Here is a 56,468-nt window from a genome sequence, read left to right as displayed (position 1 = left end):
AGTTCAAATCCTACCACTTCGATGCGCTGTCCTCACCGTTCGTACCTTGGGACGAAATCGCCAAAGAGTACGTTCAGGCTGGCGACAATCCGACCAAGCTCAAGACGTTCTGGAATCTGACGCTCGGCCTGCCGTTCGAATTGAAGGGCGATGCGCCGGATTATGAGCGGCTGCTCGAGCGTCGTGAGGATTATGCCGCCGGCGTGGTGCCGGCGCGCGGCTTGCTCCTGGTCGCGGGGGCCGACGTGCAGCATTCCGGGATCTGGGTCGAGGCCGTCGCCTTCGCTGACAACGGCGAGTCCTGGTCGATCCACCACGAATTTTTCGAAGGCGAGACGACCGATCACAAGGCCGGCGCGTTCGCCAAGCTCGCCACGTTCTATGAGCGGCAGTTTCCCGACGCGTTCGGCGGGCACCGCATCCTCGACTGCATGGCGATCGATGCCGGCGACGGCGGCCGCTCCAACCAGGTTTACGCGTTCTGCCGCTCGCGGCCGCGGGCCTATGCGACCAAGGGCGTGTCGGGCTGGACCGCGCCGGCGATCGGCACGCCGGTGCAGGTCGACGTCAAGCTCTCCGGCAAGAAGGTCAAGAAGGGCGCGACGCTCTGGCCGGTCGGCACCTGGTCGCTCAAAGCGACGTTCTACACCAACCTGCAGAAGGATGGCCGGAAAGCGGGCGCCGAGTGCGATCCGGACGGCTATTGCCACCATCATCAAGGCTGCGACGAGCGTTATTTCAAGCAGCAGACGGCCGAATATCTCAAGACCACGACGGTGCGCGGCCGCACGGTGAAGGTCTGGCAGGAAACCGGGCCGAACCATCTGCTCGACTGCCGCATCTACGCGATGGCGATGGCCGAGTATCTCGGTCTGTCGCGGCTCTCGCCGGAGCAGTGGGCGGTCCTGGCGCGGGAGCGCGGCGTGCCGCCCGTTCTCGCCGAGCCGGATTTGTTCGCGCCGGAGCCGGTCAAGATCGCTGCCAAGCCCGCCCTGGTCGGGCGATCGAAGCCGGCACGAGGCCGGCGTGTTCTCTCAAGGGGACTTTAAGATACGAAGTGACACTCTCAGTATAGCGGTTCGCTCCTGACCCGAGGCGGGCTTGGCCTTAGTTTCGAGGCGGCTGTAGTTCGCTGTGGATGAGATTCTGGATGTCCTCCCGATCTATCGGGTCTTCTTCTTCCGTCAAAAACGGTTCTTGCGTCTTGCGGCCTAAAAACGTGTCCGGAGCAGGTTCTTTCAGAAGCTCACGCGATTTCTGCGCGACCTTGCGCATCTGTTTCGCCTGATCGGAATCGATCGGAAAAGGACGATAAACCGGCATAGCGGCGCTCCCTGTTATGCAGGCGGGAGCGCAATCGGTCTCTCAGCCACCGGCGCCTACGGGCAGGGCCTCGGTCGGTGATGGAGTGACAATAACCTTTTTTGCGAAAGGTTGCTATTTATTCGGCCTCAACCTTTCCCGCATTCGCGTGGCGTTCCGCTCCCTCAAGGCCGCGAGTTCACACCGGTTAGGGCTGCTCAGAGCGCAATGGACCAGAGGGCGAGCAACCCGGCGGCAGCAAGAGCCCAAACCAGCGCATGCTCTATCCACGGTTTCTCGTGCGTCATGGGGACGTCCGCCCGGTCTGTCCGCTACTCGACACCGCAGCGTGTTTGGATCCTTGATCCAAATCAACGGATTTCGGTCCGCTATCTCAGGGCTCTGCATGCGGTGGCGGTTCGAACCGCTCGATCCTCTGGTTACCTTGCCATAGCTCTACCGAATGATCGTCAGCAAGCTGCTTGGCGCGCTGGCGCGCATCGTCTTCATTTTTGCAAAGAAGATCGATCCTGCCCGTGATGTGGCCGTCGTGATCGACAATATATGCTCTGTATTCTTGCACCTTGCGCCCTTGTCTATGCTGCCATCGCGACGGACGTTTTCAAGTTTGAAGGCAAAGCCGCCCGATCATCAGTGAAGCCGGGTCCGCTTCTTACGCTTCCGCGCGCGCAAATGGAGGATCTCGGCATACTGGGCCGTCAGGTCAAGACCGAGGAGCTGCTGCGAGATCGTCGTTTTGAGTTGCCTGCGCTTTTTCATACTTGGCTTCAGCGGCCGCAGTCGCTGCGGCTGATCTCGCTGGCCTTGTTGCTGAGGGCAAAGGGTCGAGCTGCAGCGATCGGGTCAGTCCTACCTACTTGCTGAACCAAGTAATTAAGGTCGGGCTGATGAACGTAGTGTGAATTCCGATCGGTGTGCGCGGTTAACAGTCGTTAGTGCACACGTCCGCAGGCGCGGTCCGCGGCTGCGCTCCTCATGACTTGCTTCTTGAAGTAGCTGCCCAGCGCCGGGCAATGGACGGGCGCTGGGCTCGGGCAGTGCTAAGGCGTCGACTTAGGCGCCTTTAGCCTCCCCAACGATCAAAACAACAGATCTAGTGTACGACACGAAGAAAATAGTAGCCGACGCCACCGATCACGAGGACGGTGGGCACCGCCCAAAGCAGTACGACTGGCATGGTTTCCTCCTCCATTCTTCTGCCCACTAACAAGAACTGGCGAAGCAAGGCCTAAGTTCCAGGGTTCCAGTCCCTCAGGGGCCGTGAACGCGCCCGTCCCGCGTAAGCAGAACAATCCCCGTTATCGCAGGAGCCCACCATGGCAGGCATCACGCTCGCCCAGGCGCAGGCGCAGCTCGCCCTCTGGATCGCTGCCTCGGCGGCGGTCGCCGGCAGTCAGAGCTACGAGATTGAAACGGGCAACGGCCGTCGCAAGCTTCAGCGAGCAGATGCTGCCGAGATCCGGCAGCAGATCGAATTCTGGGACGCGAAAGTGAAGGCGTTGACGCCGGCGGCGTCTGGCGGCCGCCGTCGCACGCGCTACGTGGTGCCGTTCGGATGAGCGATTTCCGGCAGAATTTCATCGATCGCGTCGTATCGGCATTCTCGCCGGCGGCCGGGCTTGCCCGCATGCACGCGCGCGCGCGGCTCGATGCTTCCTTCGGGGGCGGCGGCTACAACGGCGGCCGTCGCGATCGGCGTTCGCTGAAGGCTTGGTTTCCGGGGCAGGGCAGCGCGGACGCGGATTCGCTGCTCGATCTGCCGCAGCTCCGCGGCCGCTCGCGGGATCTCGGCCGCAACGCGCCGCTTGCTGCCGGGGCGGTGTCGACCACGGCTATTGGTGTTGTCGGCGACGGCCTGAAGCTGGAGGCGTCGATCGACAGCAAGGCGCTGGGCCTCACGCCGGAGCAGGCCGATGCTTACGAGGCCGAGCAGGAGCGCGAATGGGAGGTCTTTTGCGCGACAGCAGACTTCACGCGCGTGCAATGCATGGACGAGATGCAGCAGCTGTCGCTGCGTTCGGCCCTCGAGTCGGGCGACGTGTTCGCCATCCGTCGCTTTCGGAAGGATCCTGGCGACGTCTACGGCACCAAGGTGCAGCTGCTCGAGGCCGACCGGGTCTCAAACCCCAATTGGGCGCTGGATAGCGATCGGCTCTCTGGTGGGGTCGAGTTCAACGCCGACGGCGTGCCGGTGGCCTATCACGTCTCCAACCGACATCCCGGCGCGCGCCGGATGGCCGGGTTGAAGTGGGAGCGGGTGCCGGCCTGGAGCGATGCCGGGCTCAAGACCGTGCTGCATGTTTACGAGCGGCTGCGTCCTGAACAGTCGCGTGGCATTCCCTATCTCGCCGTCGTCGTCGAGCACCTGCAGCAGCTGTCGACCTACAGCACGGCAGAGGTCGACGCCGCCGTCGTGTCCTCGTTCATCACCGGCATCATCCAGGCGCCCGCCGATGACGAAGCGAGCGGTCCGATCGTCGGCGAAAAGGATGCAGGCCTTGCCGAGAACGAGGTGAAGCTCGGCGCCGGCGCTATCATCTCGACCGGGCCGGGCGAGACGTTCACGTCCTTCAATCCGCAGCGGCCGAACGCCAACTACGATGCATTCGTCAAGGCCTTTTGCCGCGAGATCGGCGTGGCGCTGGAGCTGCCCGTCGAGCTGCTGCTCAAGAGCTTCACGGCGTCCTATTCGGCCTCGCGCGCCGCGCTGGAGATGGCCTGGCAAGCCTTCCGCCGGCGCCGTTCGTGGTTCGCGGGTCGTTTCTGCCAGCCGCTCTATGAGTGGATGATGGAGGAGGCGGTCGCATCCGGTCGTCTCAACCGTCCCGGTTTCTTCAGCGACCCCGTCATCCGCGCTGCCTGGTGCGGCGCGCAGTGGGTTGGCCCGCAACGCCAGAGCCTCAATCCCTATCAGGAGGCACAGGCCGACGCGCTCGATATCCAGACCGGCGTCAAGAGCCGCGAGCAGGTGTGCATGGAGCGCACGGGCGGCGATTTCGACAAGAAGAACGAGCAGCTCGGGAAAGAGCAGGCGGCGCGGAACGCGGCCGGCCTGGGTGCTCCCGCGCCGGCGCAGCAGGGGCAGCAGGACCAGGGCAGGGGCGCCGCGCAAAACCAGGACGAACAAGACGCCGGCGATGCCGAAAACGAAACCCAGCCGCAGGGGAGTGCTGCCGAATGACCCTTCTGATGCCTCACATCGCGAGCCGCCTGTTCGATTCCGAGCTGATGGTCGAGCCGGGGAAGCTGCAGGCCTTTCTGATGGGGCTCGGCGCACGCATCGTCGAGGGCGGACTGTCGCTGCCGGGTATCTTCCCGATTCAGCACACGGCGTTCGCCAGCGGCCGTCCGTCCGAGCAGATGGGGCTGCTCGGAGATCCCATGGGCCGAGCGATGGAGGACCGCGGCCGCGGCGCCGCGCTGGTGCAGCGGGTCGGGAATGTCGGCGTGATCGGCATCGAGGGCACCCTGGTGCACAAGGGCAAGTTCATCGGCCAGTCCTCCGGCGAAACCTCCTATGAAGGCTTGCGGACGCAGGTCGCTCGCGCGACCCGCGACCCATCGATCAAGGGCGTGGTGTTCGAGGTCGATAGCTTTGGCGGCGAAGTTAACGGCGCGTTCGAGACTGCCGCGATGATCGCAAGGCTTTCGGCGACAAAGCCGACCCTCGCGATCATGACCGACCATGCCTTGTCGGCCGGCTACCTTCTGGCATCGCAAGCGCGCGCGATTGTGATGTCCGATCGCGGCGCCGCCGGCTCGATTGGCGTGCTGACCATGCACGCCGATATGTCGAAGAAGCTCGAGCAGGACGGCATCCGTGTCACGCTGATCACGTCGGGGGCGCACAAGGCGGAGGGAACGCCGACCGCGCCGCTGCCGGACGATGTCCGCGCCGGCATTCAGGCGCGAGTCGATCTGCGCCGCCAGCAATTCGCCGCAGCCGTCGGGCTAGGCCGCGGCGCGCGCCTCACTGCCGCGGGCGCAATGGCGACGGAAGCGCGCACCTATTACGGCCAGGAAGCCGTGACCGCAGGTCTCGTCGACGGGATCATCGATCCCCAGGCGGCCTTCGACGAATTCGTGAAGAGCGTCAACTAGGCCAACCCGGCCATCACAAGGAGAAGACCATGAGTGGTTCTGGACTGGCGGCCGTGCATCTCGCTGCGGCCGCGACGACGACTGCCCTGCAGGCTCCGCCTGCGCCTCCGCCGGCGCCGGCGCAGACGGCAGCAACGACAGCTGCGGCGCCCGCTACCACGGTCGCTGATCTTGCGGCGGCCTATCCCGATCTCTGCACGCAGCTGCGCGCCGAGGGCGCCACCGCCGAGCGCAACCGCATTCTCGCGATCGAGGCCGCGGCTCTGCCGGGGCACGAGTCGCTTGTCGAGTCGATGAAGGCCGACCCGACCGTGACCGCGGACATGGCGGCAGGCCGTTTGCTCAACGCCGAGAAGCAGCTCCGCGCCGGTCAGCTGCAGGCGATCAAGGATGTTGAGGGCGCCACCGGCAAGGTTGCGGCAGCGCCAGCGGGCACTGCGACGGCGAAGACTGAAGACCCCCCGAAGGAAAGCGCCCATCAGCTCGCTGCGCGTGCGCGGAAGTACCAGGACGAGCAGGCCAAGCTCGGCATCAAGATCTCGGTCGCGCAGGCCGTCGCTCACGTCGAAAAGAACAGCTGACGCCGCGCGAGTCAGTCGTCCCGCAACTTGAATCCAAACATCTCAGGAGCAAGCCATGGCCAACAACGGCCTCACAAAGTCCTACACCGCCGAGGGTGCGATCTCGGCAAACGCCATCGTCAAGGTCGGCGCCAACGATTACGGCATTCTGCAGGGCGCCGCCGCTACCGACAAACTGATCGGGATCACCACCGAGGTTGCTGCAGTGCTCGGTGAGCAGGCCGACGTCGTGCTCGAAGGCATCGCCGATCTGAAGCTCGGCGGCGCTGTCGCGCGCGGCGATCTTCTGACCTCGGACGCGGCGGGGCTGGGCGTCACGGCGGCGCCGGCGGCCGGTAGCAACAATCGCATCATCGCGATGGCTCTCATCTCCGGCGTGGCCGGCGACCTCATCCCGGTCAAAGTCCTGCCCGGCTCGCTGCAGGGCTGATCTCCGAAGTCCACATCTGCAATTTCTTCAAACCTCCCAGAGGAGAACAGGTTAGATGTCTCAAGCTCCCTTCGTCATCCAGCAGCGCCTCATGGCGATCACGCTGGCCTATCGTAACCAGGCGTTCATCTCCGACTTGGTGCTGCCCCGCGTGCCGGTCGACTCGTCGGCGTTCAAATGGTCCAAGTATGCCATCGCCGACGGCTTCACCATCCCGGACACCCGCGTCGGCCGCAAGTCCGCGCCGAACGAGATCGATTGGTCGGCGACCGAGCAGACCGACTCCACGATCGACTACGGTCTCGACGATCGCATTCCGCAGTCGGACATCGCCAATGCTCAGGCCGCGCAGGCCGTCCAGGGCGTGATGCCGATCGACCCCGAGGCGCGCTCGACCGAGCTGCTGACCGACCTGGTTGCCCTCGATCGCGAGAACCGCGTCGCCTCGACGTTGTTTGCGCTCGGCACGTACCCCGCGGCGCAGCGGACCACGCTGGCCGGCACCACGCAATGGTCGGATTTCACCAACTCTGATCCGGTGCAGGCGATCATCACGGCGCTCGACACCTGCGTCATCCGTCCGAACGTTGCCGTCTTCGGCCAAGCGACCTGGTCGAAGCTGCGCACGCACCCGAAGGTGACGGCCGCGATCTATCCGAACGGCGGCAATGCCACGGGCGGCGGCACGCCGGTGTCGCGCCAGGCGGTGGCTGATCTGTTCGAGCTCGAGGAGGTCCTGGTCGGGTCGTCCTGGTACAATTCGGCCAAGCCCGGCCAGGCCGCGTCCCTGACCCGCCTGTGGGGCAAGCATGCATCGTTCATCTACCGCGCGCCGCAGGTGGTCTCGCCGACCGGCACGGTGACGTTCGGCTTCACCGCGCAGTGGGGCGAGCGCATCGCCGGCACGATCGGGCAGGACGCCAGCGTCGGCCTGCGCGGCGGCTCGCGCGTCCGCGTTGGTGAGTCCGTGAAGGAAGTCATCGCGGCCAACGACGCAGCGTACTTCTTCCAGAACGCGGTCGCGTAGCCCGCACTCGCGCTCGGCCCGCCATTGGCGGGCCGCCATCCATCCACACAGAAGGACAGTCTGAAATGGCCAAAAAGCCAAAGCTCGGTGACCAGATCGCCATGGGTCGGATCGAACACGGCGAGATCGTCGACGGCAAGAATGTGGTCCGAACGTTTGAGCCCGGCGATGTCGTCGACCTCGGGCCAAAAGTGCTCGAGGGCCTTAGCGCGTGCGGCGCAGTCAATCCGTTCGAGATGTCGGCGGAAGCGCGGGTGAGGGCGGCGGCCGACGCCAGGGCCGAGGCCGAGACCAAGGCAAAGTTGCAGGATGAGGCGCGCACCAACTGGGCTGCGACGCCGGATATGCAGAAGCAGTTCCCGCAGGTGGAGGCCTATCTCGCCTCGCTGGACCTAGCCTGATCCATGCCGATCGAGACCGCCGCCGATCGCGCCACGTTCCTCAACGTCGATGAATTCGGCGCTCAGGGCTCCTATGCGCCCGTGGCCGGCGGCGGCGCGGTGGCGCTTCCCGGCATCTTCGATCGGCCGACGATTGCGACCGCGCTCAACGATGCGGCCTCGCTTGATGCGCGGCCGACCTTTCTCTGCCGCCAGGCCGATCTGCCGGCTACCGCCGACGGAGATGCCGGCGATCAGCTGGCCGTCACCGGCGTCGGCGCCTTCGAGGTGACCTCGATCGAGCCGGACGGGCAGGGCATGGCGCTGCTGCGGTTGGGGGCGATCGTCTGATGCCGGTCGGCGTGCACTACCGCATCGAGGTCGAGGATGTCAGGCGCGCGCTCCGCACTCTCGCGGAGCGTGACGCGCCGTTCGTCACGGCCTATGCGCTGACGCAGACCGCCAAGGACATCAAGGCGGCCGAGGTCGAGACGATGCAAAGCGTGTTCGACCGGCCGACGCGGTTCACGCTCAACGCGCTCTATGTCAAGCCGGCGACGAAGCAGGACCTGGTCGCCGAGGTTTACTTCAAGGACGGTTTTGGATCGGTGCCGGCATGGCGCTATCTCGGGCCGCAGGTCGAGGGCGGGGCGCGCGTCCACAAGGCATTTGAGCGGCGGCTGATCCGGGCCGGGCTGATGCAGCCGGACGAATTCGCGGTGCCTGGCAGCGGCGTCAAGCTCGACTCCTCCGGCAATATTGCCGGCTCGACCATCGAGCGGATCCTCTCGCAGCTCGGCGCGGCCGAGCAAAAGGCCGGAGCGCAGGCCAACCAGACCAGGAAGTCGCGCGCCCGGGCGAAGAAGAAGGGCATCGGCCGGTATTTCGTGCTGCGGCCGGGCGGTCCAGGCAACGCCGATCGCAACGTCGCGGCCGGGATCTACTACCGCGCCGACCTGCAGGCGATGATGCCCGTCATCATGTTCGTGCGGGCGCCGCGCTATCGGAAGCGCTTCCCGTTCTATGAGCGAGCGGCCGCCGTGTTCGATCAGAAGCTCGTCGCCAATGCGCGGCTCGGCTTCGAAAAATTCGTACTCTCCAAGCTGCCGAAGGCTGCCTGATGGCTGACCATGTTCGCAAGCAGATCCGCGACGCCGTGGTGCAGGCCCTGACCGGGCTGCCGACGACGGCCGGCCGCGTCTATGTCGGCCGCACGCGGCCGCTGTCGCCGGCGCATGAGCCGACGCTGCTCGTCTATATGCGGTCGGAGACTGCTGTGCGTGGCGCGGGTGGCCGCGTGCCGAAGCTCGATCGCGTCGCCATCCTCGATATCGAGGGCCGGGTGTCGTCGCCCGATGTGCCGGACGATACGCTCGACCAGATCGCAGCCCAGGTCGAGGCGACCATGTGGGGCCTGGTCGATCAGCTCGGCTCGTTCCTCAACGGCCTCGCGCGAGACATCAAGCTGGTCTCGACCGAGATGATCGCCGAGGCCTCGGGCGAGCGGCACATCGGTGGCGTGCGCCTCGAGTACCTCGTGACCTATCGCACGTCCGAAGGCGCGCCGGCCACGGCCGTCTAGTTGTTTTCGTGCTCATCCTCAACACTGCCAAAGGAGACTTGAAATGGTCGATCTCGTGATTACCGCATCTGCTGTGCTCGCCAACACCGGCGCGCGTACCGAGCAGGGCGCCGCCGGCGAAGCGATCACCGCGGGCCAGCTCGTCTATCGTGACGCGACCTCCGGCCAGTACTTCAAGTCGGATTCCAATGCGCCGACCGCCGCGGCGCGCGTCGTGCGCGGCATGGCGCTCAACGGTGCGTCGGCAGGTCAGCCGCTGCAGATCGCGCGGCCCAATAGCGACATCACCATGAACGCGGTGTTCACTGCCGGCGTGACCTATTACCTCTCGGATACGCCGGGCGGCATCTGTCCGCTCGCCGACGTCGGCAGCGGCGAATATTTCACCCCGATCGGCGTCGCCAAGTCGACCACCATCCTTGCGTTCAATCCGACCATGTCGGGTGTCCCTGGCTAAGCAAGCGCGCGAGTCGTTATCCGCTTCACTTTGCTGCGTCGTTCCTGGCGCGGCGCTTAAAGGCATCAACAGGAGATTTGCCGCATGTCTACCGATGCAACGCTCGGCTGGAGCACGCTATTCCAGACCGGCAACGGCGCAACGCCGGAAGTGTTCGCGACTTTCGCCGAGGTGACCGGCATCACGCCGCCGGCGCTGTCGCGCGATACGGTCGAGGCCACGCACGAGCTGTCGCCGGAGGCCTGGCGCGAATTCATCGCCGGGCTCAAGGACGGCGGCGAGGTGTCGTTCGACATGAACTTCGTCCCCGACAGTGTCGAGGCGGCGAGCCTGATGGCCGAGCTGGATTCGCAGGGCCGCTTCGCGGTGAAGAACCGCAAGATTATCTTCCCGGATGGCTCCTACTTCACCTTCGCCGCGATCCTGACCGGCTACGAGCCCGATGCGCCGATCGACGACAAGATGGCGGCCGCCGTCACCCTAAAGGTGACCGGCAAGCCGATCCTGGTTCAGGTCTAGCGGGAGCGCCGGTTATGGGAGGCAATCCATTGAAGGGCGAGGTGTCGTTCGTCGGGTCGGATGGCGAACGGCGTAAGCTCTCGTTTTCGGCCGAGGCGCTGTTCCGGCTCGAGGAGCAGCTCGGCAAGAAGACGGGCGAGATCGAGGCGGACATGCGTAACCCCGAAAAGTTCGGGTTCGGCGTGATCCGCACCATGTTCTGGGCGGGGCTGCTCGACACGCATCCCGACCTCGAGCTGAAAGGTGTCGGCTGTCACTTCTCAAAGGTCGACCCGGTCGAGGCGTGCGGTCTGGTCGTGCGCGCCTTCAACGGCGCGTTCGGCACGTTGACGGAAGGCGCGCCGGCGAACCCTCCGGAGCCGGGTCAGACCCCGTAGATTGGGACTGGCTCGGCCTCCTCGAGCAGTGGATCTCGCTCGGGCTCGATGACGATGCGTTCTGGCGCAAGACCCCGCGCCAGATCGTCGTGGTCATGTCGGGGCACCAGCGTCGGCTGATCCGCGAACACAACGAGCGCGCCTGGTCGGTGTGGACCGCCGAGGCGCTACGCAGAAGCAAGAAGCCGCCGCCGCTGCGGCGGCTGCAGGCCCGCGTGCCGCGCGAGCCGCGCAAGCGGCAGAGCTGGCAGGACATGAAGGCTGTCGCAAAGCTGCTCACGCAGGCTTTTGGCGGCCAGGTCATTGCGAAGCAGGATGTGTCCTAGATGTCGGTGATCGGACAGCTCCGCGTCATTCTCGGCGGCGATACGTCGAGCCTCGACAAGAGCCTTTCGGAATCGCAGAGCAAGCTTGCCGGCTTCGGCAGCAAGCTTGCGCTCGGCTTTGCGGCCGCGGCGGCCGCAGCGACGGCGGCAGCGGTTGCGGTCACCTCGCAGGTTCATTCCGCGATCGAGGCCGCCGACCAGCTCAACAAAATGTCGCAGTCGACCGGGCTGTCGACCGAGGAGCTGTCCAAGCTCAAATATGCCGCGGATCTCTCCGACGTCTCGACCGAGGCGCTCGGCAAGTCCATGGGCAAGCTGTCCAAGGCAATGGTTGCGGCAGCGACCGAGGGCGCGAGCCCGGCTGCGAACGCCTTCAATGCCATGGGCGTGTCGGTCAAGAACAACGACGGCACGCTGCGCAGCTCCTCCGACGTCATCAAGGACGTTGCCGACAAGTTTGCCTTCTACAGGGACGGCGCGGAAAAGACCAATCTCGCCATCCAGATTTTCGGCAAGTCCGGCGCCGCGCTGATCCCGCTGCTCAACCAGGGCCGGGATGGACTCGAGCAGGCCGGCGAGGAGGCGGCGAAGTTCGGCCTGGTGCTCGACAAAAAAACCACCATGGCCGCGGAGGCCTTCAACGACAATCTGAAGCGGATGGACTCCATCAAGCAGGGCATCGTGATGACGGTGACTGCAAAGATGCTGCCCTCGTTCGAGCAATTGTCGGAGGTGATGCTCGAGACCCGCAAGAACACCGAGCTGTGGAATTCCGTCGGCAATGCGCTCGCCAACACCATGAAGGCGCTGGTGACGGTCGGCGTGACGCTGGTCACGACCTGGCAGCAGATCTTCGCGACCGCCTCCAATCTCAAGGAAGCGTTCGGCCTGCTCGCGTCCGGCGAGGTCTCGGCGGCGTTCGAGAAGATGAAGGCCGGCGCGGCGCAAACCGGCGAGGCCTTTACCGGGCTCAAGCAGACGGTGTCGTCGCTGTGGTCTGACATCCCGACCTTCTCCTGGGAAAGCCAGGCACTCGGCATCAAGCAGCTCAACCGCGAGGTGATGGAATACGGCAAGGCGTGGGCCTTGACCGCGGCGCCGATCGTCAGTGCGGCCGACACCTCGACCAATGCGGTTGAGAAATTTCTGGCGACGCAGGCCAAGGCGACAGCCGGGCACGAGGCGGAGGCTCTGGCCATCGGCAAGACGATCGGCGAGCAGGAAAAGCTCAAGATCCTGATGCAGGCCGACGCCATCGCCAAGTCCCAGAACGTGATCGTGACCGAGGCCTTGCGCGCCAAGATCGAGGCCGCCGGCGATGCCGCCGCCATGGCGGCGATGAAGGTGGCCGGCGCGCAGGCGACGGTGATGGCGCTTAATCCCGTGCAGCAATTCGATATGCAGATGACGCAGCTCAACCAGCTCTATGCCGCCGGCGTCATCTCGCTCGAGACCTATGGCGAGCGTCAGAAGCAGATCGCGGAGGCCGCGCAGGCGACCTGGGGGCAGGCGGGCGCCTCGATCGCCGGCAGCTTCGCCACCATCGCCGGCGCGTTCGGCAAGGAAAGTGCCGGCATGGCGAAGGCGGCGCAGGTGTTCGGCGCCATTCAGGCGACCATCTCGATGTTCACCGGCGCCGCCAAGGCGCTCGAGCTGCCGTTCCCGGCGAACCTTGCCGCCATGGCCGCCGTGCTGGCGCAGGGCGCGCGCCTGGTGGCGCAGATCAAGAGCCAGAGCGTCCCGACCGGCTTCAAGACCGGTGGCTCGTTCACGGTCGGCGGCAGCGGCGGCGCGGATTCGCAATTCGTGCCGATCATGGCGACGCCGGGCGAGCAGGTCGATATCTGGCGGCCGGGTGAGGGCGGCGCCGATCCACGCCGCGGCGCCGGGTCTCAGCCGACAGTGGTCAACCTGGCGATGGGTGCGGGTGCGACGCGCGAATGGCTGCGCGAGACGATGGACGGCCTCAACGACATGCTCGCGGACGGCTATGTCCTGAAGGTGAGGCCGGCCTGATGTCGCTCGTCATCTCGCAAAACTTCGTCCTCACCGACGCGACGCCGGAGTTTCCGGTCACGCTCGATCATCCGGTGATCGGATGGCACAACATCGTGACGCCGACCAACATTTCCGCGACGTTCGCCGACCCCGATCATCCTGCGTCGAATGTTGCCAATCCGGCTACGCATCTGGAATGGAGGTCGATCGGCGATGGCGGGCAATATCTCACCGTGACGGTCGACACCGTCGATGCGCTCGACTATGTCGGCATCGCAGGTCACAATTTTGGCAGCGAGCAGATCCCGGTCAGCATCCAGGATAGTTTGGGCAATACGCTGCTTGGCGACGTGTTGCTGCCCGACGACAGCCCGGCGCTGTTCCGTTTCACGGCTCAGTCATTCAGTCAGATCAAACTGTATATGCAGGCTCCCGCCGGCGTGCTGCCGCGGGTGGCGGTCATGTATGTCGGCAAGCTTCTGGTGCTGGAGCGAAAGATCTATGTCGGGCATACGCCCCTAACGCAGGCGCGCCGTGTCAACGTCCAGAGCGGCCGCAGCGAGAGCGGCAAATTCCTTGGCCGCATCGTGCTGGGCGCCTGGCGCGAGACGGTCATTCCGCTCTCGCTGCTGTCGCCGGAATGGTATCGCGACCACGGCGGTGATGAATTCCTCGCTGTCGCCGCTGAGACGCCGTTTTTCTTCGGCTGGAGGCCGCAAAGCTATCCCTATGAGATCGGTTATTGCTGGACGATCGAGGACCCGATGCCGGTTCCGACCGGGCCATCGAACCGCATCGCGTTTGATCTCAAGGTGAGCGGGATCGTCTGATGACGCAGTCCTTGACCTATGTCGAGATCGATCTTGCGATCTGCTCGCTCACCTATGGCATCGCGCCGTGCACGGCATCGATCCCGACCACGGGCGATGCAAAGTGCTTCAACTCGGTCAAGACCTGCCAGGATCGCGCGCACTTCTCGGCATCGGAGGTGACGCTTCGCTTTGCCAAGCCGGCCGAGTACCTGCCGCGGGAGATCGAGTGCATTCCATCGATCCTGTCCGTCGAGTTCTCGCCGGCGACGGTCTCGCTCGGCAAGAACCTTGGCCAGCGTGCGTCGCTGACGATCACGTTTCGCGACCATCCGCACTCCGACACGGGGCAGGGTTACGACAAGTATCGCACCGAGCGTGCTTATGATCCCTATTCGCAAGGGACCTATTGGGGCAAATTCCGCGCCCGCCAGCCGTTCTTGCGCGGCCGCAGCCTGCGCTGGAAGATCGGCGTCGTCGGTCAAAATCTTCCGGACATGGAAACGCGGCATTTCGTCATCGACAGCTTCGATGGACCGACGCCGGACGGGAAGTACACGATCATTGCAAAGGACGTGCTGAAGTTCGCCGATGGCGATCGGGCACAGGCACCGGCGCTCTCCAATGGTTATCTGTCGGCTGACATCACGGCCGCGGCAACCTCTGCGACTTTGCTCGGCCGGCGTCGGCAATGCCGAATATCCGGCATCCGGCTATCTCAACATCGGCGGCAACGAGGTGGCATCGTTCACGCGGTCCGGCAATACTCTGACGCTGGTGCGTGGGCAGCTTGGTACCACGGCGAGCGCGCACAAGGCGCAGGATCGGTGCCAGCTGGTGCTGCGCTATGTGGGGCAGGACGTCGCCAACATCGCCTATGATCTCATAGTGAACTACGCCGGCGTGCCGGCGAGCTACATCAACCTCCCGGAATGGCAGGCCGAAACCGCAGCCTATCTCGGCACGGTCTACACAGCGACGATTTGCGAGCCGACCTCCGTGGCGACGCTGCTGTCCGAATTGGCCGAGCAGGCGGGGCTCGCCATCTGGGATGACAATGTCGCGCAGAAGGTCCGTCTGAAGGTTCTGCACGGCGTTCTCACCGATGCGAACACTTTCACGCCGGACAATACGCTCGAGAAGTCGTTGACGCTCAAGGAGCAGCCCGACCAGAGGCTGTCGCGCGTGCAGGTCTATTTCGGCCAGAAGGATCCGACCAAGCCGCTTTCGAACCTCGACAACTACCGTTCCACCTCGCTCACCATCGACGACGATGCGGAGGCGGATTATGGACCGCCGGCGATCAGGGTCATCTATTCGCGGTGGATTCCTGAAGCCGGCAGGACTGTTGCCGATCGGCTCGGCGAGATCCTCATCGGCCGCTTTCGCGACCCACCGCGCCGGGTGAGCTTTGCAACCGCGCGTTACGGCGGGACGGATGTCGAGCTCGGCCAGGGCTACCGCGTCGAATCCGTTTGCGTGCAGGACGCGACGGGGGCGCAGAGCAACATTCCAATCCAGACGACGCGGGTGAACCCGGGGCCGGACAGGTTCACGGTCGAGGCGGAGGAGATGCTGTGGAGCGCGCCTGACCAGGACCTGTCGAACCGCCAGATCGTCTTCGATGCCAACACCTTCAACGTCAATCTGAGGACCGCCCACGATTCGATCTACCCGGCGCCGCAAGCTGGCGACGTCGTCACCGCGACGATCAATGCCGGCGTCATCATCGGGGCGACGTCGACGGCATTGCCGGCCTTCAATGTCGGTTCTTGGCCGGCCGGCGTGACGATCAATATCGTGCTGGACGGCCTGATGCAGGGCATGGGCGGCACTGGCGGTAGGGGCGGCGATGGCGCCGCAAATCCCAACAATCCCACGGCTGGTGCAAATGGCAGCGCTGGTGGCCCAGCCCTCTACACGCGCCAGGCGGTGACGCTCAATGCGTCAAGCGGTGGGAAGATCTGGAGCGGCGGCGGCGGCGGTGGTGGCGGCGGCGGTGGCGGCGGCGGTGGTGGTGGTGGTGTCGCGCTTCACGGCGGCGGCGGCGGTGGCGGTGGCGGCGGCGCCGGCACGAACGGCGGCTCCGGGGGCGTTGGTGGAAGTAATGCCGGCCTTGCCACGCCCGGCGGCCCCGGCTCTCCCGGGACCTCTGCAAGCGGCGGCGCGGCTGGCCCTGGTGGGTCGCTCTCGGGCAACCTGGCCGGCAGCCCTGGCGGCAGCGGCGGCGCTCCTGGCCTGGCGGGCAATGGCGGATCCGGCGGCGGCTTGGCCGGAGCTGGTGGAGCCGGGGGCACCGCCATCGATGGCATCAGCTTCATCACGCTGACTCTCGGCGCCGGCGATATCCGCGGCCCGCAGATCAATTGAGGGTTTGGCCTGATGACAATGGCGCGTTACGACATCACCGTCACGGACACGCAAGGCAAGGTGGTGCCTGGCGCGACCGTGGAGGTCAGGCTAGAGATTCCGGGCCAGCCGCTCGCCGTTCTCTACAGCGACCGCGCCGGCACGTCGCCGATCGGCAACCCGCTGACGACGGATGGCAATGGTGACGCTGGATTCTTCTGCGTGGGCGGCTTCTACCAGATCGCCGTGACCTTGGGGATCTACGCCAAGACGAGGCGCTATGTCGGGATCGGTCTGGCGCAGGGGTCGGACGATGTCGTCACGGGTCTCGTCGAGCGCACCTTCGTTGGCCCCGGAGATGTGACCATTACAAGCAGCGATGCCGACGTCATTTTGATCAATAAAACGGTTGGAGCGCCGACGCGCGCCATCTATCCACTGTCCTCGAGCACAACGACCAAGAAGCGCGTCGCCGATCGCAAGTACGATGCCGCGACCAACAACATCACCGTGGTGCCGTCGCGGCCGGATCCGGTGACGGTGACGATCGCTTCGCCGGCAGTGTTCTCCAAGACCGCGCATGGCTTGCCCTTGAACGCTCCGGTGAGCTTGGAAACGTCGGGCGCGCTACCGACCGGCATTGCGCCGGACACGCTGTACTACATCAAGACCACGCCGACTCCTGATACCTTCACTGTGTCGGCGACACCGGGCGGCGCGGCCATCAACACCAGCGGCAGCCAATCCGGCACGCACAGGATGGGCACGGACACCATCATGGGCGGCGCTGCCTACGTCATCGATTCCAACGGCGGCTCGATCGAGCTGAAGCCGCTCGCCGACGGCACCGGCTGGATCTGATCGTCTCACCACAACCCACGGACTGAAACATGAAGCTTCGCGGCATCATCGCCTTGGCGCTCGCTCTGTCGTGCGCGCCTGCCTTCGCGCAAACCAACCAGGGCACGTCGCCTTTGTCGATCGCCAAGGGTGGCACCGGCGCGAGCACGGCGCCGGCGGCGCGTGCCTCGCTTGGCCTGACGATCGGCTCCGCGGTGCAGGCGTGGGATGCCGATCTCGACGCGCTCGCGGCCTTGTCCGGCACGAACACGATCTATTACCGCTCGGCGGCGAATACGTGGGCGCCCGTGACGATCGGCGGGATGCTCTCGTTTGTCGCGGGAACGTTGAATGTCGGCGATGCCGAGCTGACGGCCCTGGCTGGCCTGACCAGTGCGGCCGACAAGGTGCCGTATTTCACGGGATCGGGCACCGCAGCCGTCGCTGATTTCTCGTCCTTGGCGCGGACGCTGGTCGGCAACACCACCAACACGCAGATGCGCTCGACGCTCGGCGTTGTTATTGGGACGGATGTTCAGGCCTACGATGCTGATCTCGCGGCGCTGGCGGCGAATTCGACCGCGGGCTTTTGGGCCTATACCGGCGCCGGCACAGGCGCCGCGCGCACGCTGACTGCGCCCGCAGCTGGCTTCACGATCAACAATCCGTCGGGCACGGCCGGCAATCCGACCTTTGTTCTGGCTAACGACCTCGCCGCGCTCGAGGGATTGAACTCGACGGGCCTCGCGGTCCGGACCGCGGCCGACACGTGGGCGCAGCGCAGCCTGGTAGCGCCGGCGGCGGGCTTCACCATCACCAACCCGGCTGGCGTTGCCGGCGATCCGACGTTTGCGCTTGCCAACGACCTCGGCGCCCTGGAGGGGCTGTCCTGCACCGGCGTTGCCATCCGAAGCGCGACTGACACCTGGCTGTGCCGCACCATCGGTGGCACCGCGAACGAGATCGCGGTTGCGAACGGTGACGGCGTGTCTGGTGCTCCGACGATATCATTGCCGGCCGCGCTGACGTTCACGGGAAAGCCAACTTCACCGGCGCGCGCCGGGACTCGACGCAGTCGACGCCGGCACAAATCACGGCCGACCAGAACGACTACAATCCGTCCTCTGTCGTTTGCGCGACCACCTCGACGCTGATCGTCAATTCGGACGCGGCTCGCAACATCACCGGCATCGCCGGCGGCGTCGCCGGCTGCGATCTGTTCCTGTTCAACAACGGAGCTTTTGCAATCACGCTCAAGGACGGCAGCGCGTCCTCGACTGCGGCTAACCGTTTTGACCTTGGCGCCGATTTCATTCTCGCATCGAAAGCCGCCGCGCATCTGAAATACGACGGCAGCGCCTCGCGCTGGCGCAATACCACCGGCTCCGGCTCCGGCGGCGGGGGCGGCGGCACGGTCACGCAGATCAACACCGACGGCTTCACGACCACCGGCGGACCGATCACAACGTCCGGCACTGTCGCGATAGCCGACACCTACCGCCGCGACGGGCTGATCGACCGCATTCAGCAATCCAAGGCGCTGGCGACCTATCGGCGGGGGCTCTATTCCTTTGCCGATGGTTACAAGGCCTCGGACGGTGTCAATACGGGCAGCTCCTCGAACTATTCGGTGAATACCTCCTCGGGCTTTGTGGCGCCGGCGCAGCCGTTTGTTGCGCAATCGCCGACCGCCGTCGACACCACGTTCACGTTCGCGGGCAGCGGCGCTGCGCAAGCCCAGCTCTACGACGGCAACGATTCGACGCCGGCTGCCGATCCGGGCGGCATCACCGCCTCGCTCCGTGCCGCCTATGATCTTGGATCTGCCAAGGACATTCGCCGCGTTCGCATGATCACGGCGTCGACCAACGGTTTTGGTAATTCTGTCGTTTTCGCCATCCAATGGAGCGACACCAGTCTCACGGCCGGCTTCACGACCGCTGACACCTTCACCCTGCCGGCGGGCACGTCTCAAGTGGCGGTCAAGGATCTCGCCGTCAGCGCGGGGGCGCACCGCTACTGGCGCGTCATTTATTCCAGCGGCACGGCGAGCGGAAATGCCTGGGCCGGCGAGCTCACGTTCTACATTCCTTCGACCAGCAACATGACCCTCGTTACGACGTCGCAGACTGCGGACTCGAGCGTGTCGTTCGGCCGCGTGCTGCTCGACTATGACCCTGCCGCCGCTCCGACGCTCAACGCCGACCTGACCGCCGAGGTGACCTGCAACGGCGGCACAAACTGGTCGTCGGCGACGCTGTCCACCGTATCAACCAACGGACAGGGCGGCCGCACCATCGCCGAAACCGCCGATACGTCCTGCGCATCGGGCACGTCCTTTGCGGCACGCGTCAAGACCTTCAACCTCAAGATAATTCCGATCTACGGGTTGTCGGTAGCGGCGCACTAGGCCCGGAGCGGCCTGCTTAAAACGAAGGAAGAGGACTATGACGATCGCAGCTCTTGTGGCCGCGGCACCCTTGCGCATGGGCGCGAGCGGCGACGCGGTGAAGCAGATCCAGCTCGCGCTGAAGGCGCGCGGGTATCCCCTCACTGGCACGGGCTATTTCGGCCAGCAAACCGACGCTACGGTCGAGGAATATCAGCGACGCGCCGGGCTCCCGGTCACCGGTGTCGTCGATGCCGCGACCGCGGAGCTGCTCGATCGGCCGGTTGTGTCGGCGCCGCCAGCGACCCCGCTATGGCTTGCGGTCTCGCTCGCGCATCTCGGGTTGAAGGAGGGCGAGAGAAACGCCGATAATCCAGAGCTCGTCGCCGACATTCAGTCCGTCGCTCGGGACTACCAGCACGACGCGACGCCGTGGTGCGCGGGCTGGGTGTCATTCTGCCTGTCCAGGGCCGGCGAGAAACCCTCGAGCCGGCCGCTGTGGGCGCTGTCCTACGCCGACACCAAGGCCGAGCCTGTCGTGCGCCTTTCAGGTCCCGCGCTCGGCGCCATCGCAGTGAAGGTGCGCAACGGCGGCGGCCACGTCACCTTCGTTGCCGGCCGCACCCGGGGCGGCGCGCTGGCGTGCTGCGGCGGCAACCAGAACGACGAGGTCAATGTCTCGCCGTACCGTCCAGATGTCTTTCTCGGCTTCTTCTGGCCGAAGGGCGCGCCGCTGCCGGCGACAGTCGGGATCACCCCGCTGCCGATCGTCAACGCGGCCGGCAAGCCGGTCAGCAGCGAGGCTTGAACCATGGGCGAGTTCATCATCTGGGCGATCATCGGAGTGGTCGTGCTCGCGCTGATATTCGGGCCGGGTCTCGAGGCCTTGGGCAAATTCATGCAGCGGATGTTCCGCTCTTGACCTGATCGCCGCGCGTGGGCGGCGCTTCCTTCCTGCGCAATCCCAACACACAGAGGTGGAATCATGAGGCGTTGTTTCAGCGCGGCATCAGTCGCGTCCGTTCTGTTGTTCTCCGCATTGTCGATCGTGCCGGCGCAGGCTGCCGCGATCGACGTGGGCCAGGCCTTCACGGGCGGCCTGGTCGATGCCATCAACGGTGCGATTTCCGCCGGCATCACGGCCCTGGTCGGCTGGGTCGCGTGGACGGTCAAGACCAAGTTCAATGTCGAGATCGAGGCCAAGCATCGCGATGCGCTGACGGCGTTCCTCAACCGGCAGGCCTCGAGCCTGGTCGCCAAGGGCGCGGTGAAGGTGCAGGGCCTCAAGATCGAGGTTGGCAACGATGCGCTCGCGGTCGCCGCCAACACGGCGCTGCACGCCATCCCGGACGCGCTGAAGTTCTTCGGCCTGACGCCCGAGGTGATTCAGAAGCGCATCCTCGACCTCTTACCGCAGCAGCCGGCGGTGGCGCAGGCGCAGGCGATTGCGCTCGACGTCGCCAACCCGGCCACCCCCAGCGGTGTGCCGGCGCGGGCGGCCTAACGATGGGCGCTGCAGTCGCCGCGTGGCTCGCGAAGGAGGGCGTCGGGCTTTTGCTCGGCGCTCTTGCAAAATTCCTGCTCGATCTCTGGAACGACCACCAGGCCGACCAGGCGCTCAAGCAAGAGGGCCGCGCCGAGGTCGCGGCAGAGGTCAATGCCGAAACCGTGGAGATAATCGATGCGATGGACCAGGTGCGCCGCCGTTCCGATGATAATGTTGCTGACAGCCTGCGATCCCGGCAGTTCTGAGGTCGTCGTCAAGTTCATCTGCCCACGCATCAACGAATACGACGCGGCGACGCAGGACAGGGCGCTCCGCGAGTTGCAGGCGTTGCCGAAAGATTCGGCGCTCCGGTTGTTCGTCGGCGATTACAAGCATCTACGCGATCAGATCCGAGTGTGCCGGGAGCGGGCCGGCGCGGCGTCGGCGGATCCGCGCCGATGAGTGATGACATCCAGGCGGCATTACGCGAGATGGCGCGCTCGATCGGCGCGCTCGAGTCGCAAGTCAGCGGCTTCGCCAGCCAATGGCGCGACCAGGACCAGAAGGCGTCGTTTGGTCGTCGCGACCTGCACCAGAAGATCGATGCCCTGCGCAGTGATATGCAAACCCTTGAGGGGCAGGTTAGGGCTGCGATCTCCGACATCGCGTTAATGAAGCCGATAGTTGAAGCGGTCGAGGCCGCCAAGCTGCAGGCGGAGGGCGCGGTGACCGCCGTGCGCTGGACTTCGCGCGCCGGCTACTGGCTGGCGGTCGCGGTGACGCTCGGCGCCGGCTGGGTGCTGTCCAACTGGCTCAACATCAAGGTGTCGTTGCGGTAATGAAACTGATTGCGACCGGTCTATTGATGGTTTGGGACGAGTCTGGGCGCTGCTGGGCCTGCGTGGGACGTTCTGCGGGGCAGCTGCATATCAGGTCTTTTTGTAAGCGTGTTCAGCCTCGACGGCGCGCAGCAGGGCGGCAAGGCTGGGATATTCCAAGCCATTGCGGACGTAGCAGTTGAGGTGCTCGACATAGCGGGCCGATCCATCGGGCTTGCCCCGCCAGCTGAACAGCAGCACGGCATTGTTGTGTTGGCGCAATACGTGGCCAGCGCCACTACCGAAATACTTGCTCATGGCGTGGCGCTTCATGGCCGCGCCTCCAGCTTCGCCAGGTCCGGCTCGTCCATTTCCGGAAAGCATCTCGAACGGAGATGTTCCTATTAGCGAGGAGATCTTCGCCGGGGCGAGCAGCTTCACCTAAGTTCCGCTTTCGTGAAGCACAAGACATTCTTCTCTCATTGACATTGAAGCCGGGGCCCTCATGCAAGTGGCCGGTCACTGTGCTGCCGAAGAGTGACCTAAGCTGATGGCTTCCGTGATCATATGAACCGAGCGTGGTTCCAGTCAGCGCCACATGGATGGTCTCTTCGTAGCAAATGCCGTCTGCCGAGAGAGCAGAGCCTCTGCATGTTGGGTGCTTACGAGGGCGCACTCATCGCACCTAAACAGCCGGGACCCGCCATGCTCTCCCAAAAACTTCATTGGCTCCAGGCAGAGTTCGCACGGGCGAAACGGCGTAGCCAAAGCAGCTTTGAAATTAGATTTCATCCTGGTATCCGACCATCTGCTCTTCCTCCGGCCGAACCCGTGCAGCAGGGCTCGGTTCGCAAGAGGATCTGTGACGTCCGCAATGTCGCTTGCGCAATTTCTCGATAGCGCTGAGATCGTCTCCGCTCAGTATTGAATCGATCTCACACTGAACAGCAGCCTAGAACCCGCGGAGGCAAGCATCTGTACCCGCCGGGACACGCCGCGGAGCTAAACGTCTTTTTTCCCCAGAGAGGGCTGAATTTTCCACACAGTCAGGGCCACAAAATCGGTGTCCCCTCCATGCAAGAAAAACCCGGTCAGCAGTGCTGGCCGGGTGAGTCAACGGAGGAGGGACAATGTGTCATTGATGTCGGGCAACGAGGCGTACCTTGAACCGTTCCTGCAGAATCGGTCCTTTCCATACCACTTTCCGCTAAAACTCCGGTTCCATGGTACTGTGCGCCTAATAGGCGTGCTGGAGGGCGAGACATGGCCATCTACCTGCATTTGCAAACCGACGGTATGGCACCGAAGGAGATTGCCTGTATTACAAAGGCTTACGAGCAAACGTTGCGCACCCTTTGCGTTCAGGATCGCGACGATCCGCTCACGGAATTGGTGGCGAAGACAATCATCAAAATCGCTCAAACCGGGATCAAAGACCCTGCGAAGATATCAGCGCAAGCAATCAGCCAACTCGAAATCCGCTAGGCGATCTCGGTCCAAGTCCCCTTGGAACTGAAACACTCCTGCGATCGGGGAGTTGGAATAGTGGGCTTCGGGGCTTCGCAACGTGCGAGGCGCGCCATGACCCCTCTGCCGGTGGGCGATGTGTTTCTTACTGTGACAATAATGGCCGTGACCTTCGTGGTCGAGATTGGCCTTTTCGCCTTCATCGGAATGTTCTGAATGGATGTTCGGCCGCCGGCCTAATCGACCTGGCCGGCCCATATGCAGCGGCCAATTGGGGCCATCGCCGTTGCCTACCGCAATGCGGGAGTTGTTCGGGGCCAGAAGTCCGCAGAATCATAAGGAGCCGAAGTGGTCGGGGGCATAGACTTCCGCTTTGCTCTCACGCGCCGACCTTGGATATCAAGCCTAAGGGCTGCCCATGGCATCCAGCACCCGCGAGATCGCCGGATGCGTTCGGTTCTTCACCTTGATCCAATCCTTCGATCGACCGGCAGCATAACGCCGGTCGCGTCGTTTCGAGACCAGGCCCTCGAGGCCCATGCGACAGGCGGCGCGAAACAGATCGGGCCCCATCTCTCCGGCCTCGAACGGCGCCACGAACATCCCGTCCGGCCGGCCACGGAGTAGGCGCGCGAGGTTGGTCTTGCGCATCGAGAGCGGCAGCGGCCGGAGATCCTCGCCACCGAGCGCGAGCACGTCGAATGCGTAGAGCTGCACCTCCTCGTCGTGCCGGCGCGAGTGCAGGGCGTTGAAGTCTGAGACGCCGTCGTCGCCGAGAACCACGGCCTCTCCATCAATGACGAATTGTTTTTGACGGTTCTTCAACGCCGCCTCAGCGATCCAGGGATAGCGCTTCGTCCAATCCGTGCCGTTTCGGGAGAAGAGCCGCACGCGTTCGTTCTCCCGGATAACCAGCATCCGATAGCCGTCATGCTTTACTTCGTGAATCCAGTCGGGCCCTGAGGGGACTAGCTTGGCAGCGGTAGCCAAGCAGAGCTCGTACGCCATACGCATGGGCCTGAAGATAGGGCTTTCAGATGGCTTTACGAGTCAGGAACAAGTGGCAATTCGGCGAATTGGTTTTCTGCTCCGGCGTCCCCAAAAGCCCCCCTGAAGCCGGAGCAGACCCCAACGGCCTCAGCCGCCCAGCTGAGGCCGTCCTGTCGTAAGCTACATGTCAGCGGGCGTTCTTCAGCCAGAACAATTTGCGATATAATGGGTCGCGCTTTGTTCTGAGAGCGTGTATTTATAAGCGGAACACCCACAAGTGGGGCTCTCGGAATCGGAGTCCTAAATCCTCGGCTGCCGTACAAATGGCCCCAGCTCACAGGGCGGTGGAGCTGGGGCCACGTCACTTGGGGGTGCCCTTTTGGGGAAGGGCACTGGGAAAACCTGGCAAGCGGTGAATGGTTCCGACCGCGCCGGTCTTTCGGTCAGCGGTCCTTGTCAGGTTTGCCGTTGGGGCTGCCGTCGCCGCCGCCATTGCCATACCCGTTGTTCCCACGGGGGCCGTGCTGCACCAGCCCTCCGCCGGAGTGCGCGATAGCGTTGCTGGTGAGGGAGGTGGACAGCAATGCTGTGATCGTGGGAGGCGTCACGACGGCGAACTTGCCGCAGGTCTTCAGAAATTCCCGACGGTCGTCCTCTTCTCGATTGGTCATGCACACCCCTTGGACATTAAACCGCATTAAACGATAGATATATATATTTAATAATTAAACATGTTAATTGTTCGATCACGAAGTGTGACAAAGGGCCTCACTGGTAAGTCCGCAGTTCAGATTCAGTGTCCTAAGTGAAGATACCCAGGGTCTTAATTTGCTCGAACCAGGGCTGTGCCAGGTGACTTGAGTAGCAGCCTCACGTCTCGACAACGTGACGCTGACACAGAAGGCCTCAGCTCGGTGTCAGCCCCGGAGCTGAGGCTTTCTTTTCGCTCCTGTACATTTTTGCACCAGCATCGGAACGGCAGTAAGGCGTCAGTTGTCGCTCGGTCAGTGCTGCAACCTTTTCCCGTTTAGATAGCTCTGCTTAGATATCCCCCTCCAGTAGCGGGGGAGTACAATGAGAAATGATCGGATCGTGGCGGCCGCCATCATTGCAATTGGCGCCGTCAACACGGTGCTCCTAGCAATAGCTCTCTTGTCCTTCTGAGCAACCGCAGATTTCTCGTTTGCGGCCCGCAAATTGCGGTGGCCTGCCGCTTTCGAAATCGGGCCTCACATCGGCTCCCGGTTGCCACAGCCGGCGCAGATGAAGCGCGGTTCGATATCGGATAGGCGCATCTCATCAGGCCAGCGATCAGCCCTCAAAGCGACGTGGTGGCCGCAGTGGCAGTAGACCAGGATGCCGCGCAAGCCCATCGCGCGCATCTCGCCGAAGGTGATCTTCATCGGCCGGCCGTCGGCGTGTGTCGGCGTATGGCGTACAGAGCGTGGCATCTCGCCATCGAAGCGGGATGCGGGCGAGAGTCAAATTATCAATCCCTTGGGCATCGGAACGCGCGAGAGCTACTGCGCCTCGTGGGTGTGGAAAGCTAAACGCAAAGCGCGACCGGCAGAGGCTGATGACGCACCGCCGAAGGCTGAGGCGGTAAAGACGAGAACCCGCCGGTTTACGCTGTCGGCCGTCTTTTATTTACATTCGAGGCCGCAAGCGAACGTAGCATCTGTTCAGCTCGCTCCTTCGTCAAATTGGTCGCCATGTAATCCCCCATCAATGCGGGGCCCTTGCGCTCTCGATCGTAAATCATCCAACCCTTGCCCCCCATTCGCACAAAAAATCGGCTCTGCGGCGGAATGTCGTTAATCAACGAAGTGGCTCCCGGTTTGCTCCAGCGACAGCACAGGAGAGCATCAGCTTGGTGGATTCATTCGCATATGTGAATGCCAGCTGGTTTTTGACGCAAAGCAAAACGGCCTCAAGCAGGCTCCGGGGCTGGCTCGGATGCTGAGGCCATGCGCAGCCTAAAAAATAGGCGCGCGTAAAAAGATTAAATGAATACGCGGCCCACCGGGTCTGAAATCCCGTGCGGAGAACTCGCCTGGGGCGACTAGACGGAACTAGAACTCTTAACCTGAGTTAAGTTCCCGGCTTGACCGGAGGCGCTTCATGGCTACTGGCGACTTGGAATGGCTTGCCGAACAGATCGAAATCAAGTTGGAGCGGATACGCGCCAAGATCGAGAGTGAACACGAAATGATTCAGCGGTCGTCCGAACTAATCGCCAAGGCCAAAGAGCTGCTTAGCGAGCCCGTCCCGAAGTTCTGGCCGTCGATCCGCAAGTAAGGCCGCCTCAGTTGGAGGCTTCTACCTCATCCGCGAGGGGATAACCGCATTCGCCTTGGACAACGCCGCGAAGGGCAGGGCGAGCTGCAGGGCAAAGCGCCGCGTCGCGTTGGCGTTGATGAAATCCTGCAGCGCGGGCGTGATCTCGGCGTCGGTGTTGGCGGCGCGCTCGGCCAGGGCGTCGGCGACGTCGCCGGTGGCATCGCGCGACCAGCCCTCGACCGGATTGAAGCAAACGATCCGAAGGGGATAGGCGTATTGGCCGGAGATGATGTCCTGCAGCACGGTCTCGAGATCCGTGTCGGCCTCGTCGGTCTCGCGCCAGGCGCAGCCGGCACGCGCGCCGAAATCCTCGAGCACCAGGTAAATGTCGCGGTCGAGCCGATCGGCCGGCACGATCGAGGGCGAGAAACGCATACGCTTACTCCGAAACGACGGACATCAACTGCGCGGCGGAAATGAATGTTCCGTCCAACGGCTTTCGCTGTGCGAAATCGCTCCGGGGATTTCTCCGGGGATTTGGTGCCCCACATGGCCCCAATTGGCCCCTTTTGTCCGCACTTGTTCTGCAATGAGAACGCGCAACGGCTCGGCGGCGGAAGCGGGCAAGGGCTGGTTTTGCTTGAGTATTTTGCTTGTCGTGAATGGCGATCCCGGCAGGACTCGAACCTGCAACCCGCGGAGTAGAAATCCGCTACTCTATCCAGTTGAGCTACGGGACCGTCTTGAGCCGGCCGGTTGGGGCCGCCCGGATTGGGCGGCTGGCCGTTCATGTAGCATGCCAATATGAAAAATTGGGTGTTTCGCCAAGCCTGAACCGAACCGTTTTCCTCCGTGCTGCGACAAAGCGGAACGGTGGGGTGTCAGGGTGCCGGGTTGAGCGGCAGCGGATTGGACGATGGATCACATCGCCGGGAACGCTGAACAGCTTCCGGGACACGGCCGCCGGTCGACTGGCTAGGTGTTGCTGCGCCATCAGGACGGCGTGCGCGGCGGTATCTCGGCTGGTCTCCCTGGGCTTGCCTTGTCATGGCGAATGCGACGATTTGCACCTTACGGTTCCATCGCCTTGAGTCGGTCACCTTTCCGCGCATTTCATTTGCCGCCGCGGCGTTCGTCCGCGCTTTCCGGGAGTCCTCCATGATCGGTCTTGTTCGCGCCGTCACAATCTGCGCCGCGCTGGCGCTCGGCCTTGTCGCTGCACAGGCCGCCGACAAGGCGTTCAAGCGCGACGACCTCGCCGATTCCGCAATCAAGCTCGAGGCCCAGATCAAGAGCGAGGCGGGGCCGGTCGCCAAGACCAACGCGACGCTGAAGACGGACGCCGACGCCGCCTTCCGGCGCAATGATAATCGCACCGGACTTTCGGTGCTCGGCCAGATCGCCGCAACCACGCCCGAGGATGCCGGCAACTGGCTGCGGCTCGCCAAGGTCATCTTCCAGATCTCGCCGAAGAGCTCGAGCGAGCAGACCTTCCTGCTGGAGCGCGCCTCGACCGCGGCCTATATCGCCTATCAGCGCGCCGGCAATCCGGGCGAGGAGGCCGACGCGCTCGCCGTGCTCGGCAAGGCGCTGGCTGAACGCAAGCTGTGGCGGCCGGCGCTGGATGCGCTGCGGCTGTCGCTCGACATGCGCGAGGTCGCCGACGTTCGCGGCCAATATGAGAGGATGCGCGACGAGCACGGCTTCCGCCTGCTCGACTACACCGTCGACTCGGATTCGGCGAGCCCGCGCGCCTGCTTCCAATTCTCCGAGGAATTGGCCAAGCGCACCGATTTCGCGCCCTTCCTTGCGCTGGCGGGCCAGGACAAGCCAGCGCTGTCGGCCGAAGCCAAGCAGCTCTGCGTCGACGGGCTCAAGCACGGCGAGCGCTACAACATCAATCTACGCGCCGGCCTGCCGTCCACGGTGAAGGAGGGGCTGCCGAAATCGGCCGAGTTCAACATCTATGTGCGCGACCGCAAGCCCTTCGTGCGCTTCACCAGCCGGGCCTATGTGCTGCCGCGGACCGGCCAGCGCGGCATTCCCGTCGTCAGCGTCAACACGCCCGCGGTCAACATCAACGTTTACAGGATCGGCGACCGCAACCTGATCAACACGGTGGTCGACAGCGATTTCCAGAAGACGCTGTCCAAGTATCAGCTCTCAGATCTCGGCGACGAGCGCGGCGTCAAGGTCTGGTCGGGTGAGCTTGCGACCGCGATGACGCTAAATCAGGACGTCACCACGGCATTCCCGGTCGATCAGGCGCTCGGCGAACTGCAGCCCGGTGTCTACGTCATGACGGCAGCGGCCAAGGGCCCAGGCTCGGACGACGACTACCAACTCGCCACGCAATGGTTCATCGTCTCCGACCTCGGCATCTCCGCTTACTCCGGCAATGACGGCATCCATGTCTTCGTCAATTCGCTGGCGTCGACCGATCCGGTCGGCAAGGCCGAGGTGCGCCTGGTCGCCCGCAACAACGAGATCCTGGCGACGCGCAAGACCGACGAGACCGGTCACGTGCTGTTCGAGGCGGGCCTTGCGCGCGGCGAGGGCGGATTGTCGCCGGCGATGCTCACGGTCACCGGCGAGAAGGCCGACTATGCCTTCCTGAGCCTGAAGACGTCGGCCTTCGACCTGTCCGACCGCGGCGTCTCGGGCCGCGCGGCGCCCGCCGGCGCCGATGCCTTCGTCTATGCCGAGCGTGGCGTGTACCGCTCCAGCGAGACCGTCTTCCTCACCGCGCTGCTCCGCGACGGGCAGGGCAATGCTGTGACCGGCGGTCCGATGATGCTGGTGGTCGAGCGCCCCGACGGCGTCGAATATCGTCGCGCCGTGCTGGCGGATCAGGGCGCCGGCGGCCGCACGCTGTCCGTGCCGCTCAACTCGGCTGTTCCCACCGGAACGTGGCGGGTGCGCGCCTTCACCGATCCGAAGGGGGCTTCGGTCGGCGAAACCACCTTCATGGTCGAGGATTACGTGCCCGATCGGATCGAATTCGACTTGTCCGCCAAGGACAAGCTGATCAAAGCCAACGCTCCAGTGGAGCTTAAGGCCGATGGTCATTTCCTCTATGGCGCACCGGCCTCAGGCCTTCAGCTCGAAGGCGACATGCTGATCGCGCCTGCGGCCGAGCGGCCCGGCTTTGCCGGCTACAAGTTCGGCGTCGACGACGAGGAAACCACCTCGAACGAGCGCACGCCGCTGGAGAGCCTGCCCGAGGCCGACGCCAATGGTGTTGCCACCTTCCCGGTGACGCTGGACAAGCAGCCGGCCTCGACGCGTCCGCAGGAGGCGCAGATATTCGTCCGCATGGTCGAGACCGGCGGCCGCGCCGTCGAGCGCAAGATCGTGCTGCCCGTCGCGCCCGCGACGGCGCAGATCGGCATCAAGCCGCTGTTCGGCGACAAGAACGTCGCCGAGGGCGACAAGGCCGAGTTCGACGTCGTGTTCGTCTCGCCGGAAGGCGAGAAGCTGCGCCGCGACGGCCTGCGCTACGAGCTCCTGAAGATGGAATCGCGCTACCAGTGGTACCGCCAGAACAACTATTGGGAGTACGAGCCGGTCAAGTCGACCTCGCGCGTCGCCGACGGCGACGTCACGATCGCGGCCGACAAGCCGGCGCGGATCTCGCTCACGCCGCAGCCCGGCCGCTACCGGCTCGACGTCAAGTCGAACGACGCTGACGGCCCGGTGACGTCGGTGCAGTTCGACGTCGGCTGGTACTCCGACGGCAGCGCCGACACGCCGGACCTGCTGGAGACCTCGGTCGACAAGCCGCAATATGCCTCCGGCGACACCATGACGGTCTCGGTCAACGTCCGCAGCGCCGGCAAGCTCACCGTCAACGTGCTCGGCGACCGCCTGCTGACGACGCAGACCATCGACGTCAAGGAAGGCACCGCGCAGGTGAAGCTCCCGATCGGCAAGGACTGGGGCACCGGTGCTTATGTGGTGGCGACGCTGCGCCGTCCGCTCGATGCGGCTGCCCAGCGCATGCCGGGCCGGGCGATCGGGCTGAAATGGTTCGGCATCGACAAGCAGACCCGCACCTTGCAGGTGAAGCTGTCGCCGCCCTCGCTGATCCGGCCGAACTCCACGCTGAAGATCCCGGTCAAGCTCGACGGCCTCAATCCGGGCGAGGACGCCAAGGTCGTCATCGCCGCCGTCGATGTCGGCATCCTCAACCTCACCAATTACAAGCCGCCGGCGCCGGACGATTACTATCTCGGCCAGCGCCGCCTCAGCGCCGAGATCCGCGATCTCTACGGGCAGCTGATCGATGGGATGTCCGGCACGCGCGGCCAGATCAAGTCCGGCGGCGATGCCGGTGCGGGTGAGCTCCAGGGCTCGCCGCCCACGCAGAAGCCGCTCGCGCTCTATTCCGGCATCGTCACGGTCGCTGCCGACGGCACCGCGGACGTGAGCTTCGACATTCCGGAGTTCGCCGGCACCGCGCGCGTGATGGCGGTGGCGTGGACCGCGACCAAGCTCGGCCGCGCCAACACCGACGTCGTGATCCGCGATCCCGTCGTGCTGACCACGACGCTGCCGCGCTTCCTGCTCAACGGCGACCACGGCACGGTCAACCTGGAGATCGACAATGTCGAGGGCCAGGCCGGCGACTACGTCATCAATGTGAAGGCGGGCGGTCCGGTGAAGATATCAGGCAATCCCGCAACCACGGTGAAGCTCGCCGCCAAGCAGCGCAATTCGTTCTCGCTCGCGCTCGATGCGACCGCGGCGGGGCAGGCGACGCTCGATGTCGACATCAAGGGGCCGAGCGGCCTTTCGCTCGCGCGGCACTATGCGTTCGACGTCAAGGCGGCGACGCAGGTGCTGGCGCGGCGCTCGATCCGGACGCTGGCGAAGGGCGAAAGCCTGACGCTGACCTCGGACATGTTCTCCGACCTCGTGCCGGGCACCGGCAGTGTCTCGGTCTCGGCCAGCCTGTCGACCGCGCTCGATGCGGCAACGATCCTGAAAGCGCTCGACCGCTATCCCTATGGCTGCTCGGAGCAGATCACGAGCCGGGCCATGCCGCTGCTCTATGTCAACGAGCTCGCGGCGGGTGCGCACCTCGCCATGGATACCGAGGTCGACCAGCGCATCCGCGACGCCATCGAGCGGCTGTTGGCGCGCCAGGGCTCGAACGGCTCGTTCGGCCTGTGGTCGGCGGGCGGCGACGATGCCTGGCTCGATGCCTATGTGACGGACTTCCTTACCCGCGCCCGCGAGAAGGGCTTTGCGGTGCCTGATGTCCTGTTCAAGAACGCGCTCGACCGCATCCGCAACTCCGTCGTCAATGGCAACGAGCCGGAGAAGGACGGTGGGCGCGATCTCGCCTACGGCCTCTACGTGCTCGCCCGTAACGGCGCAGCTCCGATCGGCGATCTCCGCTATCTCGCCGACACCAAGCTGAACAACCTCGCGACCCCGATCGCGAAGTCGCAGCTCGCGGCGGCGCTCGCTCTCGTCGGCGACCGCAACCGTGCCGAGCGGGTCTATGGCGCGGCGCTGGACAGCCTCGCGCCCAAACCCGCGCTGGAATTCGGCCGCACCGATTATGGCTCGCAGCTTCGCGATGCCGCAGCATTGGTGTCGCTCGCCAGCGAAGGCAACGCGCCGAGGGCGACGCTGACGCAGGCCGTGTCCCGGGTCGAGACTGCCCGCGGTCTGACGCCCTACACCTCGACGCAGGAGAATGCGTGGCTGGTGCTGGCGGCGCGAGCGCTCGCCAAGGAGAACCTCTCGATCGAGGTCGACGGCCAACCGGTCAAGACCGCCCTGTATCGCAGCTACAAGGCCGACACGCTGGGCGGCAAGCCGCTGAAGATCACCAACACCGGCGATGCGCCGGTGCAGGCGGTCGTCTCGGTATCGGGCTCGCCGGTGACACCGGAGCCGGCGGCGTCCAACGGCTTCAAGATCGAGCGCAGCTACCACACGCTCGACGGCAAGCCCGCGGACATCAGCAAGGTCAAGCAGAACCAGCGCTTTGCGGTGGTGCTGAAGATCACCGAGGCCAAACCCGAGTACGGCCACATCATGGTGTCCGACTATCTGCCGGCGGGCCTGGAGATCGACAATCCGAAGCTGGTCTCGTCGGGCGACAGCGGGACGCTGGACTGGATCGAGGACGGCGAGGAGCCTGAAGACACCGAGTTCCGCGACGACCGCTTCACCGCGGCCGTCGACCGGGTCTCGGACTCCAAGTCGGTCTTCACCGTCGCCTATGTGGTCCGCGCGGTCTCGCCCGGCAAATACGTATTGCCGCAGGCCTATGTCGAGGACATGTACAATCCCTCGCGCTATGGCCGGACCAGCACGGGGACCGTCGAGGTGCGGGCGGCGAAGTGAGTGCTTGGAATGACTGACGCTCCGAAGGGGCCACAAACACCGTCGTCATGCCCGGGCTTGGCCCGGGCATCCACGGACTTTGGCGCCGCGGCTCAGAACGTGGATGGCCGGGACAAGCCCGGCCATGACGGGTGGAGAGGGCGGTTTGCCTTCCGCTTTCTCTCGACAGCCGCGCTCTCCTTCATCCTCACCATCATCGGCTTCGTCGCCTGGGTCTACTCCCTCGGCCCGCTCCCGCTCGACGAAGCCCGCCAGGTCTCCACCACCATCGTCGATCGCAACGGCAAGCTGCTGCGCGCCTATGCCATGGCGGATGGGCGCTGGCGGTTGCCGGTCGATGCCAGGACCAACGTCGATCCGACTTACCTGAAACTGCTGTTCGCCTATGAGGACCAGCGCTTCTACGCCCATGACGGCATCGATCCGCTGGCGCTGGGGCGCGCCGCCTTGCAGCTGGGAACGCGCGGCCACATCGTTTCGGGCGGCTCGACCATCACGATGCAGCTCGCTCGCCTGATCGAGCCGCGGCGGCAGCGTTCGCTCTATGCAAAGCTGCGGCAGATCGTGCGTGCGATCGAGATCGAGCGCAGCATGAGCAAGGAAGAGATCCTCGATCTCTATCTGGCGCTCGCGCCTTACGGCGGCAACCTCGAAGGCATCCGCGCGGCGTCGATCGCCTATCTCGGCAAGGAGCCGAAGCGGCTGTCGCTGGCGGAGGCCGCGCTGCTGGTCGCGCTGCCGCAGTCGCCGGAGACGCGCCGGCTGGACCGCTATCCGGAGGCGGCGCGCAAGGCGCGCGACCGCGTGCTCGACCGCATGGTCGAGGAGCACGTGGTTAGTGCCGACGACGCGGCGCAGGCCAAGGCTGTGGCGGTGCCGAACCTGCGCAAGCCGATGCCGATCCTGGCGCCGCATGCCTCCGACTCTGCGATGTCGACGGTCAAGGACACGCCGATCATCAAGCTGACGCTCGATGCGAACCTGCAGAAGATGCTGGAGCCGCTGGCGCGCGACCGCGCCATCGCGCTGGGTCCGAACATCTCGGTTGGCATCATCGTGATCGACAATGAGAGCGGCGACGTGCTCGCGCGCGTCGGCTCGGCCGATTATTTCGACGAGAGCCGGGCAGGGCAGGTCGACATGACCCGCGCAGTCCGCTCGCCCGGCTCGACACTGAAGCCTTTCATCTACGGACTCGCCTTCGAGGACGGCTTCGTCCATCCCGACAGCCTGATCGACGACCGGCCGGTCCGCTTCGGCTCCTATGCGCCGGAAAATTTCGACATGACCTTCCAGGGCACGGTGCCGGTGAGGAAGGCGCTGCAATTGTCGTTGAACGTGCCGGCCATCGTGCTGCTCGACCGCGTCGGCTCGAGCCGGCTCGCCTCGCGGCTGCGGCAGGCCGGCGGCAACCTCATCCTGCCCAAGGACGAAGCGCCCGGCCTTGCCATGGGCCTCGGCGGCGTCGGCGTGACGCTCCAGGACCTCGCCCAGCTCTATGCCGGCTTCGCCCGGCTCGGAACCACCAAGCCGCTCCGCGAGATCGTGACGGCCAAGGACGATCGCGAGCCGCTCCGGCTGCTGGATCAGGTCGCAGCCTGGCAGGTCGGCAACGTCCTGCTCGGCACGCCCCCGCCGGAGAACGCCGCCCACAACCGCATCGCCTTCAAGACCGGCACCTCCTATGGCTATCGCGATGCCTGGTCGGTCGGCTTCGACGGCCGCATGACCATCGGCGTCTGGGTCGGCCGTCCGGATGGGGCGCCGGTTCCCGGCCTGATCGGACGCGTCGCGGCTGCGCCCATCCTGTTCGACGCCTTCGCTCGCAGCGGCAAGACGCTGACCCCCTTGCCGAAGCCCCCCAAGGGAACCCTGGTCGCAAGCAACGCGAAGCTGCCGCTGCCCTTGAAGCGGTTCCGGCCGGTCGGGGAACTGGTGCGAAGCGGGGGCGAGCAGGCGCTGCACATCCAGTTTCCCCTGAACGGCTCGCGGATCGACGTCGATCGATCAGGTGGCCGGGAGAGCGCAGCCATGCCGGTCAAGGTCGCCGGCGGCGTGCTGCCCATGACGGTCATGGTTAACGGCACCGCGCTCGGCGAGATCGACGGCCGCCGGCAACGGCTGATCGATCCGCCCGGCCCGGGCTTTGCACGGCTCACCGTGATCGACGCCACGGGCGCCGCGGACACAGTCGTCATTCGAATTCAATGACCCTGCCTTAAGCGGTTGTGGCCATGGCGGTTTCAGCGTAAGCGGAACCAAATGGCCGAGACCTACCCAAGCCCCCGTTTTGGAGCCCCCCGCGAGTCGAAATCGCCCGCAAATCCGGGCAGCGGGCTCGTGCGCATGCTCGACATCGTCACCGCCAGCCACGCGCGCGCGGTCGGCTTCCTGGTGCTGTGCGCGCTGCTGCTGTTCCTGCCGGGCTTCTTCACCATTCCGCCGATCGATCGCGATGAGGCACGGTTTGCCCAGGCCACCAAGCAGATGGTCGAGAGCGGCGACTATGTCGATATCCGCTTTCAGGAGGACGTCCGCTACAAGAAGCCGGTCGGCATCTACTGGTTGCAATCGGCGACCGTCGAAGCCGCCGCGATGCTCAAGCTGCCGAAGGCCGAATTGCGCATCTGGGTCTATCGGCTGCCGTCGCTGATGGGCGCGATCGGCGCCGTGCTCATGACCTATTGGGCCGCGCTCGGCTTCGTCACGCGGCGCGCCGCGGTGCTGGCGGCGCTGATGATGTGCGCCTCCGTGCTGCTCGGTGTCGAAGCGCGCCTGGCGAAGACCGATGCGATGCTGCTGCTTTGCGTCGTCTCCGCGATGGGCGCGATGGCGCGGGCCTATTTGTCCTGGCAGCGCGCCGAGGACGAGACGCATCCGCCGTGGAGCTGGCCCGCGATTTTCTGGACCGCGCTCGCAGTGGGCATCCTGATCAAGGGCCCGCTGATCCTGATGTTTGCAGGCCTGACCATCGTCGCGCTCGCGATCCAGGACCGCGACGCCTCCTGGCTGTGGAAGCTGCGGCCGGTCTGGGGCCTGATGTGGATGCTGGTGCTGGTGCTGCCGTGGTTCGTCGCGATCTTCTGGCGGGCGGGCGAAACCTTCTTCGCCGATTCCGTCGGCGGTGACATGCTGAGCAAGATCGGGGCCCAGGAATCCCACGGCGCGCCGCCCGGACTGTACCTGGCGCTGTTCTGGATCACGTTCTGGCCGGGCGCGCCGCTGGCGGCGATGGCGGCGCCTGCGGTCTGGCGGGCCCGGCGCGAGCCCGGCGCGCAGTTCCTGCTGGCCTGGCTGATCCCGTCCTGGATCGTGTTCGAGGCCGTGCTGACCAAGCTGCCGCATTACGTGCTGCCGCTGTATCCCGCGATCGCGATCCTCACCGCCGGCGCGGTGGAGCGGCGCGTGCTGTCGCGCTCCTGGCTCATGCGCGGCTCGGCCTGGTGGTTCGCGATCCCCGCCGCCGCCTCGATCATTGCGGTGGTCGGGGCGGTGATGCTGACGCGGCAGCCCGCCTTCGTGGCCTGGCCGTTCATTGCGGCCGCGCTGATCTTCGGCCTGTTCGCCTGGTGGCTGTTCGATACCAACCGCGCCGAGCGCTCACTGCTAAACGCGCTGGTCGCAGCCCTGATGCTCGCCGTGACAATTTACGGCATCGTCCTGCCGTCGCTGACGCCGCTATTTCCCAGCATCGAGATCGCGCGCGCGCTTCGCAACGTCACCTGCGTCGGACCAAAGGCGGCTGCGGCCGGTTATCACGAGCCGAGCCTCGTCTTCCTGGCGGGCACCCGGACCTTGCTCACCGACGGCTCCGGCGCGGCGGACTTCCTGCGGCAGGGCAGCTGCCGCTTCGCGCTGATCGAGCAGCGCTCGGAGCGCAGCTTCGTGCAGCGCGCCGAGGCGATCGGGCTGCGCTACAAGGTCGGCGCGCGCATCGACGGTTATAATTTCTCGCAAGGACGAGCCATCTCGATCTCGATCTTCCGCTCGGAAGGTACCGAATAGGATGCAGGCGCCGACCGATATTGCGCCGCATGCCGGTTACCCCGCGCAATTGCTCGCCGTGTCCTGGCGCGCGCTGGCGCAGCTCGTGCGGTCGCCCTCGCATTCGTGCCGCGCCGAGGCCGCCCGGAAGCTGGCGCGGCATTCACTATGGCTTGCCATGGCGGGTGCAGCCCTGGTCATCGTGCTGATGGTCGCGTTCGATCAGACCGAGATCCTGCTGATGCCGCCGCGCGGCACGCCGAGCCTGTGGCCGATCCGGATCCTGACCGATTTCGGCAAGGACGAGTATATCCTCTCGGTGCTTGGGGCTGCGCTGGTGGTGCTGGCGCTCGTCGCGGCCGGGCTGCGCGGGAGCCGCCGCGCGCTGCTGCTGGGCTTCGGCACACGGCTGCAATTCATGTTTCTGTCGGTTGCCGTGTCTGCCTTCGTCGCCGAGATCCTGAAATATCTCATCGGCCGCGGACGCCCCTTCGTCGGGGGCACGGCCAATCCGTTCAACTTCGTTCCGTTCGAGGGGACGGGAGCTTATGCCAGCCTGCCGTCGGGCCATGCCGTGGCTGCGTTCGCCCTGGCGTTTGCCGTGTCCGCATTGTGGCCGCGCCTGCGCGTCTTCATGTTCACTTACGCAATCGTGATCCTGCTGACGCGCCTCGTGCTGCTGGCGCATCACCCGAGCGACGTCGTGGCCGGCGCTCTGGTCGGAACGGTCGGCGCCCTGGCCGTCCGCTACTGGTTCGCGGCTCGAAAACTCGGCTTTGCCATCCGCGCCGACGGCACCATCGTGCCGCTTTCAGGGACGGTTTCCGACCGCCTCAAAAGGGTTGCCCACCGGGCATCCGCCCCATAAAAGCGGCTGCCTGCCGGGATCACCGGTTCCCTTGGGCAGGTCAATTCCAACCACGAGCCTCGATTTGTCGACGTCCCAGCCATCGGTTTCCATCGTCGTTCCCGTGCGCAACGAAGCCGACAACATCGCGCCACTGATCGCGGAGATCGGCGCGGCGCTCGATGGCCGCTGGCCCTATGAGATCATCTACGTCAACGATGGCTCCACCGACGCCACCGGCGAGCGGCTTGCCGCCATCATGAAACAACGGAGCAATCTGCGTCAGCTTCGCCATGCAAGATCGGGCGGCCAGTCCGCGGCCGTGCGCAGCGGCGTGCGCGCGGCGCGCGGAGAGATCGTGGCGACGCTCGACGGCGACGGCCAGAACAATCCGGCCTTCCTGCCCGACCTGATCGCGGCGGTCGAGAAGGGAGCAGGGCGCGTCGGGCTCGCTGCCGGCCAGCGCGTCGGGCGCAAGGACACCGGTTTCAAGAAATTCCAGTCGCGCGTGGCCAATGGGGTTCGCAATGCCATCCTGAAGGACGGCACGCGCGACACCGGCTGCGGGCTGAAGGCGTTTCGCCGCGACGTCTTCCTGATGCTGCCCTATTTCGACGGGCTGCATCGCTTCCTCCCCGCGTTGGTCCGCCGCGAAGGCTACGACATCGCCTATGTCGACGTGATCGACCGGCCGCGCCATTCCGGCGTGTCCAACTATGGCTTCTTCGATCGGCTGTGGATCGGCATCATGGATCTCGCAGGCGTGTGGTGGCTGATCCGCCGCAAGAAGCCGACGCCAGAAGTGACCGAGGTGAACGCATGATCATTCAATACGGTCAGGCGCTGAGCAATTATCTCTATGACGTCTTCGTCGCCAAGTTCGATTTCTGGCTGGCGTTCGGCCTCGTCGCGCAATTGTTCTTCACCGCGCGCTTCCTGGTGCAGTGGATCGCGAGCGAGCGCGCCGGCAACAGCGTGGTGCCGATGGCGTTCTGGTTCTGCTCGATGGGCGGCGGGCTGATGACGCTGGTCTATGGCGTCGTGAAGCGCGAGCCCGTGATCATCCTCGGACAGTCGCTGGCGACGATCATCTATATCCGCAACATCATGCTGATCTGGAAGAACCGCGGCACCGCCTCGAAGACGCTGGACCGCTGATACGACGTGTTTATCGCGGCAGCGCCGACGCCGCGCCTGAGGCGGGCAGGGTGGCCGTCTCCGTCTCGGTTCTGCGGTAGGGCTCGCCGGCGGCATCGAGCACGGGATACGCGACCGAGCAGATATGCGAATGGATGCGCCTGAGGTCGCGCAGCACGTCGAGATGCAGCGAGGTCGTTTCGATGGTCTCGGAGCGGCCCTCGCGCAGGCGGTCGAGATGACGCTCGACGGCGGCAAGCTCGGCGTTCTTCAGCATGGTCTTTTCAACCAGCAGCTTGCGCGCCTCGTTGGCGTCGCCCGACATGAAGACGCCGAAGGCGATGCGCAGCGAATCCATCGTGCGCTTGTGGAAGGCGGCGAGCTCCTCGGCCCCCTCGGCCGAGAACTGGAAGCGGCGCTTGATCTTCTTGGTGGCGAGCTCGCTCAGGCTCTTGTCGATGATGTCGCCGATATGCTCGAGGTTGATGGCGAAGGAGATGATCTCCATCGCGCGCCGCCCTTCGCTCTCGTCGAGGCTGCCGCGCATCAATTTCGTCACGTAGAGCTTGATGGCCTCGTCCAGACCGTCGACGAGATTGTCCATCTTGGAGACCTGGTCGACCAGCGCACGGTCGCCGGTCATCATCGCGGCCATCACCTTGCGCAGCATCACCTCGACGAAGTCGCCCATGCGCAAGGTCTCGCGGGCGGCGTCGGCGAGCGCAAGCGAGGGCGTCTCCAGCGCGGTCTCGTCGAGATAGCGCGGCCGGGCCGGGTCGGCCTCCTGCACCCGATCGGGCAGCAGCCACGTGAGCAGGCGCGACAAGGTGTCGAGCAGGCCGATGAAGAGGACGGCCGTGCCGACGTTGAAGGCGATGTGGAAGGCCGCCGTCATCTTCGCGAGATCCGGCTGCCAGGCATGCATGTGCCCGGCGATGACGCCGAGGAAGGGCAGCACGAGCGCGATCCCGATCACGCGGTTGACGAGATTGCCGACCGGCAGGCGATAGCTCGCGGGATCGTCGCGCCTGGCGCCTTCGAACACCGGATTGATGGCGCTGCCGAGATTGGCACCCAGCACCAGCGCCAGCGCCGCTTCCGGCGTGATGAACTGCGAATAGGCCAGCGACATGATCAGAAGCACGCTGGCGACGCTCGAATGTACCGCCCAGGTGACGAGCGCGGCGATGACGATGCAGAGCACGGGATCGCCGGTGACGGCCGACATCACGAGGCGCATGCCGGGTGCGTTCTCCGCCGGCGCCATCGTGTCGAGCAGGATGTGCAGCGACAGCAGCATCAGGCCGAGGCCGATGCAGACGCGGCCAATGTCCTTGATCCGGGAGCGCGGTCCCGAGCGGAAGGCGACGAGGCCGAGCACGAACAGCACCGGCGCGACGGCTGCGATGTTGAATGACAGCACCTGCACGATCAGCGTCGTGCCGACATTGGCTCCCAGCATGATGGCAAGCGCTGCGGCGAGACCGACGAGGCCCTCGGCCGCGAACGACGAGGTGATCAGCGCCGTCGCCGTGCTGCTCTGGAGCAGCGCCGTGAGCGAGAGCCCGGCCGCGAAGGCGCTGGCGCGGTTGCTCAGCGCCTTGCCGAGCAGGCGCCTGAGGTCGGGGCCGAAGGCGCGCAAGATCCCGCTGTGGACCATGTGCAGGCCCCACAGCAACAGCGCAACGCCGCCCATGAGATCGAGCAGAACCAACGTTCCCATGCTCCGTGTCCGGATTGGAAGTCGATTGATGAGGCTAGCGCCAAATGCTTGAGGATCAAACCATTTGTTGGCGCATCGGCGTTAACGTTTGCCGTGGCTGCACGTTCCCGCGGCGCGCATTGGCGCGTCCGCAGGCGCGATGCCTTGCGCGCAGGCTCACATTGCCGCTTTGAGGGCAGCGAAGCCGCGATCGAGATCGGCCTTGAGATCGTCGGTGCTCTCGAGCCCGATGTGGAGACGCAGCGTCGGGCCGCCGGGCGCCCATTTGGTCGCGGTCCGATAGGCGTCGCAATCAAAGGGAATCGCGAGGCTTTCGAATCCGCCCCAGGAGAAGCCCATGCCGAACAGCTTGAGCGTGTTGAGCATGGTGTCGACCGCCTTCTGCGGCGCCGGCTTCAGCACGATGCTGAACAGGCCCGAGGCGCCGCTGAAGTCGCGCTTCCAGATCGCATGACCGGGATCGGTCTCAAGCCCGGGATGCAGCACGCGCGCGACCTCAGGCCTCGCCGCCAGCCAGCGCGCCATATCGAGCCCGGAGCGATGATGTTGCGCGAGCCGCACCGACAGGGTGCGCAGGCCGCGCAGCGCCAGGAAGACGTCGTCGGGGCCGGCGCAGACGCCGAGCAGGCGGATGCCTTCGGCGATCATCGGCCAGGCCTTGGCGTTGGCCGAGATGGTGCCGAACATGATGTCGGAATGGCCGCCGATATATTTGGTGGCGGCCTGCATGCTGATGTCGACGCCCTGTTCCAGCGAGCGGTGATAGAGCGGCGTCGCCCAGGTGTTGTCGTCGATGACGAGCGCGCCGCGCCCATGCGCGACGTCGGCGATGACGCGGATGTCGGGCATCTCGAACGACTGCGAGCCCGGCGCCTCCACCAGAACGGCCCGGGTGTTGGGCTTGAACAGCTTGTCGATGCCGGCGCCGATCAGCGGATCGAAATAGGTGGTCTCGACGCCGTAGCGGGTCAGCATGCCGTTGCAGAAATTGCGCGTGGGCCGATAGACGTTGTCGACCACCAGGATGTGGTCGCCGGCCTTCAGCACCGAGAGCAGGGTGGTGGAGATCGCCGACAGCCCCGACGGCACGATGCCGACGCCGGCGCATTGCGGACCCTCCAGCGCCATCAGCGTCTCCTGGAACGCCTTGGTGGTCGGGGAACCGTGACGGCCATAGGTGAACTCGCCGCGATGGGCGTGCAGGTCCTCGGCGGTCGGATAGAGCACGGTCGAGCCGTGGAAGACCGGCGGATTGACGAACCCCTTCTGCGCCTTGGTGTCGCGGCCGGAGGTGACCAGCCGGGTTTCGGCGTGCTGCTCTTGGGGGTGCGAAGAATCCATGCGTCTGCTTTCAAAACCGCGTTTTCCACCGGACGCATCGCGCCCCTGGGCCGGCCGGAAGGCCGCGGTCGTTAATAACAGAACACAGAAGAGTCCCGTCAACCCCTTGACCCGGCTCGCCAGTCGTTCTGTGATGCGCAGGTGCTATTCAGTCGCCGCATGTTGAGGGGCCTGCCGCGACCTTCGATCCATTGCCTGACCGGACTTCGCGTCACAGCCAACGAGATGGCGGGCGCCAGCGGCGGGGATGAAGGTATGGCCTCCCGAGATCGGCGAGTGTTCGGCAGGGTTTTCCAGCATGACTCTTGCAAGGCCAGTTAGAAGACCTGGCCTGGCAGAGACGAACCTAACGACAACATTCCTGACCTTGAGACGACCTTGAAAGGCCCAAAGCCCATGAAACGCGTAACCCTGGCTCTCACCCTTGCTCTCGCCGCCGGCCTCACCGCCCAAGCCGCCGATGCGCAAACGCTCAAGACCGTCAAGGACCGGGGCATGGTATCCTGCGGCGTCAGCCAGGGCCTGCCGGGCTTCTCGTCGCCCGACGACAAGGGCAACTGGACCGGCATCGACGTCGACGTCTGCCGCGCCATTGCCGGCGCGATCTTCAACGATCCGACCAAGGTCAAGTTCGTGCCGCTGTCCGCCAAGGACCGCTTCACCGCGCTGCAATCCGGCGAGATCGACGTGCTCTCGCGCAACACCACCTGGACCATCTCGCGCGACACCTCGCTCGGCGCCAATTTCACCGGAGTGACCTATTACGACGGGCAGGGCTTCATGGTGAAGAAGTCGCTGAAGGTGAATTCGGCGCTCGAGCTCAACAGTGCGTCGGTCTGCGTGCAGACCGGCACCACCACCGAGCAGAATCTCGCCGACTACTTCAAGGCCAACAACATGAAGTACGAGGTGATCGCGTTCGCCACCAACGACGAAACCGTCAAGGCCTATGAAGCCGGCCGCTGCGACGTCTTCACCACCGACCAGTCGGGCCTGTACGCCAATCGCCTCAAGCTCGCCAATCCCAACGAGCATATGGTGCTGCCCGAGATCATCTCGAAGGAGCCGCTCGGCCCGATGGTGCGCCACGGCGACGACCAGTGGTTCGACATCGTGAAATGGACGCTGTTTGCGATGCTCACCGCCGAAGAGCTCGGCGTCAGCTCGAAGAACGTCGACGAGAAGGCGAAGCTGGAAAATCCCGAGCTGAAGCGCGTGCTGGGCAGCGACGGCAATTTCGGCGAACAGCTCGGCCTGACCAAGGATTGGGTGGTGCGGATCGTGAAGACCGTCGGCAATTACGGCGAGGTGTTCGATCGCAACGTCGGTGCCGGCTCGCCGCTCGGCATCAATCGCGGCGTCAACAATCTCTGGAACAAGGGCGGTCTTCAGTACGCGCCGCCGATCCGCTGATCAGCCCCGATCGGCCGGCAGCGGCATGAGCACCGAGGCTCGAAAACCGCCGCCCCAGATCGCGCTGAAGATCCGGCGCATTCTGGGCGGCAAGGCAGGCTGGAACGGCGTTGCCGTCCAGTTTGCCTTCGCGGCGATCCTGGGCTGGATCGGCTACGAGATCGTCTCCAATGCGCGGGCCAATCTCGAGAACCAGCACATCGCCGCCGGCTTCGGCTTCCTCAGGAACAATGCCGGCTTCGACGTCAACCAGACCCTGATCTCCTATACCGGCTCGGACACGTTCCTGCGCGTGTTCGTGGTCGGGCTGTTGAACACGCTCGTGGTCTCCGTGGTGGGCATCTTCTTCGCCACGGTGATCGGCTTCATCGTCGCGCTGTGCCGGCTGTCGCCCAATTGGCTGCTGTCGCGCGTCGGCGAGATCTATGTCGAGGTCATCCGCAACCTGCCGCTGCTGTTCCAGATCCTGTTCTGGTATCTGGCGGTGCTCGCGGCCTTGCCCAATCCGCGGCAGAGCATTTCCCTGCTCGGCGTCGCCTTCATCAGCAATCGCGGCCTCGTCATTCCGAGCCCGATCGGCCAGGGCGGTCTCGAGCCGTTCCTGGCGGTGCTCGCGCTCGGCATCGTCGCCTCGCTGGCGCTGCGCTTCTACGCCAGGCGAGCGCTGTTTCAGCGCGGGCAGGTGATCCACATCTGGCCCTACGTGCTGTCCCTGCTGTTCGGGCTTCCGCTGGCCACGATGCTGGTATTCGGTCTGCCCTTCACCTTCGAGCTGCCGCAGCTGAAGGGGTTCAACTTCGCCGGCGGCTCACGCATCATCCCGGAATTCGTGGCGCTGACGGTGGCGCTGTCGACCTATACCGCCGCCTTCATCGCCGAGATCGTGCGCGCCGGCATCCTGTCCGTTCACAAGGGGCAGATGGAGGCGGGATCTTCGCTCGGCCTCAGCCGCGGCGCCACGCTCCGCCTCATCGTGGTGCCGCAGGCCATGCGCGTCATCGTGCCGCCGCTGACCAACCAGTACCTCAATCTCACCAAGAACTCGTCGCTGGCGGTCGCGATCGGCTATCCTGACCTGGTGTCGGTGTTCGCCGGCACGTCGCTGAGCCAGACCGGGCAGGCGATCGAGATCATCGCCATGACGATGGGTGTTTATCTCCTGATCTCGCTCCTCACCAGCGCGATCATGAGCGTCTACGGTTGGCGCGTCAGCCGGAGCCTCGGCGCATGAGCGATGTCATGTCATCCAACTTCGTCCGCCAGGACCTGCTCGCCGAGCGTCCGGCGCCGGTGAAGACGACGGGCTTCATCGGCCTGATGCGCACGCGCCTGTTCAACTCGCCGACCAACATCCTGCTGACGATCCTGGGCGCCTTGCTGCTCTGGTTCACCATCATTCCCTCCGTCAAGTTCCTGATGGTCGATGCGGTCTGGAGCGGCAAGGACCGCGCCGCGTGCCTCGCCGAGAACGCCGGCTTCGCGGTCGGCGCCTGCTGGCCCTACATCCAGGCGAAGCTCCCGCAACTGATCTACGGCTTCTATCCCGAGGCCGAGCGCTGGCGGGTGAACCTGACGCTGTTGCTCGCAGCCGTCCTGCTGTTGCCGCTGCTCGTTCCGCGGCTGCCGGCGAAGAGCCTGAATGCCGGCCTGTTCTTCGTCGCCTTTCCGGTGGTGGCCTTCTTCCTGCTGCACGGCGGCGGCATCAAGGGCTTTGGGCTGAGCTGGACGGCTGGCCTGCTGCAATTGTTCGACGAGAGCATCGTCGGTGCCGGACAGGCGCTGCTCACCTCGAGCAGGACCTCTGCGGTCGGCCCGCTGCTCTGGGCCGTCGGCAGCCTCATCGTCCTGCTCGGCACGGTGATCCATTGGCTGATCTTTCCGCTCACCTGGCTGCGCGATTATATCCAGGGCACGGGCCAGTCGGTCTGGACGGATTTCGCCATCACAGCCGCGATCGTCTGCCTGATCGCCTTCGTTCTCGGCGGCGGTGTTCGCACCGGCGGGCGGGCTCTGGCATCGAGCATCGCCACCTTCATTGCCATCGCCATCGTGATCAAGCTGATGGATCTCGACCACGGCGGATTGCCGGTCGTGACGACGAACCTGTGGGGCGGCCTCCTGGTGACGCTGGTGGTCTCCGTCACCGGCATCGTCACCTCGCTGCCGATCGGCATTGCGCTCGCGCTCGGCCGCCGCTCGACGATTCCCCTGATCCGGATCTTCTCGATCGCCTTCATCGAGTTCTGGCGCGGCGTGCCGCTGATCACCGTGCTGTTCTTCGCAACCTACATGCTGCCCCTGTTCCTGCCCGGAAATTTCACCGTCGATGGCCTGGTGCGTGCGCTGATCGGCATCGCGCTGTTCACCGGTGCCTATCAGGCCGAGAACGTCCGCGGCGGGCTCGCGGCGATCCCGCGCGGTCAAAGCGAGGCGGCCGCCGCCCTCGGGCTGTCCTGGTGGAAGACGACCTCGCTGATCGTGCTGCCGCAGGCGCTGCGGCACGTCATTCCGAACCTCGTCAACAGCTTCATCTCGCTGTTCAAGGACACCTCGCTGGTCTCGATCGTGGCGCTGTTCGATCTGCTCGGCTCGCTGCGCGCCTCGTTCGCGGATCCGAAATGGTCGACGCCGTCGACGGCGTTCACCGGCTTCGCCTTCGCCGGGATCATCTACTTCATGTTCTGCTTTGGAATGTCGCGCTATTCGTTGTTTGTCGAGCGGCGCCTCAACGCCCACCGCCGCAACTGATCGAGGCCACCATGTCCGTCCCCATCGTCAAGATTTCGGGCCTGAACAAATGGTACGGCGATTTCCACGTCCTGCGCGACGTCGACCTTGCGGTGCAGAAGGGCGAGCGCATCGTGATCTGCGGCCCCTCGGGCTCGGGCAAGTCCACGCTGATCCGCTGCATCAATGCGCTGGAGGAATTCCAGGAGGGCGAGATCGTCGTCGACGGCATCGAGCTCGGGCCGAACCTCAAGCATATCGATGCGGTTCGCCGTGAAGTCGGCATGGTGTTCCAAAGCTTCAATCTGTTCCCGCATCTGACCGTGCTCGACAATTGCACGTTGGCGCCGATCTGGGTCCGCAACATCCCCAAGAAGGACGCCGAGGCGACTGCGATGAAGTTCCTGGAGCGGGTCAAGATCCCGCACCAGGCCAACAAGTTTCCGGGCCAGATGTCCGGCGGCCAGCAGCAGCGTGTCGCGATTGCCCGGGCCCTGACCATGAACCCGAAGGTGATGCTGTTCGACGAGCCGACTTCGGCGCTCGACCCCGAGATGGTCAAGGAGGTGCTCGACACCATGGTCGACCTCGCTGAAGAAGGCATGACCATGCTGGTCGTCACCCACGAGATGGGCTTTGCCCGCGAGGTTGCCAATCGCGTCGTGTTCATGGACGCCGGGCAGATCATCGAGGCCAACACCCCGAACGAGTTCTTCGCCGCCCCGCAGCACGCCCGCACGAAGCTGTTCCTGAGCCAGATACTGCGCTGAGCCACGGCGCCGGCGGCCTCGCCGGCCTGACCGCAAGCCTGGCACCATCCGAATCGGCTTGCCTCTCTTCGGACCCATCCTCCGGAGAGAGACCTTGCAGAGCAGTGCCGGCGCGCGCGCATACCAGAATGCGCGACTGGAAAAGAAGCTGAAGAAGCAGGCGGACGCCGTCATGGCCTTCGCGATCGAGGCGCTCGGGCAGGGCAGGCTTGCCGAGGCCGAGATGCTCTGCCGCGAGATCTTGAAGGAAGTGCCCGATCATTTCCATGCCACGCACCTGCTCGGCCTGCGCGCGTTCGACGGCGGGCGGCTCGAGGAAGCGGAATTCCTGCTCGAGCGTGCGATTGCGCTCGATCCGCGCTCGCCCGACGCGCACGGCAATCTCGGGGCCGTCTATTTCGCGCTGGAGAAATTCAACGGGGCCCGCGCATGCCAAGAGAAGGCCATCGCGCTGAAGCCGAATTGTCCGATCACCCTGACCAATCTCGGCAATACGTTGCTGCACATCGGCCTTGGTGATGAGGCGATCGGGCTGCACGAGCGGGCGATCAGGCTGAAGCCGGATTATGCCGATGCGTTCTGCAACCGCGGCATGGCGGAATTGATGACCGGCCAGTTCGCGCGCGCCAAGGCGAGCTTCGAACGCGCCCTGTCGTTTCAGCCATCTCACGCCGAGGCGATCGCGGGCGGGGGCATGGTCAGCCTCGAGCTCCGGCACTTCGCGGTGGCGGCTGCCGCCTTCGACGCAGCGCTCGCGATCAAGCCGGGGTCGCCGCGGATTCTGCTGCAGCGTGGACGGCTCAACCTCAGTCTGTCCCGGCTGGAGCAGGCGGCCGCGGATCTCGACGCGGCGCTGGCGCAATCGCCACGGCTTGAGCTAGCGCTGTGCTGGCGGGCGCAGATCGACATTCTCGCGGGAAACACCGCGCGGGCGATGGCGGGCGTCAAGACACTGCTCGAGGTCAATCCGCGATCCGAGATGGGGTTGGCGCTTCTGGCGGCCTGCCACGTGAACCAGGGAGACATCGGGACGGCGCTCGCACACCTCGACGCTGCGCTCGAGATCGCACCGGACTTCCCGGAGGCGATCGGATACAAGATCTTCGTGTTGGACTACCTGCCGGAGGCCGATTTCGTCGCGCAGCAGGCCGCGCGAAGATACTGGTGGGATGCGATCGGTGCCAAGCTTCCGCAAAGGACGCTGGCGCCCCGGTCGCTCGATCCGGACCGGCGGATCGTGATCGGATACGTCGCGTCCGAATTCAGGAACCACTCGGCGGCGTACTCGCTGTTGCCGGTGCTGCGCCATCATGATCACGCCAGGTTCAAGATCGTCTGCTATTCCTGCTGGCCCATGCAGGACGACATGACGGAGAGGTTCAAGCCTCTCGCGGATGTCTTTGTCGACGCCGCACAATTGTCCGATGACGAGCTGGCCGACCGCATCCAGGCCGATGGGATCGACATTCTGATCGACGTGTCCGGGCACACGACCGGCAGCAGGCTTCATGTCTTTGCCCGCAAGCCGGCGCCGATCCAGGTCACGGGCTTCGGGCACGCTACGGGGACAGGCCTTCGAACCATGGACTACGTGCTCGCGGACCCGATCTTCATTCCGCAATCGGTGCGCCACCTCCTGGCCGAGAAGGTCCATGACCTGCCGTGCCTGATCACGATCGATCCGATCCTGCACGTGCCGCCTTCGGAGCCTCCCATGCTCCGCAACGGCTACGTCACTTTTGGCGTGTTCAACCGCATCTTCAAGATTTCGGACGAGGCCATCCGGGTGTGGGCGAAAGTCATGCATGCGGTGAGGGGATCGAAGATCATCGTCAAGAACGGGCTGCTTGACGATCCATTGCTGCGCGATCGGCTGATCGCGCGGTTCACGGCGCAGGGCATCGCCGAAGAGAACGTCATCTGCATGGGCTCGACCTCGCGCCCCGAGCATCTGCGGGCCTTTGCGATGGTCGACATTTCCCTCGATACGTTCCCGCAGAATGGCGGCATCAGCACCTGGGAATCCCTCTATGCGGGCGTTCCGGTGGTCGCCAAGCTCGGCAGCGGCGCCTCCTCGCGCGCCGGCGGCTCCATCGTCGCGGCCGTCGGCCTCGATGACTGGGTGGCCGAGGATGACGAGGGCTATGCCGCGATCGCGTGCAAATATGCGGCGCAGCCGGCCCATCTGGCAAAGTTGCGGGCGGACCTGCCGGCTCGGATCGCTGCCTCGCCCGCCGGCGACGTCGGACTTTACACGCGTGAGGTCGAGGCGGCCTATCGCCGGTTCTGGCGCGATCATTGTGCCGCCGCCTCGGAGCTGGTGTAGCAAGATCTTGCGCCGGGCCCCGTGAAATCCCGGAGGCGATGGAGCTCGGGTGACCGGCCGGCCAGGCTCGCGAATCAGTTAGACTCTGCCCAGGGCATCCTCCGGAGAGACACCTTGCAGAAGAGCGGCGGCGGCGCGCGCGCGTTCCAGAATGCGCGATTGCAGAAGAAATTGATGAAGCAGGCCGACGCCGTGATTGCCGCCGCGGCGAACGCCTATGGCCAGGGCCGATATGCCGAGACCGAGGCGCTGTGCCGCGAGATCCTGAAAGCCCTTCCGGATCATGTCGATGCCCTTCACCTGCTCGGCATGTGCGCCCATGACGGCCGGCGCCTCGAGGAGGCGAGAGAACTGCTGGAGCGCGTGATTGCGCTCGATCCGCGCCTGCACGATGCCCATAACAACCTCGCGACCGTGCATTTCGACCTCGGCAATTACGAGGAGGCGCGGCGGTGCCAGGAGAGGGCGATCGCGCTGAAGCCGAATTTCGCGGTGGCGCTGACCAATCTCGGCAACACGCTGATGCATCTGGGGCAGTACGTACAGGCGCTCGAGCTGCACGAGCGCGCGATCAAGATCAAACCGGATTATGCCGATGCGTTCTGCAATCGCGGCATGGTCGAGATCGTGCTTGGGCAGATCATGCGTGCCAAGGAGAGCTTCGATCGCGCTTTGCTGTTTCAGCCGCGTCACGCCGAGGCCATCGTCGGCAGCGGCATGGTCAGCATGGAGCTGCGGCATCACGAGGAGGCGGCAGCCAAGTTTGCCACGGCGCTCGCGATCAAGCCCGGCGCGCCGAGGATCCTAGCCCAGCGCGGGCGGCTCAGCTACGAGCTGCAGCGCCTGGAGCCCGCGCTTGCGGATTTCGAAGCGGCGCTTGCGATCTCGCCCAAGCTCGAACTGGCGCTGCGCGGCAAGGCACAAGCCTGCCTCGTGATGGGAAAGACCGCGCAGGCGATGGCGGCCGCAGCGGCGTTGATCGAGCAAAATCCGCGCTCCGAGATGGGGCAGGCCCTGATGGGCTTCGCTTATTCGAACCAGGGAGACATGGACGCTGCGATCCACTATCTCGATCGCGCGCTTGCTCTCCGGCCGGAATACGGAGATGCGATCAGGGGCAAGATCTTCTTGCTGGACTACCTCGCGGAGGCCGATTTCTCGGTCCAGCAGGCTGTACGGAAGTCCTGGTGGGACGCGATCGGCTCGAAGATGCCGCAAAGGACGCTGCCAAAGCGGCCGCTCGATCCGGACAAGCGGATCGTGGTCGGCTATGTCGCGGCCGAATTCCGGCAGCACTCGGCGGGCCTCACCTTGCTGCCGGTGCTGCGCAACCACGATCACACCAAGTTCGAGATCGTCTGCTACTATTCCTGGCCGGGCGCGGACGAGTACACCGCCATGTTCAAATCATTGGCGGACGTCTGGGTGGATGCCTGGGGGCTTTCTGACGACGAGCTCGCCGATCGCATTCAGGCCGATAATGTCGACATCCTGATCGACGTGTCCGGCCACACGACCGGCAACAGGCTGCAGGTTTTCGCGCGGAAGCCGGCCCCGATCCAGGCCACCGGCTTCGGACACGCGACGGGCACAGGCATGCAGACCATGGATTATGTGCTCGCCGATCCCATCTTCATTCCGCCCTCGGCCCGGCACCTGTTTCCCGAGAAGATCCACGATCTGCCGTGCCTGATCACGATGGAGCCGGTCACCAATCTGCAGCCTTCCGAGCTGCCGATGCTCCGCAACGGCTACGTCACCTTCGGCGTGTTCAACCGCATCTACAAGATCTCGGATGATGCGATCCGTGTGTGGTCGCGCATCATGCGCGAGGTGCCGGGATCGAAGATCATCCTCAAGCACGGGCTGCTCGACGATACTCTGCTGCGCGATAGCCTGGTCGCACGCTTCATTGCGCAGGGCATTGCGGAGGAGGACATCACCTGCCTCGGCACCACCTCGCGCGACGATCACCTGATGGCCTTCGACAAGATCGATATCTCCCTCGACACGTTCCCGCAGAATGGCGGCATCAGCACCTGGGAGTCCCTCTACAAGGGCGTCCCGGTCGTGGCCAAGCTCGGCATTGGGGCCTCCTCGCGTGCCGGCGCCTCCATCGTGGCGGCCGTCGGCCTCGGCGAATGGGTCGCGGAGGACGACGACGGCTATGTCGAGATCGCCCGCAAGTTTGCCTCGCAGCCCGAATATCTGGCGAAGTTGCGCGCGGGCTTGCCGGCCCAGATCGCAGCCTCGCCCGCCGGCAATGTCGAGATCTACACGCGTGAGCTCGAAGCGGGGTACCGCAAGTTCTGGCGCGACTATTGTGCCGCTGCCGGCGAGCGCGGCGACGCCGCGGTCAGCGAGGCGGACGCACCTGGCGGCTCCTGAGCCGCATCCTGCAGGCGAACCCCGGGATCTCCCGGACGGATTTCTGGTCCGGCAGTTCGGCCGGGCCGGGACGCGAATCAGTTAGACTCGGCCCTGGGCCATCTTCCGGAGAGACACCTTGCAGAGCAGCGCCGGCGCGCGCGCATTCCAGAATGCGCGATTGCAGAAGAAATTGAAGAAGCAGGCCGACGCCATCATTCCCGCCGCGGCGAACGCCTATGGCCAGGGCAGGTATGCGGAGTGCGAGGTGCTCTGCCGCCAGATCGTGCAAGCCGTTCCGGATCATTTCGACGCCACGCACCTGCTCGGGCTGAGTGTGCAGCAGGGCGGACGCCTGGAGGAGGCGCAACAGCTGCTCGAGCGTGCGATCGCGATCGATCCGCGTTCGCACGAGGCGCAGAGCAATCTCGCGACCGTCTACGTCGTCCTTCAGAAATTGGAGGCGGCCCGCGCCTGTCAGGAGAGGGCGATCGCGCTGAAGCCGAATTTTACGCCGGCCCTTGTCGGCCTCGGCAACACCTTGCTCCAGATGAACCTGCCGGGACAGGCTATCGATATCTACGATCGCGCCATCAAGCTGAAGCCCGACTACGCCGACGCGCTTTGCAATCGTGGCGTGGCGGAGCTGGCACTGTACCGTTTTGACCGCGCCAGGGAGAGCTTTGATCGCGCGCTGTTGTTTCAGCCGCGCCACGTCGAAGCGCTCATCGGCAAGGGCATGGTCAGCATCGAGCTCAAGCGCTACGATGAGGCGGAAGCTGCGCTCGCGGCGGCGTTCGCGATCAAGCCCGATTCTGCGAAGATTCTGGCGCAGCGCGGACGCCTCAACTCGGCACTGTCGCGGCTGGAACAGGCTGCCGCGGACTTCGATGCGGCACTTGCACTTTCGCCGCGGTTCGAACTTGCCTTGCGGGGAAAGGCGGAGGTCTCGCTCAGCCTGGGGAATACCGCACAGGCGATCCTGGCCTGCACGACTTTGCTCGAGCAAAATCCACGTTCCACGATCGCATTGGCCTTGCTGAGCTCCTGCCTTGCAAATCAGGGAGAAATCGCCTCCGCGATCGAACATCTCGACGCGGCGCTGGCGATCTCGCCGGATCCAGACTTGATGGCGCGGAAGATCTACTTTCTGGACTTTCTTCCCGACGCAGATTTCACGATCCAGCAGGCGACACGAAGGTCCTGGGGCGAAGCGATCGGCGCCCGCGTGCCGCAAAGGACGCTCGCCTCTCGGCAGCTCGATCCCGACAGGCGGATCGTGATCGGCTATGTTTCTGCCGAATTCTGGTATCACTCGGCGGCGTTCGGCCTGCTGCCGGTGCTGCGCCACCATGATCATGCGAGCTTCGAGGTCGTCTGTTATTCGTGTTCGCCGACGAAAGATGCGATCACGGCCGAATTCAGGTCGGCGGCGGACGTCTGGGTCGATGCCTGGCAGATGTTCGACGACGAATTGGCCGATCGTATCGAGGCCGACAAGGTCGATATCCTGATCGACGTCTCCGGGCATTCGTCGGGCAACAGGCTCCAGGTCTTCGCCCGCAAGCCGGCGCCCATCCAGGTCACGGGCTTCGGACACGCGACCGGTACGGGCCTTCGGACGATGGACTACGTGCTCGCGGACCCCGTCTTCATTCCGCAATCGGCACGGCATCTGCTGACCGAAAAGGTCTATGACCTGCCGTGCCTGATCACGATCGATCCCATCCTGGATGTGCCGCCGTCGGAGCTTCCCATGCTCCGCAACGGCTACGTCACCTTCGGCGTGTTCAACCGCGTCAACAAGATTTCGGACGAGGCCATCCGCGTCTGGTCGAACGTGATGCGGGAGGTGGCCGGATCGAAGATCATCATCAAGCATACGCTGCTCGACGATGCCCTGGTGCGCGACGGTCTCCTCGCGCGGTTTGTCGCTCACGGGATTGCCGAAGAGAGGATCACTTGCCTCGGCTCGTCCGAGCGCGCCGATCATCTGCGAGCCTTCGCCTTGGTCGATATTTCGCTCGATCCATTTCCGCAGAACGGTGGCGTCAGCACCTGGGAATCCCTCTATGCGGGCGTTCCGGTCGTCGCCAAGCTCGGCCACGGCGCATCGTCGCGCGCCGGCGGATCCATCGTGGCGGCCGTCGGTCTCGATGACTGGGTGGCCGAGGATGACGCGGGCTACGCCGCGATTGCATGCCAATTTGCTGCCCAGCCCGCGCTTCTGGCAAAGTTGCGCGCGGAATTGCCGGCCCGGATCGCAGCTTCAGCCGCGGGCAATGTCGAAACCTACACCCGCAGGGTCGAGGAGGGCTACCGCAAGTTCTGGCGCGACTATTGCGCCGCAGCCTTGGAAAGCGGGGAGATCGCTTAGAGCCGAACTGCGCAGTGCTTGTGGACGTGCGCCCTCGGCCCGAGGACGCGCGTAACGATCACACGAACGGCGGCTTGATGTTGCTGCGCTTCTCCAGCCATTCCGGCACCGGCAGGTTCTTGGCGCGCATGAAGTCCGCGTTGAACAGCTTCGACAGATAGCGGCTGCCGGAATCGCACAGCACGGTGACGATCGTCTTGCCGGGCCCGAGCTGCTTCGCAAGTCGCATCGCGCCGACGACATTGATGCCCGTCGAGCCGCCGAGGCACAGACCTTCGTGCTGGAGCAGCTCGTAGATCGCGCTGACGGCGTCAGTGTCGGGAATGAGATAGGCCTCGTCGACCTTGGCGGTCTCGACGATCGCCGTGGCGCGGTTGAGGCCGATGCCCTCGGTGATCGAGCCGCCGGGCGTCGCCTTGGAATCCCCGGTCCTGAAATATTCGTACATGCCGGCGCCGTGCGGATCGGCGCAAGCGATGCGGATGTCCTTGTTCTTCTCCTTCAGATAGCGGCTGACGCCGGCCAGCGTGCCGCCGCTGCCGACCGAGCAGACGAAGCCGTCGACCTTGCCGCCGGTCTGCTCCCAGATCTCGGGCCCCGTGGATTCGTAATGTGCCTTGGCGTTGTCGAGGTTGTTCCACTGGTCGGCGAACAGCACGCCATTGGGCTCGGTCTTGCGCAGCTCGTCGGCGAGCCGCCGGCCGACATGTTGGTAGTTGTTGGGGTTGGCGTAGGGAAGGGCCGGCACCTCGATCAGCTCGGCACCGCATAGCTTCAGGAAGTCCTTCTTCTCCTGGCTCTGCGTCTCCGGAATCACGATCAGGGTGCGGTAGCCACGCGCGCTCGCAACGACGGCAAGGCCGATGCCCGTGTTGCCGGCGGTCGCTTCCACCACGAGCCCGCCGGGCTTCAGCTCGCCGCGCTTCTCGGCCTCCAGGATCATCCATTTGCCGGCGCGGTCCTTCACCGACTGACCGGGATTCATGAACTCGGCCTTGCCCAGGATGGTGCAGCCGGTCAATTCCGAAGCCCGCTTGAGCTTGATGAGGGGGGTGTTGCCGATGGCTTCGACAACGTCGTTGCGAATGGTCATGTCAGGGGAAATCACTACCAAGGGGTTGATCGGCTTTGGCCCGAACCTAGTGCTTGGCAGGCCAAAGGGGAAGGCTTTTGCGCTGCGGCGAACCCGAGCGAAACGCCCACGGAAACAGTGATATGCCCGAGAAGAGACCGGCGCTGATGCGCGGGGCCATGAGGCGGGATATGAGTAGGAGGAAACAGCCGAACCCCGGCCAGGGCAAGAAACGATTGCGCTCCCGATGAGCGCTGTCGCGACCAATTCTTGCCACTGGCGAGACGGGCTGCGACAGGACGCGTGGACTGCGGTGACAGCCCAGGAGAATATCGGCGCGTTGGACGGCTTCGTTTTCGGCAAGATTGACGGTGTTGCGCGCCGCGCAGAGGATGGGACTGAGCTGAAGGCGCGTTGGGCGGTCCAAATGAAGAGCGAAGCTAAGGGTGTGGCCGCGATATCACATGAAATCTTGGTAAGCTTGCTTACGTTTCCCAATGTTTCTCAGTAAAAGAAGTTACTGCGAGACAGGTACTTTTCGTATTTTCTTCAGCGCGCGCCCAGCGCATTGGCCCGGGCATCTCGCAACTGCGGCACTGTCCCGCCGTTCCGCGCCCGGCTAGTATGCATCGCAGGTTCCGTAGAAAGCATCACCGCTGTGAACGCGTTGTCCAAGGCCACCCGACTGTCCCGCCGCGAATCGGTTAATCCGGCGGCGTTGCGGCGGCTTGATCTGCCCGGCGGGGGGTGGACGTGACACACCAAGTTCCAGCGATCGCCTCGCGGCGATCTCTCGGTTCTGCATTCAGGATGCGGCCCGCGGCCCGATGGATGGCGGTGCTGTGTCTCGCCGCCGCCTCGGGGGCCTGCGTGCTGACCCAGGATCTCCCCGATCCCGCGCTCGACGTTCCCGCGCATTACAAATATGCCGGCAAGGGCGATGCGCCGCCGTCGCTGGATTGGTGGCGCGGTTTCCGCTCTGCGGAGCTGACGCAGCTGATGGAGGAAGCGCAGACCGTCAATCTCGACATCGCTGCCGCCGTGGCGCGTATCGTCCAGGCTGACGCCCAGGCGCGGCAGGCCGGCGCGGCGTTGCTGCCGAGTCTGTCTGGCACCGGCCAGGAGACCTATTCGCGCACCTCCGGCTCTTCGGCCTCGGGGCTCACCAATGGCGGCCGTGAGGTCGTCAACTATCAGGCTTCGCTCAGCGCGAGCTACCAGCTCGACTTCTGGGGCCAGAACCGCGATGCACTGCAGACGGCCGAGGAGACGGCGAACGCCAACCGCTTCGATCGCGACACGGTCGCGCTGACCACGCTCGCCGCCGTCGCCAACGCCTATTTCCAGGTGCTGGCCTCGCAGGATCGCATCAGGACCTCTCAGCGCAACATCGCGAGCGCGCAGCGCATCCTCGATGCGGTGAGGGACCGCCGCAAGGCCGGCACCGGCACCGATCTCGACGTCGCCCAGCAGGAGAGCGTGCTGGCGAACC

The 56,468-nt window shown here is 64.8% G+C and carries 54 protein-coding genes and 1 tRNA gene (2 of these 55 running past the window's edge); 44 read left to right on the top strand and 11 right to left on the bottom strand.

Translation table 11 applies throughout. The annotated features are described in order from the left end of the window. Window positions 1–1,049 carry the 3' portion of a phage terminase large subunit family protein gene (locus ACNJYD_RS19910; RefSeq protein WP_439363093.1) on the top strand. The gene continues 904 nt to the left of window position 1, outside the view, so 1,049 of the gene's 1,953 nt are visible here — the last part of the coding sequence; the start codon falls outside the window, past its left edge; its stop codon occupies window positions 1,047–1,049. Between the two features lie 58 nt (window positions 1,050–1,107). On the opposite strand, the gene ACNJYD_RS19905 is transcribed toward ACNJYD_RS19910, so the two are convergent. Then, the gene (locus tag ACNJYD_RS19905) at window positions 1,108–1,323 is read right to left on the bottom strand and encodes a hypothetical protein (protein WP_439363092.1); all 216 of its coding nucleotides are present in this window, start codon (window positions 1,321–1,323) and stop codon (window positions 1,108–1,110) included. A gap of 442 nt (window positions 1,324–1,765) precedes the next feature. On the opposite strand from ACNJYD_RS19905, the gene ACNJYD_RS19900 reads away from it, so the two are divergent. From ACNJYD_RS19900 to ACNJYD_RS19800, 21 genes are all read left to right on the top strand, one after another. Beyond that, entirely contained in the window at window positions 1,766–1,960 is a 195-nt protein-coding gene (locus ACNJYD_RS19900) for a hypothetical protein (RefSeq protein WP_439363091.1), read from the top strand. A 679-nt stretch (window positions 1,961–2,639) separates the two neighbouring features. Beyond that, entirely contained in the window at window positions 2,640–2,882 is a 243-nt protein-coding gene (locus ACNJYD_RS19895) for a DUF6148 family protein (protein ID WP_271504269.1), read from the top strand. Beyond that, window positions 2,879–4,504, top strand: a complete 1,626-nt coding sequence (locus ACNJYD_RS19890; RefSeq protein WP_439363090.1) for a phage portal protein — start codon at window positions 2,879–2,881, stop codon at window positions 4,502–4,504. The genes ACNJYD_RS19895 and ACNJYD_RS19890 overlap by 4 nt, the downstream gene beginning before the upstream one ends. Then, on the top strand, window positions 4,501–5,424 hold the full coding sequence (locus tag ACNJYD_RS19885) for a S49 family peptidase (RefSeq protein WP_439363089.1): 924 nt from the start codon (window positions 4,501–4,503) through the stop codon (window positions 5,422–5,424). The genes ACNJYD_RS19890 and ACNJYD_RS19885 overlap by 4 nt, the downstream gene beginning before the upstream one ends. A 29-nt stretch (window positions 5,425–5,453) precedes the next feature. Then, entirely contained in the window at window positions 5,454–6,005 is a 552-nt protein-coding gene (locus ACNJYD_RS19880; RefSeq protein WP_439363088.1) for a hypothetical protein, read from the top strand. A gap of 55 nt (window positions 6,006–6,060) precedes the next feature. Further along, the gene (locus tag ACNJYD_RS19875; protein ID WP_439363087.1) at window positions 6,061–6,435 is read left to right on the top strand and encodes a capsid cement protein; all 375 of its coding nucleotides are present in this window, start codon (window positions 6,061–6,063) and stop codon (window positions 6,433–6,435) included. 55 nt (window positions 6,436–6,490) lie between these two features. After that, a complete protein-coding gene (locus tag ACNJYD_RS19870) occupies window positions 6,491–7,462 on the top strand; it encodes a capsid protein (protein ID WP_439363086.1) in 972 nt (323 codons plus the stop codon). Between the two features lie 65 nt (window positions 7,463–7,527). Then, complete coding sequence (locus ACNJYD_RS19865) at window positions 7,528–7,863, top strand: hypothetical protein (RefSeq protein ID WP_439363085.1); 336 nt, start codon at window positions 7,528–7,530, stop codon at window positions 7,861–7,863. Between the two features lie 3 nt (window positions 7,864–7,866). Further along, window positions 7,867–8,193 (top strand): head-tail joining protein, encoded by a 327-nt coding sequence (locus tag ACNJYD_RS19860; protein ID WP_439363084.1) that lies wholly within the window; start codon window positions 7,867–7,869, stop codon window positions 8,191–8,193. Next, window positions 8,193–8,963, top strand: a complete 771-nt coding sequence (locus ACNJYD_RS19855) for a hypothetical protein (protein ID WP_439363083.1) — start codon at window positions 8,193–8,195, stop codon at window positions 8,961–8,963. The genes ACNJYD_RS19860 and ACNJYD_RS19855 overlap by 1 nt, the downstream gene beginning before the upstream one ends. Beyond that, a complete protein-coding gene (locus ACNJYD_RS19850; protein WP_212258726.1) occupies window positions 8,963–9,424 on the top strand; it encodes a hypothetical protein in 462 nt (153 codons plus the stop codon). Before ACNJYD_RS19855 ends, ACNJYD_RS19850 begins: the two co-directional genes overlap by 1 nt. A gap of 43 nt (window positions 9,425–9,467) precedes the next feature. Then, window positions 9,468–9,881, top strand: coding sequence for a hypothetical protein (locus ACNJYD_RS19845; RefSeq protein WP_439363082.1), 414 nt, complete (start codon window positions 9,468–9,470; stop codon window positions 9,879–9,881). Window positions 9,882–9,965: 84 nt separating this feature from the next. Continuing rightward, window positions 9,966–10,400: a phage tail tube protein gene (locus ACNJYD_RS19840; protein ID WP_439363081.1), complete on the top strand. Its 435-nt coding sequence runs from the start codon at window positions 9,966–9,968 to the stop codon at window positions 10,398–10,400. A 29-nt stretch (window positions 10,401–10,429) separates the two neighbouring features. After that, on the top strand, window positions 10,430–10,777 hold the full coding sequence (locus ACNJYD_RS19835) for a hypothetical protein (protein WP_439363080.1): 348 nt from the start codon (window positions 10,430–10,432) through the stop codon (window positions 10,775–10,777). A gap of 95 nt (window positions 10,778–10,872) precedes the next feature. Beyond that, window positions 10,873–11,103, top strand: a complete 231-nt coding sequence (locus tag ACNJYD_RS19830) for a hypothetical protein (protein ID WP_439363079.1) — start codon at window positions 10,873–10,875, stop codon at window positions 11,101–11,103. Then, entirely contained in the window at window positions 11,104–13,119 is a 2,016-nt protein-coding gene (locus tag ACNJYD_RS19825; protein WP_439363078.1) for a hypothetical protein, read from the top strand. Further along, window positions 13,119–13,931, top strand: coding sequence for a hypothetical protein (locus ACNJYD_RS19820; RefSeq protein WP_439363077.1), 813 nt, complete (start codon window positions 13,119–13,121; stop codon window positions 13,929–13,931). Before ACNJYD_RS19825 ends, ACNJYD_RS19820 begins: the two co-directional genes overlap by 1 nt. After that, window positions 13,931–14,791 carry a hypothetical protein gene (locus ACNJYD_RS19815; RefSeq protein WP_439363076.1) on the top strand — a complete coding sequence of 287 codons (861 nt, stop codon included), beginning with the start codon at window positions 13,931–13,933 and terminating at the stop codon, window positions 14,789–14,791. Before ACNJYD_RS19820 ends, ACNJYD_RS19815 begins: the two co-directional genes overlap by 1 nt. Next, the gene (locus ACNJYD_RS19810) at window positions 14,748–16,280 is read left to right on the top strand and encodes a hypothetical protein (protein WP_439363075.1); all 1,533 of its coding nucleotides are present in this window, start codon (window positions 14,748–14,750) and stop codon (window positions 16,278–16,280) included. The genes ACNJYD_RS19815 and ACNJYD_RS19810 overlap by 44 nt, the downstream gene beginning before the upstream one ends. 12 nt (window positions 16,281–16,292) lie before the next feature. After that, window positions 16,293–17,120: a hypothetical protein gene (locus ACNJYD_RS19805; protein WP_439363074.1), complete on the top strand. Its 828-nt coding sequence runs from the start codon at window positions 16,293–16,295 to the stop codon at window positions 17,118–17,120. Window positions 17,121–17,149: 29 nt separating this feature from the next. Beyond that, window positions 17,150–18,253: a hypothetical protein gene (locus tag ACNJYD_RS19800; protein ID WP_439363073.1), complete on the top strand. Its 1,104-nt coding sequence runs from the start codon at window positions 17,150–17,152 to the stop codon at window positions 18,251–18,253. Here ACNJYD_RS19800 and ACNJYD_RS19795 read toward each other — a convergent pair. Beyond that, window positions 18,210–18,518 carry a hypothetical protein gene (locus ACNJYD_RS19795; protein WP_439363072.1) on the bottom strand — a complete coding sequence of 103 codons (309 nt, stop codon included), beginning with the start codon at window positions 18,516–18,518 and terminating at the stop codon, window positions 18,210–18,212. The genes ACNJYD_RS19800 and ACNJYD_RS19795 overlap by 44 nt on opposite strands. A gap of 211 nt (window positions 18,519–18,729) precedes the next feature. On the opposite strand from ACNJYD_RS19795, the gene ACNJYD_RS19790 reads away from it, so the two are divergent. From ACNJYD_RS19790 to ACNJYD_RS19765, 6 genes are all read left to right on the top strand, one after another. Further along, complete coding sequence (locus tag ACNJYD_RS19790; RefSeq protein WP_439363071.1) at window positions 18,730–19,509, top strand: hypothetical protein; 780 nt, start codon at window positions 18,730–18,732, stop codon at window positions 19,507–19,509. Window positions 19,510–19,546: 37 nt separating this feature from the next. Next, window positions 19,547–20,296, top strand: a complete 750-nt coding sequence (locus tag ACNJYD_RS19785) for an NlpC/P60 family protein (protein WP_439363070.1) — start codon at window positions 19,547–19,549, stop codon at window positions 20,294–20,296. 177 nt (window positions 20,297–20,473) lie between these two features. After that, a complete protein-coding gene (locus ACNJYD_RS19780) occupies window positions 20,474–20,992 on the top strand; it encodes a hypothetical protein (protein WP_439363069.1) in 519 nt (172 codons plus the stop codon). Between the two features lie 2 nt (window positions 20,993–20,994). Beyond that, entirely contained in the window at window positions 20,995–21,240 is a 246-nt protein-coding gene (locus ACNJYD_RS19775) for a hypothetical protein (RefSeq protein ID WP_439363068.1), read from the top strand. Next, the gene (locus ACNJYD_RS19770; protein ID WP_439363067.1) at window positions 21,206–21,436 is read left to right on the top strand and encodes a hypothetical protein; all 231 of its coding nucleotides are present in this window, start codon (window positions 21,206–21,208) and stop codon (window positions 21,434–21,436) included. Before ACNJYD_RS19775 ends, ACNJYD_RS19770 begins: the two co-directional genes overlap by 35 nt. Beyond that, the gene (locus ACNJYD_RS19765) at window positions 21,433–21,813 is read left to right on the top strand and encodes a DUF1515 family protein (protein ID WP_439363066.1); all 381 of its coding nucleotides are present in this window, start codon (window positions 21,433–21,435) and stop codon (window positions 21,811–21,813) included. The genes ACNJYD_RS19770 and ACNJYD_RS19765 overlap by 4 nt, the downstream gene beginning before the upstream one ends. A 90-nt stretch (window positions 21,814–21,903) precedes the next feature. On the opposite strand, the gene ACNJYD_RS19760 is transcribed toward ACNJYD_RS19765, so the two are convergent. Next, window positions 21,904–22,125 (bottom strand): hypothetical protein, encoded by a 222-nt coding sequence (locus ACNJYD_RS19760; RefSeq protein WP_212258751.1) that lies wholly within the window; start codon window positions 22,123–22,125, stop codon window positions 21,904–21,906. A 930-nt stretch (window positions 22,126–23,055) separates the two neighbouring features. Here ACNJYD_RS19760 and ACNJYD_RS19755 point away from each other — a divergent pair. Continuing rightward, window positions 23,056–23,277: a hypothetical protein gene (locus tag ACNJYD_RS19755; RefSeq protein WP_212258754.1), complete on the top strand. Its 222-nt coding sequence runs from the start codon at window positions 23,056–23,058 to the stop codon at window positions 23,275–23,277. A 387-nt stretch (window positions 23,278–23,664) separates the two neighbouring features. Here the strand turns inward: ACNJYD_RS19755 and ACNJYD_RS19750 are convergent, their stop codons facing one another. From ACNJYD_RS19750 to ACNJYD_RS19740, 3 genes are all read right to left on the bottom strand, one after another. Then, complete coding sequence (locus ACNJYD_RS19750) at window positions 23,665–24,273, bottom strand: ATP-dependent DNA ligase (RefSeq protein WP_439363065.1); 609 nt, start codon at window positions 24,271–24,273, stop codon at window positions 23,665–23,667. A 419-nt stretch (window positions 24,274–24,692) separates the two neighbouring features. Then, on the bottom strand, window positions 24,693–24,920 hold the full coding sequence (locus tag ACNJYD_RS19745; RefSeq protein ID WP_439363064.1) for a hypothetical protein: 228 nt from the start codon (window positions 24,918–24,920) through the stop codon (window positions 24,693–24,695). Between the two features lie 558 nt (window positions 24,921–25,478). Continuing rightward, window positions 25,479–25,652, bottom strand: coding sequence for a hypothetical protein (locus tag ACNJYD_RS19740; RefSeq protein ID WP_439363063.1), 174 nt, complete (start codon window positions 25,650–25,652; stop codon window positions 25,479–25,481). Window positions 25,653–26,370: 718 nt separating this feature from the next. Between ACNJYD_RS19740 and ACNJYD_RS19735 the strand changes: the two genes are divergently transcribed. Then, the gene (locus tag ACNJYD_RS19735) at window positions 26,371–26,547 is read left to right on the top strand and encodes a hypothetical protein (protein WP_439363062.1); all 177 of its coding nucleotides are present in this window, start codon (window positions 26,371–26,373) and stop codon (window positions 26,545–26,547) included. Window positions 26,548–26,568: 21 nt separating this feature from the next. Here ACNJYD_RS19735 and ACNJYD_RS19730 read toward each other — a convergent pair whose 3' ends face one another. After that, window positions 26,569–26,964, bottom strand: coding sequence for a hypothetical protein (locus tag ACNJYD_RS19730; protein ID WP_439363061.1), 396 nt, complete (start codon window positions 26,962–26,964; stop codon window positions 26,569–26,571). A 228-nt stretch (window positions 26,965–27,192) separates the two neighbouring features. Continuing rightward, window positions 27,193–27,269 (bottom strand) — tRNA-Arg (locus tag ACNJYD_RS19725). A gap of 418 nt (window positions 27,270–27,687) precedes the next feature. Here ACNJYD_RS19725 and ACNJYD_RS19720 point away from each other — a divergent pair. The 6 genes from ACNJYD_RS19720 (at window position 27,688) to ACNJYD_RS19695 (ending at window position 38,881) form a co-directional block, all read left to right on the top strand. Then, entirely contained in the window at window positions 27,688–32,892 is a 5,205-nt protein-coding gene (locus ACNJYD_RS19720) for an alpha-2-macroglobulin family protein (protein WP_439363060.1), read from the top strand. A 99-nt stretch (window positions 32,893–32,991) separates the two neighbouring features. Beyond that, the gene (pbpC, locus tag ACNJYD_RS19715) at window positions 32,992–35,103 is read left to right on the top strand and encodes a penicillin-binding protein 1C (protein ID WP_439363059.1); all 2,112 of its coding nucleotides are present in this window, start codon (window positions 32,992–32,994) and stop codon (window positions 35,101–35,103) included. A 51-nt stretch (window positions 35,104–35,154) separates the two neighbouring features. Next, complete coding sequence (locus ACNJYD_RS19710) at window positions 35,155–36,897, top strand: ArnT family glycosyltransferase (protein ID WP_172789110.1); 1,743 nt, start codon at window positions 35,155–35,157, stop codon at window positions 36,895–36,897. Between the two features lies 1 nt (window position 36,898). Then, complete coding sequence (locus ACNJYD_RS19705; protein WP_212257029.1) at window positions 36,899–37,744, top strand: phosphatase PAP2 family protein; 846 nt, start codon at window positions 36,899–36,901, stop codon at window positions 37,742–37,744. Between the two features lie 64 nt (window positions 37,745–37,808). Further along, complete coding sequence (locus tag ACNJYD_RS19700; RefSeq protein ID WP_212257030.1) at window positions 37,809–38,546, top strand: glycosyltransferase family 2 protein; 738 nt, start codon at window positions 37,809–37,811, stop codon at window positions 38,544–38,546. Continuing rightward, a complete protein-coding gene (locus ACNJYD_RS19695) occupies window positions 38,543–38,881 on the top strand; it encodes a lipid-A-disaccharide synthase N-terminal domain-containing protein (protein ID WP_025036223.1) in 339 nt (112 codons plus the stop codon). Before ACNJYD_RS19700 ends, ACNJYD_RS19695 begins: the two co-directional genes overlap by 4 nt. 10 nt (window positions 38,882–38,891) lie before the next feature. On the opposite strand, the gene ACNJYD_RS19690 is transcribed toward ACNJYD_RS19695, so the two are convergent. Both ACNJYD_RS19690 and metC read right to left on the bottom strand, forming a co-directional pair. After that, window positions 38,892–40,583, bottom strand: a complete 1,692-nt coding sequence (locus ACNJYD_RS19690) for a Na/Pi cotransporter family protein (RefSeq protein WP_439363058.1) — start codon at window positions 40,581–40,583, stop codon at window positions 38,892–38,894. Between the two features lie 156 nt (window positions 40,584–40,739). Further along, the gene (metC, locus tag ACNJYD_RS19685) at window positions 40,740–41,924 is read right to left on the bottom strand and encodes a cystathionine beta-lyase (protein WP_439363057.1); all 1,185 of its coding nucleotides are present in this window, start codon (window positions 41,922–41,924) and stop codon (window positions 40,740–40,742) included. Window positions 41,925–42,320: 396 nt separating this feature from the next. On the opposite strand from metC, the gene ACNJYD_RS19680 reads away from it, so the two are divergent. The 7 genes from ACNJYD_RS19680 to ACNJYD_RS19650 all read left to right on the top strand — a co-directional run bounded on the left by ACNJYD_RS19680 (window position 42,321) and on the right by ACNJYD_RS19650 (window position 53,904). Continuing rightward, complete coding sequence (locus ACNJYD_RS19680) at window positions 42,321–43,337, top strand: amino acid ABC transporter substrate-binding protein (RefSeq protein WP_172789105.1); 1,017 nt, start codon at window positions 42,321–42,323, stop codon at window positions 43,335–43,337. 25 nt (window positions 43,338–43,362) lie between these two features. After that, window positions 43,363–44,568 carry an amino acid ABC transporter permease gene (locus ACNJYD_RS19675; RefSeq protein ID WP_439363056.1) on the top strand — a complete coding sequence of 402 codons (1,206 nt, stop codon included), beginning with the start codon at window positions 43,363–43,365 and terminating at the stop codon, window positions 44,566–44,568. Then, window positions 44,565–46,085: an amino acid ABC transporter permease gene (locus ACNJYD_RS19670; RefSeq protein WP_212257034.1), complete on the top strand. Its 1,521-nt coding sequence runs from the start codon at window positions 44,565–44,567 to the stop codon at window positions 46,083–46,085. The genes ACNJYD_RS19675 and ACNJYD_RS19670 overlap by 4 nt, the downstream gene beginning before the upstream one ends. 11 nt (window positions 46,086–46,096) lie before the next feature. Then, the gene (locus ACNJYD_RS19665; protein ID WP_439363055.1) at window positions 46,097–46,834 is read left to right on the top strand and encodes an amino acid ABC transporter ATP-binding protein; all 738 of its coding nucleotides are present in this window, start codon (window positions 46,097–46,099) and stop codon (window positions 46,832–46,834) included. 94 nt (window positions 46,835–46,928) lie between these two features. Beyond that, a complete protein-coding gene (locus ACNJYD_RS19660; RefSeq protein ID WP_439363054.1) occupies window positions 46,929–49,160 on the top strand; it encodes an O-linked N-acetylglucosamine transferase family protein in 2,232 nt (743 codons plus the stop codon). A gap of 114 nt (window positions 49,161–49,274) precedes the next feature. Beyond that, on the top strand, window positions 49,275–51,548 hold the full coding sequence (locus tag ACNJYD_RS19655) for an O-linked N-acetylglucosamine transferase family protein (protein WP_439363053.1): 2,274 nt from the start codon (window positions 49,275–49,277) through the stop codon (window positions 51,546–51,548). Between the two features lie 118 nt (window positions 51,549–51,666). Further along, the gene (locus ACNJYD_RS19650) at window positions 51,667–53,904 is read left to right on the top strand and encodes an O-linked N-acetylglucosamine transferase family protein (protein ID WP_439363052.1); all 2,238 of its coding nucleotides are present in this window, start codon (window positions 51,667–51,669) and stop codon (window positions 53,902–53,904) included. Between the two features lie 58 nt (window positions 53,905–53,962). Here ACNJYD_RS19650 and ACNJYD_RS19645 read toward each other — a convergent pair whose 3' ends face one another. Then, window positions 53,963–54,997 (bottom strand): cysteine synthase A, encoded by a 1,035-nt coding sequence (locus ACNJYD_RS19645; RefSeq protein ID WP_439363051.1) that lies wholly within the window; start codon window positions 54,995–54,997, stop codon window positions 53,963–53,965. A gap of 789 nt (window positions 54,998–55,786) precedes the next feature. Between ACNJYD_RS19645 and ACNJYD_RS19640 the strand changes: the two genes are divergently transcribed. Further along, window positions 55,787–56,468, top strand: partial view of an efflux transporter outer membrane subunit gene (locus ACNJYD_RS19640; protein ID WP_439363050.1) — the 5' end (the start) only. Its footprint extends 740 nt past the window's final position; 682 of the gene's 1,422 nt are visible here — the first part of the coding sequence; the start codon lies at window positions 55,787–55,789; its stop codon lies off the right edge, out of view.

Source organism: Bradyrhizobium sp. SPXBL-02 (genome assembly GCF_051853065.1).
GTDB lineage: Bacteria > Pseudomonadota > Alphaproteobacteria > Rhizobiales > Xanthobacteraceae > Bradyrhizobium.
This window is presented reverse-complemented; position numbering and strand designations above follow the sequence as displayed.

Excerpts from the sequence above, each read along its gene's own strand:
- metC (WP_439363057.1), bottom strand. The coding sequence starts at position 41,924 with ATGGATTCTTCGCACCCCCAAGAGCAGCACGCCGAAACCCGGCTGGTC.
- ACNJYD_RS19890 (WP_439363090.1), top strand. The coding sequence starts at position 2,879 with ATGAGCGATTTCCGGCAGAATTTCATCGATCGCGTCGTATCGGCATTC.
- ACNJYD_RS19645 (WP_439363051.1), bottom strand. The coding sequence starts at position 54,997 with ATGACCATTCGCAACGACGTTGTCGAAGCCATCGGCAACACCCCCCTC.
- ACNJYD_RS19885 (WP_439363089.1), top strand. The coding sequence starts at position 4,501 with ATGACCCTTCTGATGCCTCACATCGCGAGCCGCCTGTTCGATTCCGAG.
- ACNJYD_RS19855 (WP_439363083.1), top strand. The coding sequence starts at position 8,193 with ATGCCGGTCGGCGTGCACTACCGCATCGAGGTCGAGGATGTCAGGCGC.
- ACNJYD_RS19665 (WP_439363055.1), top strand. The coding sequence starts at position 46,097 with ATGTCCGTCCCCATCGTCAAGATTTCGGGCCTGAACAAATGGTACGGC.
- ACNJYD_RS19875 (WP_439363087.1), top strand. The coding sequence starts at position 6,061 with ATGGCCAACAACGGCCTCACAAAGTCCTACACCGCCGAGGGTGCGATC.
- ACNJYD_RS19770 (WP_439363067.1), top strand. The coding sequence starts at position 21,206 with ATGTTGCTGACAGCCTGCGATCCCGGCAGTTCTGAGGTCGTCGTCAAG.
- ACNJYD_RS19705 (WP_212257029.1), top strand. The coding sequence starts at position 36,899 with ATGCAGGCGCCGACCGATATTGCGCCGCATGCCGGTTACCCCGCGCAA.
- ACNJYD_RS19815 (WP_439363076.1), top strand. The coding sequence starts at position 13,931 with ATGACGCAGTCCTTGACCTATGTCGAGATCGATCTTGCGATCTGCTCG.
- ACNJYD_RS19730 (WP_439363061.1), bottom strand. The coding sequence starts at position 26,964 with ATGCGTTTCTCGCCCTCGATCGTGCCGGCCGATCGGCTCGACCGCGAC.
- ACNJYD_RS19745 (WP_439363064.1), bottom strand. The coding sequence starts at position 24,920 with ATGACCAATCGAGAAGAGGACGACCGTCGGGAATTTCTGAAGACCTGC.
- ACNJYD_RS19750 (WP_439363065.1), bottom strand. The coding sequence starts at position 24,273 with ATGCGTATGGCGTACGAGCTCTGCTTGGCTACCGCTGCCAAGCTAGTC.
- ACNJYD_RS19830 (WP_439363079.1), top strand. The coding sequence starts at position 10,873 with ATGTCGGGGCACCAGCGTCGGCTGATCCGCGAACACAACGAGCGCGCC.
- ACNJYD_RS19805 (WP_439363074.1), top strand. The coding sequence starts at position 16,293 with ATGACAATGGCGCGTTACGACATCACCGTCACGGACACGCAAGGCAAG.
- ACNJYD_RS19720 (WP_439363060.1), top strand. The coding sequence starts at position 27,688 with ATGATCGGTCTTGTTCGCGCCGTCACAATCTGCGCCGCGCTGGCGCTC.
- ACNJYD_RS19675 (WP_439363056.1), top strand. The coding sequence starts at position 43,363 with ATGAGCACCGAGGCTCGAAAACCGCCGCCCCAGATCGCGCTGAAGATC.
- ACNJYD_RS19785 (WP_439363070.1), top strand. The coding sequence starts at position 19,547 with ATGACGATCGCAGCTCTTGTGGCCGCGGCACCCTTGCGCATGGGCGCG.
- ACNJYD_RS19905 (WP_439363092.1), bottom strand. The coding sequence starts at position 1,323 with ATGCCGGTTTATCGTCCTTTTCCGATCGATTCCGATCAGGCGAAACAG.
- ACNJYD_RS19860 (WP_439363084.1), top strand. The coding sequence starts at position 7,867 with ATGCCGATCGAGACCGCCGCCGATCGCGCCACGTTCCTCAACGTCGAT.
- ACNJYD_RS19740 (WP_439363063.1), bottom strand. The coding sequence starts at position 25,652 with ATGAAGATCACCTTCGGCGAGATGCGCGCGATGGGCTTGCGCGGCATC.
- ACNJYD_RS19775 (WP_439363068.1), top strand. The coding sequence starts at position 20,995 with ATGGGCGCTGCAGTCGCCGCGTGGCTCGCGAAGGAGGGCGTCGGGCTT.
- ACNJYD_RS19765 (WP_439363066.1), top strand. The coding sequence starts at position 21,433 with ATGAGTGATGACATCCAGGCGGCATTACGCGAGATGGCGCGCTCGATC.
- ACNJYD_RS19895 (WP_271504269.1), top strand. The coding sequence starts at position 2,640 with ATGGCAGGCATCACGCTCGCCCAGGCGCAGGCGCAGCTCGCCCTCTGG.
- ACNJYD_RS19880 (WP_439363088.1), top strand. The coding sequence starts at position 5,454 with ATGAGTGGTTCTGGACTGGCGGCCGTGCATCTCGCTGCGGCCGCGACG.
- ACNJYD_RS19850 (WP_212258726.1), top strand. The coding sequence starts at position 8,963 with ATGGCTGACCATGTTCGCAAGCAGATCCGCGACGCCGTGGTGCAGGCC.
- ACNJYD_RS19755 (WP_212258754.1), top strand. The coding sequence starts at position 23,056 with ATGGCCATCTACCTGCATTTGCAAACCGACGGTATGGCACCGAAGGAG.
- ACNJYD_RS19845 (WP_439363082.1), top strand. The coding sequence starts at position 9,468 with ATGGTCGATCTCGTGATTACCGCATCTGCTGTGCTCGCCAACACCGGC.
- ACNJYD_RS19840 (WP_439363081.1), top strand. The coding sequence starts at position 9,966 with ATGTCTACCGATGCAACGCTCGGCTGGAGCACGCTATTCCAGACCGGC.
- ACNJYD_RS19825 (WP_439363078.1), top strand. The coding sequence starts at position 11,104 with ATGTCGGTGATCGGACAGCTCCGCGTCATTCTCGGCGGCGATACGTCG.
- ACNJYD_RS19690 (WP_439363058.1), bottom strand. The coding sequence starts at position 40,583 with ATGGGAACGTTGGTTCTGCTCGATCTCATGGGCGGCGTTGCGCTGTTG.
- ACNJYD_RS19780 (WP_439363069.1), top strand. The coding sequence starts at position 20,474 with ATGAGGCGTTGTTTCAGCGCGGCATCAGTCGCGTCCGTTCTGTTGTTC.
- ACNJYD_RS19710 (WP_172789110.1), top strand. The coding sequence starts at position 35,155 with ATGGCCGAGACCTACCCAAGCCCCCGTTTTGGAGCCCCCCGCGAGTCG.
- ACNJYD_RS19680 (WP_172789105.1), top strand. The coding sequence starts at position 42,321 with ATGAAACGCGTAACCCTGGCTCTCACCCTTGCTCTCGCCGCCGGCCTC.
- ACNJYD_RS19695 (WP_025036223.1), top strand. The coding sequence starts at position 38,543 with ATGATCATTCAATACGGTCAGGCGCTGAGCAATTATCTCTATGACGTC.
- ACNJYD_RS19760 (WP_212258751.1), bottom strand. The coding sequence starts at position 22,125 with ATGAAGCGCCACGCCATGAGCAAGTATTTCGGTAGTGGCGCTGGCCAC.
- ACNJYD_RS19865 (WP_439363085.1), top strand. The coding sequence starts at position 7,528 with ATGGCCAAAAAGCCAAAGCTCGGTGACCAGATCGCCATGGGTCGGATC.
- ACNJYD_RS19800 (WP_439363073.1), top strand. The coding sequence starts at position 17,150 with ATGAAGCTTCGCGGCATCATCGCCTTGGCGCTCGCTCTGTCGTGCGCG.
- ACNJYD_RS19735 (WP_439363062.1), top strand. The coding sequence starts at position 26,371 with ATGGCTACTGGCGACTTGGAATGGCTTGCCGAACAGATCGAAATCAAG.
- ACNJYD_RS19670 (WP_212257034.1), top strand. The coding sequence starts at position 44,565 with ATGAGCGATGTCATGTCATCCAACTTCGTCCGCCAGGACCTGCTCGCC.
- ACNJYD_RS19900 (WP_439363091.1), top strand. The coding sequence starts at position 1,766 with ATGATCGTCAGCAAGCTGCTTGGCGCGCTGGCGCGCATCGTCTTCATT.
- ACNJYD_RS19870 (WP_439363086.1), top strand. The coding sequence starts at position 6,491 with ATGTCTCAAGCTCCCTTCGTCATCCAGCAGCGCCTCATGGCGATCACG.
- ACNJYD_RS19820 (WP_439363077.1), top strand. The coding sequence starts at position 13,119 with ATGTCGCTCGTCATCTCGCAAAACTTCGTCCTCACCGACGCGACGCCG.